The 57,671-nt window shown below is 34.9% G+C and carries 46 protein-coding genes, 1 tRNA gene and 2 pseudogenes (2 of these 49 cut by a window edge); 36 read left to right on the top strand and 13 right to left on the bottom strand.

What is annotated here, in order from left to right; genetic code table 11:
- The 15 genes and pseudogenes from MHI00_RS16165 to MHI00_RS16095 form a co-directional block, all read left to right on the top strand.
- Positions 1–1,103, top strand: the 3' portion of a protein-coding gene (locus MHI00_RS16165) for a hypothetical protein (RefSeq protein WP_341114913.1). The gene continues 2,641 nt to the left of window position 1, outside the view; 1,103 of the gene's 3,744 nt are visible here — the last part of the coding sequence; the start codon falls outside the window, past its left edge; it ends in the stop codon at positions 1,101–1,103.
- Between the two features lie 220 nt (positions 1,104–1,323).
- The gene (mnmE, locus tag MHI00_RS16160; RefSeq protein ID WP_015077878.1) at positions 1,324–2,712 is read left to right on the top strand and encodes a tRNA uridine-5-carboxymethylaminomethyl(34) synthesis GTPase MnmE; all 1,389 of its coding nucleotides are present in this window, start codon (positions 1,324–1,326) and stop codon (positions 2,710–2,712) included.
- 24 nt (positions 2,713–2,736) lie between these two features.
- Complete coding sequence (gene mnmG, locus MHI00_RS16155; protein ID WP_035065057.1) at positions 2,737–4,635, top strand: tRNA uridine-5-carboxymethylaminomethyl(34) synthesis enzyme MnmG; 1,899 nt, start codon at positions 2,737–2,739, stop codon at positions 4,633–4,635.
- Between the two features lie 1,072 nt (positions 4,636–5,707).
- Positions 5,708–6,757 carry a hypothetical protein gene (locus tag MHI00_RS16150; protein ID WP_010052210.1) on the top strand — a complete coding sequence of 350 codons (1,050 nt, stop codon included), beginning with the start codon at positions 5,708–5,710 and terminating at the stop codon, positions 6,755–6,757.
- Positions 6,758–7,041: 284 nt separating this feature from the next.
- Positions 7,042–8,013 carry a LacI family DNA-binding transcriptional regulator gene (locus MHI00_RS16145; RefSeq protein WP_015077875.1) on the top strand — a complete coding sequence of 324 codons (972 nt, stop codon included), beginning with the start codon at positions 7,042–7,044 and terminating at the stop codon, positions 8,011–8,013.
- A gap of 24 nt (positions 8,014–8,037) precedes the next feature.
- Positions 8,038–8,898, top strand: coding sequence for a fructokinase ScrK (scrK, locus tag MHI00_RS16140; protein WP_341115246.1), 861 nt, complete (start codon positions 8,038–8,040; stop codon positions 8,896–8,898).
- Positions 8,899–9,063: 165 nt separating this feature from the next.
- Positions 9,064–9,945 carry an ABC transporter permease gene (locus MHI00_RS16135; RefSeq protein ID WP_414024862.1) on the top strand — a complete coding sequence of 294 codons (882 nt, stop codon included), beginning with the start codon at positions 9,064–9,066 and terminating at the stop codon, positions 9,943–9,945.
- Complete coding sequence (locus MHI00_RS16130) at positions 9,945–10,829, top strand: carbohydrate ABC transporter permease (RefSeq protein ID WP_015077872.1); 885 nt, start codon at positions 9,945–9,947, stop codon at positions 10,827–10,829. Before MHI00_RS16135 ends, MHI00_RS16130 begins: the two co-directional genes overlap by 1 nt.
- A 43-nt stretch (positions 10,830–10,872) precedes the next feature.
- The gene (locus MHI00_RS16125) at positions 10,873–12,492 is read left to right on the top strand and encodes an ABC transporter substrate-binding protein (protein WP_341115243.1); all 1,620 of its coding nucleotides are present in this window, start codon (positions 10,873–10,875) and stop codon (positions 12,490–12,492) included.
- Between the two features lie 4 nt (positions 12,493–12,496).
- Positions 12,497–13,879, top strand: coding sequence for a glycoside hydrolase family 32 protein (locus MHI00_RS16120; protein WP_015077870.1), 1,383 nt, complete (start codon positions 12,497–12,499; stop codon positions 13,877–13,879).
- Positions 13,880–14,079: 200 nt separating this feature from the next.
- Entirely contained in the window at positions 14,080–14,655 is a 576-nt protein-coding gene (locus MHI00_RS16115; RefSeq protein ID WP_015077869.1) for a TetR/AcrR family transcriptional regulator, read from the top strand.
- A 15-nt stretch (positions 14,656–14,670) separates the two neighbouring features.
- Positions 14,671–15,411 (top strand): SDR family NAD(P)-dependent oxidoreductase, encoded by a 741-nt coding sequence (locus MHI00_RS16110; RefSeq protein WP_010052230.1) that lies wholly within the window; start codon positions 14,671–14,673, stop codon positions 15,409–15,411.
- Positions 15,412–15,465: 54 nt separating this feature from the next.
- Positions 15,466–16,524 (top strand): alkene reductase, encoded by a 1,059-nt coding sequence (locus MHI00_RS16105; protein ID WP_341114905.1) that lies wholly within the window; start codon positions 15,466–15,468, stop codon positions 16,522–16,524.
- Between the two features lie 37 nt (positions 16,525–16,561).
- Positions 16,562–17,565 (top strand): annotated as a pseudogene (locus tag MHI00_RS16100) (NADP-dependent oxidoreductase).
- 19 nt (positions 17,566–17,584) lie between these two features.
- The gene (locus MHI00_RS16095) at positions 17,585–18,418 is read left to right on the top strand and encodes an alpha/beta fold hydrolase (protein ID WP_341114904.1); all 834 of its coding nucleotides are present in this window, start codon (positions 17,585–17,587) and stop codon (positions 18,416–18,418) included.
- 188 nt (positions 18,419–18,606) lie between these two features.
- Here the strand turns inward: MHI00_RS16095 and MHI00_RS16090 are convergent, their stop codons facing one another.
- Positions 18,607–18,801, bottom strand: coding sequence for a helix-turn-helix domain-containing protein (locus MHI00_RS16090; RefSeq protein ID WP_231857820.1), 195 nt, complete (start codon positions 18,799–18,801; stop codon positions 18,607–18,609).
- A 24-nt stretch (positions 18,802–18,825) separates the two neighbouring features.
- Positions 18,826–19,154: pseudogene (locus MHI00_RS16085) on the bottom strand (recombinase family protein); the annotation flags it as partial.
- A gap of 424 nt (positions 19,155–19,578) precedes the next feature.
- On the opposite strand from MHI00_RS16085, the gene MHI00_RS16080 reads away from it, so the two are divergent.
- On the top strand, positions 19,579–21,771 hold the full coding sequence (locus tag MHI00_RS16080) for a MucBP domain-containing protein (protein ID WP_341114902.1): 2,193 nt from the start codon (positions 19,579–19,581) through the stop codon (positions 21,769–21,771).
- Positions 21,772–21,905: 134 nt separating this feature from the next.
- Here the strand turns inward: MHI00_RS16080 and MHI00_RS16075 are convergent, their stop codons facing one another.
- From MHI00_RS16075 to MHI00_RS16065, 3 genes are all read right to left on the bottom strand, one after another.
- Positions 21,906–22,475 carry a recombinase family protein gene (locus MHI00_RS16075; protein WP_010053257.1) on the bottom strand — a complete coding sequence of 190 codons (570 nt, stop codon included), beginning with the start codon at positions 22,473–22,475 and terminating at the stop codon, positions 21,906–21,908.
- A 133-nt stretch (positions 22,476–22,608) separates the two neighbouring features.
- A complete protein-coding gene (locus MHI00_RS16070; protein ID WP_010053258.1) occupies positions 22,609–23,097 on the bottom strand; it encodes a hypothetical protein in 489 nt (162 codons plus the stop codon).
- A 4-nt stretch (positions 23,098–23,101) separates the two neighbouring features.
- Positions 23,102–24,541, bottom strand: coding sequence for a helix-turn-helix domain-containing protein (locus tag MHI00_RS16065; RefSeq protein ID WP_010053259.1), 1,440 nt, complete (start codon positions 24,539–24,541; stop codon positions 23,102–23,104).
- A 429-nt stretch (positions 24,542–24,970) separates the two neighbouring features.
- Between MHI00_RS16065 and MHI00_RS16060 the strand changes: the two genes are divergently transcribed.
- From MHI00_RS16060 to MHI00_RS16035, 6 genes are all read left to right on the top strand, one after another.
- Positions 24,971–28,102, top strand: coding sequence for a hypothetical protein (locus tag MHI00_RS16060; protein ID WP_341114897.1), 3,132 nt, complete (start codon positions 24,971–24,973; stop codon positions 28,100–28,102).
- Positions 28,103–28,114: 12 nt separating this feature from the next.
- Positions 28,115–28,462, top strand: coding sequence for an LPXTG cell wall anchor domain-containing protein (locus tag MHI00_RS16055; RefSeq protein WP_057001535.1), 348 nt, complete (start codon positions 28,115–28,117; stop codon positions 28,460–28,462).
- A complete protein-coding gene (locus MHI00_RS16050; RefSeq protein WP_341114894.1) occupies positions 28,449–29,213 on the top strand; it encodes a WxL domain-containing protein in 765 nt (254 codons plus the stop codon). Before MHI00_RS16055 ends, MHI00_RS16050 begins: the two co-directional genes overlap by 14 nt.
- Before the next feature lie 37 nt (positions 29,214–29,250).
- On the top strand, positions 29,251–30,036 hold the full coding sequence (locus MHI00_RS16045) for a WxL domain-containing protein (protein ID WP_029451659.1): 786 nt from the start codon (positions 29,251–29,253) through the stop codon (positions 30,034–30,036).
- 327 nt (positions 30,037–30,363) lie between these two features.
- Complete coding sequence (locus MHI00_RS16040; RefSeq protein WP_341114890.1) at positions 30,364–31,470, top strand: DUF916 and DUF3324 domain-containing protein; 1,107 nt, start codon at positions 30,364–30,366, stop codon at positions 31,468–31,470.
- Positions 31,471–31,515: 45 nt separating this feature from the next.
- Entirely contained in the window at positions 31,516–31,740 is a 225-nt protein-coding gene (locus MHI00_RS16035; protein ID WP_010053267.1) for a hypothetical protein, read from the top strand.
- A 69-nt stretch (positions 31,741–31,809) separates the two neighbouring features.
- On the opposite strand, the gene MHI00_RS16030 is transcribed toward MHI00_RS16035, so the two are convergent.
- A complete protein-coding gene (locus MHI00_RS16030; protein ID WP_087115415.1) occupies positions 31,810–32,613 on the bottom strand; it encodes a hypothetical protein in 804 nt (267 codons plus the stop codon).
- 212 nt (positions 32,614–32,825) lie between these two features.
- Here MHI00_RS16030 and MHI00_RS16025 point away from each other — a divergent pair, with 212 nt between their 5' ends.
- From MHI00_RS16025 to MHI00_RS16015, 3 genes are all read left to right on the top strand, one after another.
- Positions 32,826–33,227 (top strand): SRPBCC family protein, encoded by a 402-nt coding sequence (locus MHI00_RS16025; RefSeq protein ID WP_341114883.1) that lies wholly within the window; start codon positions 32,826–32,828, stop codon positions 33,225–33,227.
- Positions 33,228–33,242: 15 nt separating this feature from the next.
- The gene (locus tag MHI00_RS16020; protein ID WP_010053272.1) at positions 33,243–33,614 is read left to right on the top strand and encodes an iron chaperone; all 372 of its coding nucleotides are present in this window, start codon (positions 33,243–33,245) and stop codon (positions 33,612–33,614) included.
- Between the two features lie 116 nt (positions 33,615–33,730).
- Positions 33,731–34,612 carry a GNAT family N-acetyltransferase gene (locus MHI00_RS16015; protein WP_341114881.1) on the top strand — a complete coding sequence of 294 codons (882 nt, stop codon included), beginning with the start codon at positions 33,731–33,733 and terminating at the stop codon, positions 34,610–34,612.
- A gap of 40 nt (positions 34,613–34,652) precedes the next feature.
- Here MHI00_RS16015 and MHI00_RS16010 read toward each other — a convergent pair whose 3' ends face one another.
- The gene (locus tag MHI00_RS16010; protein WP_341114880.1) at positions 34,653–35,711 is read right to left on the bottom strand and encodes a helix-turn-helix transcriptional regulator; all 1,059 of its coding nucleotides are present in this window, start codon (positions 35,709–35,711) and stop codon (positions 34,653–34,655) included.
- A 132-nt stretch (positions 35,712–35,843) separates the two neighbouring features.
- Between MHI00_RS16010 and MHI00_RS16005 the strand changes: the two genes are divergently transcribed.
- Positions 35,844–36,917 (top strand): saccharopine dehydrogenase family protein, encoded by a 1,074-nt coding sequence (locus tag MHI00_RS16005; RefSeq protein ID WP_341114878.1) that lies wholly within the window; start codon positions 35,844–35,846, stop codon positions 36,915–36,917.
- A 47-nt stretch (positions 36,918–36,964) separates the two neighbouring features.
- Here MHI00_RS16005 and MHI00_RS16000 read toward each other — a convergent pair whose 3' ends face one another.
- Positions 36,965–37,810, bottom strand: coding sequence for a histidine phosphatase family protein (locus MHI00_RS16000; protein ID WP_341115237.1), 846 nt, complete (start codon positions 37,808–37,810; stop codon positions 36,965–36,967).
- 407 nt (positions 37,811–38,217) lie between these two features.
- On the opposite strand from MHI00_RS16000, the gene MHI00_RS15995 reads away from it, so the two are divergent.
- Genes MHI00_RS15995 through MHI00_RS15980 form a run of 4 tightly spaced genes read left to right on the top strand, consistent with a single transcriptional unit; the run spans position 38,218 to position 42,754 of the window.
- Positions 38,218–39,447 carry an HpcH/HpaI aldolase/citrate lyase family protein gene (locus tag MHI00_RS15995; protein ID WP_015077847.1) on the top strand — a complete coding sequence of 410 codons (1,230 nt, stop codon included), beginning with the start codon at positions 38,218–38,220 and terminating at the stop codon, positions 39,445–39,447.
- A gap of 2 nt (positions 39,448–39,449) precedes the next feature.
- The gene (locus MHI00_RS15990; protein ID WP_015077846.1) at positions 39,450–40,835 is read left to right on the top strand and encodes a phosphoribosyltransferase family protein; all 1,386 of its coding nucleotides are present in this window, start codon (positions 39,450–39,452) and stop codon (positions 40,833–40,835) included.
- Positions 40,836–41,996 (top strand): cysteine protease StiP family protein, encoded by a 1,161-nt coding sequence (locus MHI00_RS15985; RefSeq protein ID WP_015077845.1) that lies wholly within the window; start codon positions 40,836–40,838, stop codon positions 41,994–41,996.
- Positions 41,993–42,754 (top strand): HAD hydrolase family protein, encoded by a 762-nt coding sequence (locus MHI00_RS15980; protein WP_015077844.1) that lies wholly within the window; start codon positions 41,993–41,995, stop codon positions 42,752–42,754. Before MHI00_RS15985 ends, MHI00_RS15980 begins: the two co-directional genes overlap by 4 nt.
- A 380-nt stretch (positions 42,755–43,134) precedes the next feature.
- On the opposite strand, the gene MHI00_RS15975 is transcribed toward MHI00_RS15980, so the two are convergent.
- Together MHI00_RS15975 and MHI00_RS15970 are read right to left on the bottom strand one after the other, a co-directional pair.
- Positions 43,135–44,238, bottom strand: a complete 1,104-nt coding sequence (locus MHI00_RS15975; RefSeq protein ID WP_010053288.1) for a toxic anion resistance protein — start codon at positions 44,236–44,238, stop codon at positions 43,135–43,137.
- An 18-nt stretch (positions 44,239–44,256) separates the two neighbouring features.
- Complete coding sequence (locus tag MHI00_RS15970) at positions 44,257–45,882, bottom strand: YceG family protein (RefSeq protein ID WP_015077843.1); 1,626 nt, start codon at positions 45,880–45,882, stop codon at positions 44,257–44,259.
- 248 nt (positions 45,883–46,130) lie between these two features.
- On the opposite strand from MHI00_RS15970, the gene MHI00_RS15965 reads away from it, so the two are divergent.
- From MHI00_RS15965 to MHI00_RS15940, 6 genes are all read left to right on the top strand, one after another.
- Positions 46,131–46,733, top strand: a complete 603-nt coding sequence (locus MHI00_RS15965; RefSeq protein WP_010053294.1) for a TerD family protein — start codon at positions 46,131–46,133, stop codon at positions 46,731–46,733.
- A 24-nt stretch (positions 46,734–46,757) separates the two neighbouring features.
- Positions 46,758–47,339, top strand: coding sequence for a TerD family protein (locus MHI00_RS15960; RefSeq protein ID WP_015077842.1), 582 nt, complete (start codon positions 46,758–46,760; stop codon positions 47,337–47,339).
- Positions 47,340–47,442: 103 nt separating this feature from the next.
- The gene (locus MHI00_RS15955; protein WP_010053296.1) at positions 47,443–48,024 is read left to right on the top strand and encodes a TerD family protein; all 582 of its coding nucleotides are present in this window, start codon (positions 47,443–47,445) and stop codon (positions 48,022–48,024) included.
- A gap of 273 nt (positions 48,025–48,297) precedes the next feature.
- Complete coding sequence (locus tag MHI00_RS15950) at positions 48,298–50,958, top strand: calcium-translocating P-type ATPase, PMCA-type (RefSeq protein ID WP_135057536.1); 2,661 nt, start codon at positions 48,298–48,300, stop codon at positions 50,956–50,958.
- 112 nt (positions 50,959–51,070) lie between these two features.
- Positions 51,071–51,143, top strand: a tRNA-Val gene (locus MHI00_RS15945).
- A gap of 275 nt (positions 51,144–51,418) precedes the next feature.
- A complete protein-coding gene (locus tag MHI00_RS15940) occupies positions 51,419–53,473 on the top strand; it encodes an Ig-like domain-containing protein (RefSeq protein WP_341114866.1) in 2,055 nt (684 codons plus the stop codon).
- Between the two features lie 56 nt (positions 53,474–53,529).
- Here MHI00_RS15940 and MHI00_RS15935 read toward each other — a convergent pair whose 3' ends face one another.
- The 3 genes from MHI00_RS15935 to MHI00_RS17745 form a co-directional block, all read right to left on the bottom strand.
- Entirely contained in the window at positions 53,530–55,038 is a 1,509-nt protein-coding gene (locus MHI00_RS15935) for a helix-turn-helix domain-containing protein (RefSeq protein ID WP_341114864.1), read from the bottom strand.
- A gap of 170 nt (positions 55,039–55,208) precedes the next feature.
- Entirely contained in the window at positions 55,209–55,805 is a 597-nt protein-coding gene (locus tag MHI00_RS15930) for a DNA-directed RNA polymerase subunit alpha C-terminal domain-containing protein (protein WP_015077837.1), read from the bottom strand.
- A gap of 258 nt (positions 55,806–56,063) precedes the next feature.
- Positions 56,064–57,671: the 3' portion of a 5'-nucleotidase C-terminal domain-containing protein gene (locus tag MHI00_RS17745; RefSeq protein WP_445662557.1), read on the bottom strand. The gene runs 1,155 nt beyond the window's last position; 1,608 of the gene's 2,763 nt are visible here — the last part of the coding sequence; its start codon lies off the right edge, out of view — the gene reads right to left on this strand; it ends in the stop codon at positions 56,064–56,066.

Below are 57,671 nucleotides of genomic sequence, written 5' to 3'. Positions count from 1 at the left end.
ATATGGATTATCGCGTATATCTAGAATTGGATGATAAGGATAAAACATTAGTTCCATTAGCTGACTATACAAACATTCCTTATAATGAAGTTCAAACCTATCAAGGAACAATTGATGGGAAACTATTTTCACCAGGAATTCATACAGTTTCAGTAATTGGGATTGATGAGTATGGAACACGTTCCGCAGCACAGAATATCGAATTGACAATTACTGAATTAGACGCCACACCTGACGTTCAAAAAGTCAAATTAGGGGAAGCGCTCAATAACGATTTAAACATTTTATTCAAAGAAATCAAAGGAACAAATGTCACATTAAAGCCATTATCGATGGATTCCTCAGTAGTAGGATTTCAATGGGTAGAAGCAACGTTAACTGATGGAAAACGGGATGTCATAAAAAAAATTCCAGTTAACGTATATAATGCCGAAAGTACACTATTCAATGAAAAAGATGCCATTGCTTTAGATGCTAAAGATACCTTCTTTGATTTGGTGGATGTGCGCAAAAACAGTGAAGAAGGAACTTTAGATGAACTGGTTCGTCAAAAAGTTGAACCAAAAGCATGGGATATGGCTGATGGAACAACTATTCCTATTGAACTTATTACAAATGAAATTGAACCAGCCTTTGGTATTTACAGTGCCACATTCAAGGCTACCAAAGAAGGTTCAGGGGGAATGTTACAAAAAAATAGTCAGCTATCAGTTGGTGGCGAACTTAAATTTAAAGAACTACCAAAAAACTTAGATTACAAAACAACAAAGTTAAGTCAAAAAACGCCATACGTGGAGCGAATACAAGCTGATTGGAAAATTGAAATAGAGAACACAATCGGGTCAAACTGGTCGTTATTTGCTAGCGCTGTTTCTTTTGAAGATCAAGCAAAACAAAAATTAAGAAGTGCCTTGATTCTTAAACAAAATCAGATACCAGATTTAGTTATTAGTGAAATAAGCCAAAAAATCGCAACAGGAAGTGAAACTTATCCAATGATTCAGTGGGCAGAAACAGAAGGTTTGTTATTGAAAGTCAGCCCAGATGCCAAAGTTGGAAACTACCAAGGTGAAATAACGTGGTTATTATCTGATGCTCCTTAAGAGAGCTCACTAGTAATAAAATATTCTGTTCTAATTTAGGCGCTACCATTGACAAATGAGCGAAATACATGTATATTTCTAACGTATAGTAAAAATTAATTATAAGTGATTCAATTAAATAATACAGCAGTCAAAGTGCTTTTCCATTTCTAGCTAATTTTAGCCAAGGGGTGGAGTGGGCACTTTTTTGATGCAAAAAAATAAGAAGGAGTGAGATAAATTGTCATTAGAATTTGATACAATTGCAGCCGTATCAACGCCGCCAGGAGAAGGTGCGATTGGGATTGTGCGTTTATCTGGGGAAGAGGCTTTACAAGTTGCTGATAAAGTTTATCAAGCAGGTACTAAAAAGTTAGTTGACGTTGCCAGTCATACGATTCATTATGGACATATTCGTGATCCAAAGACTTCTGAAACGATTGATGAAGTGATGGTTTCGGTGATGCGTAGTCCAAAAACATTTACGCGAGAAGATGTTGTGGAAATTAACTGTCACGGTGGCATTACATCGGTGAATCAAGTCTTGCAAATCGTTTTGCAAAATGGTGCACGTTTAGCTGAACCAGGTGAATTTACAAAACGCGCTTTTCTAAATGGGCGCATTGATTTATCGCAAGCTGAGGCCGTGATGGATTTGATTCGTGCGAAAACGGATAAAGCGATGTATTTAGCGTTACAACAATTAGATGGCAATTTATCAACTTTGATTCGTAATTTACGTTCGGAAATTTTAGATACATTAGCGCAAGTTGAAGTGAATATTGATTACCCAGAATATGACGATGTTGAAACGTTAACGGCACGTTTGTTAGTGGAGAAAGCTTACCATGTTAAAGCTAGTATTAACCAATTATTACAGACGGCAAGCCAAGGGAAAATTTTACGTGAGGGCTTGGCCACAGCTATTATTGGTCGTCCTAATGTTGGTAAATCCAGCTTGCTGAACTTCTTATTGCAAGAAGAAAAAGCAATTGTGACGGAGATTGCCGGTACGACGCGGGATGTTATTGAAGAGTATGTGAATGTCCGAGGCGTTCCTTTGAAGCTAGTTGATACTGCGGGAATTCGTGAAACAGAAGATATTGTGGAGAAAATTGGTGTAGAACGAAGTCGTCAAGCCTTACAAGAGGCGGATTTAGTTTTACTGGTCTTTAATCAAAATGAACCCTTAACGTTAGAGGATAAACTGTTAATTGAAGCTACGGCTGATAATCATCGGATTATTATTTTAAATAAAATGGACCTACCAAACCAATTAGATTTAGCTGAGTTAGAAGGATTAGTTGATCCAGCTAGTATTGTTAAAACGTCAATTTTAACGAAATCAGGAATTGATGTTTTAGAAGAAAAAATAGCGGCGTTGTTTTTTGCAGGTGCAACAGGCGATCGCGATGCAACCTATGTATCCAATGTCCGCCATATTGCTTTATTGCACGATGCAGAAGCAGCTTTAGATGAAGTCATTAACGGCATTGAAGCGGATATGCCAGTTGATTTAGTGCAAATTGATATGACCCGTTGTTGGGATTTATTAGGTGAAATTACAGGAGACAGTGTGCAAGATGAGTTGTTAACACAATTGTTTAGTCAATTCTGTCTAGGAAAATAGAACATAAGAGAAGGGAACGAGATAATGGAACGATTTGAAGCAGGAACATTTGATGTTATCGTTGTTGGAGCAGGTCATGCAGGTTCAGAGGCGGCTTTAGCTAGTGCAAGAATGGGGCAAAAAACCTTACTTTTAACTATTAATTTAGATATGGTTGCGTTTATGCCATGTAATCCATCTGTTGGTGGACCAGCTAAAGGAGTTGTCGTTAGAGAAATCGACGCTTTAGGCGGAGAAATGGGACGCAATATCGACAAAACATACATCCAAATGCGGATGTTAAATACAGGTAAAGGACCAGCTGTGCGCGCATTACGTGCACAAGCGGATAAATTCCTTTACGCAAACGAAATGAAACACACGATTGAGCGTGAAGATAATATTATTTTACGCCAAGGAATTGCTGAAGATTTAATTATTGAAGATGGTGTTTGTTTAGGGATTGTAACCAATACGGGAGCTGTTTACCGTAGTAAATCGGTTATTTTAACAGCTGGAACGTCTTCTCGTGGTCAAATTATTATTGGAGAATTAAAGTATTCGTCAGGCCCAAATAATTCACAGCCTTCGATTAAGCTTTCAGAAAGTTTGCTACGGAATGGCTTTGAATTAGCGCGTTTTAAAACAGGAACTCCACCACGCGTAAAAGCGTCAACGATTGATTATAGTGTAACTGAAGAGCAACCAGGCGATGAAAAAGCGAATCACTTTAGCTATGAAACGCCAGATAGTGCTTATGTGAAGGATCAATTATCTTGTTGGTTAACGTATAGTAATGAAAAAACTCATGATATTATCAAAGCCAATTTGCACCGCGCACCGATGTTTACAGGGATTGTTGAAGGGGTTGGTGCACGTTATTGTCCATCTATTGAAGATAAAATCGTCCGCTTTAGTGACAAACCACGTCACCAAATGTTCTTAGAGCCAGAAGGACGTAATACAGAAGAAGTTTATGTTCAAGGCTTGTCGACTTCAATGCCGGAAGATGTGCAATTAGATATGATTCGTTCAGTGGCAGGCTTGGAAAAAGCCGAAATGATGCGGACAGGTTATGCGATTGAATATGATGTCGTTGTACCTTATCAATTACGTCCTTCATTAGAAACAAAAATCGTTGAGAACCTATTTACAGCGGGTCAAATGAATGGAACGTCTGGTTATGAAGAAGCAGCAAGCCAAGGTTTAATGGCTGGGATTAATGCAGCTTTGAAAAACCAAGGCAAGGAACCATTTGTGATGAAACGTAGTGAAGGTTATATTGGGGTTATGGTGGATGATTTGGTGACAAAAGGCACGATGGAACCTTACCGTTTACTAACTTCTCGTGCAGAATATCGTTTGTTGTTACGTCACGATAATGCAGATTTCCGTTTAACTGAAATTGGACATGAAATTGGATTAGTCTCAGATGAACGCTACGAAACTTTCTTAGCTAAAAAAGCTTTGGTTGAAGATGAGATTAAGCGTCTAATGAAAACACGTTTGAAACCAACAGCTGAATTACAAGCTTTCTTGGTTGATGTGAAAGGTGCTTCTCCTTTAAAAGATGGTATTTTAGCTGCTGATTTCTTGCGCCGTCCTGAAATGACTTATGAGGAAGTTGTGAGCTTTGCTCCTGCTACGATTGAGTTGCCGTTGGCTGTCAAAGAACAAGTTGAAATTCAAATTAAGTACGAAGGATATATTCAAAAAGCGATTGAAAAAGTAGAAAAAATGAAACGCATGGAATCTAAACGCATTCCAGAACGCATTGATTATGAAGCTATTAATGGTTTAGCGACTGAAGCTCGTCAAAAATTGGTTAAAATTCAACCAGAAACAATTGCCCAAGCGAGTCGAATTAGTGGCGTTAATCCAGCCGATATTTCTATTTTAATGGTCTATGTGGAACAAGGGAAAATTGCGAAAGTTGCGGAATAAAGCCTTTAATTAGAGCTTTTTGTAATATTTAGCAATTTAGTAAAAACTACCACTTTAACTATCCTTGTTTTAGAAGTTAACATAATTTCATTTGGATAAGATTTGTAAAGGTACTTTATAAGCTTCATAGTAAGAGAGACACTCTTCTTACTATGAAGCTTTTTATTTTTCTATAAATACTGGATTGAACGTCACATAGGAATTTTACCTTTTTGCGATCCTCACGCGAGTATAGTTATCAATAAGTATCAAGTTATTCCGTATAATCCTATCGTTATAGATTATTTTGTAGTTATAATTTTTAATAATTACTATTAAAAGGCAACAAGAAAAGAGCAATTTTTATAAATAGCGTTTTTAAAATTTGACGAGAAAACACCAGAGTGCAACAGCGAAGAAAATTACAGCAAATATTAAACTATTCCACAGTCCTAACATAATAAACGGAGAGGTATTTTTATCTCCTTCACTTTTTATACTAGCGAATGTTCGCCAAGTTATCACTAGCTGCCATATACTTACTAATAAAAAAACGAATCCTACTAAATATCTCATAATAATTACCTCCTTTTGGTTAAAGATAACACTTAATGGAAGCGTTATCAAATTAAGATATAAACTATTATTTTGTAAAACGACTTGATTGATATTATAGAAAAATATATTGAAGATTTTGATATTGATGTTGTTAAATGAATAGACATGAATACTTGTGATTGATAAATGTTTGTCTATGTGTAACAAGGCAAAGTTGCGGAATAGGATTGAGTAGTAAAACGAAGAGTAATTGAAGATATAAGATGTAGTTCACCTCGCTAATTAGGCTGAAAAGTTTAATTAGTGGGGTGTTTTTTTGACTATAATGAACTAGTGCGGTCGAAATAAAAGTAGATTATTAAAAACAAGTCATGTACAAATAATTAGAAAAATAAAATGTTTTTAAAATTAAAAACTCGAAATGAATTTAATTATATTATAATTTTTTAAACCATATTATTTGGAATAGTAAAAAGCTTGTGATAACATAAAGAAGTAGATAAAGTTAGAAAAAATAAAATGGAGGTAGATGGATATGGAAAAAAGGAAAACTGGGTTTAGAACTTATTTAACAGATGGAGAAGCAGGAATTAATATTTCATGGGGATCTATTTTTGCTGGTGTTATCACTTTTTTATCAATATTTATAACTCTCTCTCTAATTGGTTCTGCTATTGGATTTGGCACGCTCAAATTGACGACGGATCAACCTTTTGAAGGTGTAGGTACGGGTCTAATTATTTGGTCAATTATAATGTTAATTATATCTCTAATGAGTGCAGGTTTTGTAGCAGGTATCGCTGCAAGAAGAATCGGCTTGTTACATGGGTTCTTAACATGGGCGACAAGCATGTTACTAGTGGTTATTTTAGTTAGTTTTACAGCTGTAGGTGCTTTTTCAGCAGTTGGCTCATTATTAGGAAATGTTGCATCTGGTGTAGGCAGTGGAGTTCAAACTATAGCTTCGGGCACTGGTGATGTTATATCTAAAGGGATTGATAAAGTTTCTGATGAGGTAGGGACTGTGAATACATCTGAATTACAAGATAATATCGATAAGTATTTAAAAGATACAGATGTACCAGAATTACAACCTGATTATTTGAAAGACCAGTTAAGTCAAGCAACGGATACAATTAAAGATGCTGGAAAAGAAGCTCTAAAAAATCCAGATGACTCAGATAAAATCTTTGAAACAACTGCAGATTCACTAAAAGAACAAGCAAAAACAATTGGAGATTCTGTAGATAAAGACGCTATTGCGAATGCAGTTGCTAAAAATAGTGATCTTAGCCCAGAAGAAGCGCAACAAGCTACTGATAATATCTATAATGAATTACAAAAAGCTTCTAAGGAAACACAAGAACAAATTGATACGGTTCGTGAAAACTTAGAGGAAACAAAAGCTGACTTAAAAGAATCAATTGACGATGCAAGAAAAGCAGCAGATGACGCAGCTGATGCGACAGCTAAAGCATCTATTTGGGGCTTTGTTGCGATGGTTCTTGGTATGATTATTACTTCTTTAGCGGGACTTTGGGGATCAAATTTAGTTAAAGATCCACAACGTGAAGTTAAAATGTAATAAAAATCAATCTATGTAGGAAATACTCGAGCTAGCATTTTAGCTCGAGTATTTTTATATATTGTCTAATTAGGTTAATTTTGGCCGATATTCTTGATTGGCGTCAATCAAGATTTTATGGAAATCATTGATAGAATCGATTCAATCCTGCTACATCAATTTAAGAGTGAATGGGCATATCTGTAAAATATTTTAGAATAAGATTATTAAAACAAATGCATATCGGAAACGTTTCAATTTGGTTGATGACTATGCTATACTAATATAAAAAAGTGGAGGATAACATGAAAGCAACGATGAAAGATGTGGCAAAGCTTGCCGGTGTAGGTGTAGGAACTGTTTCTCGAGTCATTAACGGTGTCCGTGTAAAAGATAGCACATTAAAAAAAGTGAATCAGTCAATTCAAGAATTAGGCTATGAGCCAGATATATATGCAAGAGGAATGAAAACAAATCGATCAAATACGATAGCTCTGATTGTTCCAACAATTTGGCATCCGTTTTTTTCTGAATTTGGATTTCATGTTGAGAAAGAGTTGAAAGCGTTAGGCTATAAAATTTTTCTGTGTAATTCAACTGGAGATCCTGCTGTAGAAGACGAATATATTCAAATGATTAAGCAAAATAAGGTTGATGGGATTATTGGAATTACGTATACAGACATTGATAAAAGCGTTTCTTCGGATATTCCGTTTGTCAGTATTGACCGCCATTTTACGAGTAAGGTAACTATAGTAGCAGCTGATAGTAAGCAGGGTGGGGAAATAGCTTTTAATGAATTGAATAAGAGAGGATGCCAGCATTTTGCTTTTGTTGGGACGCACCAAGATAAAGAAAGCGAGACGAAGAATCGCCGGATTTATTTTGAGAAAAGTGCGCGTCGGGCTGGGAAAAAAATTTCTATTCTAGATTTTGAAGAGCCGATTATTGATTTTGAAAATCAAGTTCAAAAATTTTTTATCGATAATCCAACAATTGATGGGCTTTTCGGAATTAATGATTTTTTAGCAATGGATGTGATGAAAGAATTAGAAAAACTAGGTAAAAGAATTCCTGAAGATATTCAAGTAATTGGTTTTGATGGTGTGAAACTTTCAGAAGAACGGGAGTACTTGATGACCACGATTCGTCAGCCTTTAGAGACGATGGCTAAAGTTGCTGTTGAGCAAATTATGAATGCAATTAATGGAGATCCGATTGACTATAAGACGATTATTCCAGTCACATTTATTGAAGGAAGTACAACTAAAAATTAGAATAGAAAATAAAAGGAGTGTATGATTGTGCAGTTATACGGCAGTATCGAAGGTGGAGGCACAAAATTTGTTTGTGCAATTGGAGATGAACAACTGGAAATAGTGGAAAAGGTAGTCTTTAAAACAACAACGCCAGAAGAAACATTAAAAAAAGTTGTCCAGTTTTTTGAAGAAAAACGCGTTTCAGCAATTGGTATGGGTATGTTTGGCCCATTAGAGCAGCGCGTTGATCATGAAAAATATGGCTATATTACTAGTACGCCTAAACAAGGGTGGGCCAATGTCGATGTGGTGAGTCAATTAAAAGAAGTGCTTAATGTGCCTATATATTTTACAACAGATGTGAATTCTTCGGCTTACGGTGAATTTATTTCTAGAGGTGCTGTACCTGGGCTAGTTTATTACACAATTGGAACAGGGATTGGAGCAGGGATTGTTTTGAATGGTGAAATTATTGGTGTGACGGGTCATCCCGAAATGGGCCATGTATCAGTAAAACGTAGATTAGATGATGCTGATTTTGAAGGTGTATGTCCTTATCATAAAGATTGCCTTGAAGGGCTAGCTAGTGGACCTACTCTTCAAGCTAGGCTTGGCATTTTTGGAGAATGTGTTGCTTTAGATCACCCTGTTTTTGAGCTGATCGGTTATTATATTGCACAAGCTTGTGTTCAAGCTACCTTAACTTTGCGTCCCAATGTGATTGTCCTTGGTGGCGGTGTTATGAGCTCGAATTTATTAGAAATTGTAAAAAAAGAATTTAAAAAAACGTTGAATAATTATATTGAAATAGAAAATATAGATACGTATTTAAGCTTACCGACTGTGGTAGAAAATGGATCAGCGACAATTGGAAATTTTGCGTTGGCTAAAAAAATAATTTAAAAATTTATAAAATCGTTGTTGAAAAAATGAATTATATGGTGTAATATATTCTATATCGGAAACGATTCCAAAATGAGTTGGTTCTTTTTTTAAGACAAAATGGAAACGTTTCAAAAATGAAAGGAGAAAAAAATGAAACAAAAAGTGAAGAATAATTTGTTTTATATGCGAAAGAATTACCTATTATATTTATTGGTGTTGCCAGCAATTGTTTTAACGTTTATTTTTAAATACGTCCCAATTTATGGATTACTCATTGCTTTCAAAAATTATAATCCTCTTCAAGGGATCATAGGAAGTGAATGGGTTGGACTCGAACATTTCACTCGATTTTTATCATCGCCTAACTTTATGATCTTGTTAGTAAACACTTTGAAACTAAGTGTTTATGGTCTATTACTAGGGTTTTTCCCGCCCATTATTTTGGCAATTTCATTCAATTTATTAGCTAGTGATAAATTGAAGAAAAGGCTGCAGCTAATTCTCTATGCACCAAATTTTATATCAGTTGTAATTATCGTCGGAATGATTTTCCTATTCTTCTCAAATAAAGGACCTGTCAATCATATTTATGAATTTTTTACTGGTAAAACGGTGCCGTTCTTAACTGAACCTGATTTCTTTCGACCCTTGTATATTTTCTCGGGCATTTGGCAAGGAATTGGATGGTCGTCGATTCTCTATACAGCAACATTATCAAATGTGTCACCGGAATTGATTGATGCTGCAAAAATTGATGGCGCTAACATTTTACAGAGAATTTGGCATGTTGACATACCCGCAATTAAACCTGTCATGGTGATTAGTTTTATCCTTGCTGCAGGAGGGATTATGAGTGTCGGTTACGAAAAGGCTTACTTAATGCAAACAACGATGAATTTACCGAGTTCAGAAATTATCGCAACTTATGTTTATAAAGTAGGGCTTCAATCAGGAGATTACAGTTACTCAACTGCCGTTGGCTTGTTTAACTCCTTGATTAATCTTGTTTTAATCATTGCAGTCAACCAAACAGTGAAAAAATTAAATGATGGGGAGGGGCTGTAATGTTGAATAAACAGACTAGATTTGACCGGAATGTACTAATCGTTAATCGAGTATTGATTGGCTTATTAGTTTTTATTACCATCGTTCCATTAGCATATGTCCTAGCTGCTTCATTTCAGGATCCAGATACGTTAATGAGTCAGGGAATTAGTTTTAATTTGAAAAATTGGACACTGGCAGGTTATCAAAAAGTTTTAGCCAATGATTCGATTCTTCGCGGCTTCGTTAACTCAATGTTTTATTCTTTTGCATATGCAGCCTTTTCAACGATTATTACGATGCTTTGTGCCTATCCTCTTTCAAAAAAAGAATTTGTAGGTAGAAAAGTAATCATGTCATTTTTCTTGTTAACCATGTTCTTTGGTGGGGGATTGGTTCCCACATATATGGTTGTTAAAAATTTAGGGATTTTGGATACGCCATGGGCAATCATTTTGCCAGGTGCAATTAATATTTGGAACATTATATTGGCTAGAACTTATTTCCAAAGCTTACCTGATGAATTAGAAGAAGCCGCAAAAATAGATGGTGCAAATAGTATGCAAGTCTTTTTCAAAATCTTATTACCTTTAGCTAAACCAATCATGTTTGTTTTATTTTTATATGCCTTTGTTGGCCAATGGAATAGCTACTTTGATGCAATGATTTATATTAAAGACCCTGATTTACAACCTTTACAATTAATTCTGCGAAATATTTTAATTCAAAATCAGATTGATACAAATATGGTTGGCTCACAAGCAGCTATGGCGGAAATGGAAAAAGTCGCTCAGTTAATTAAGTATGCGACAATCATTATCTCAAGCTTACCGTTAATTATTATGTATCCATTCTTCCAAAAATATTTTGATAAAGGTGTTTTAGTTGGTTCAATGAAAGGATAATTTAGTTGATTTTAAACTTATAAATTGGAGAGGAATTAGGATGATGAAAACAAAAAAAATGATAATCATTGGTTTTTCAGCAGTCGTTTTACTAGCATTAGGTTCATGTGGAAAGAAAGATAATAGTAGCGCAATGGCAAGTAAGGATTATGAGTTAACGAATGTTGAGTTTCCTTTAAAAGAGAAAGTTGAGCTGAAAATGCTAGTTTCTGAAAATTCAACGGCGCCTAAAGATCCAAATGATATGCTGATTTTTAAACGTTTAGAGGAACAAAGTAATGTTCATATTAGTTGGACAAACTACGCCAATGATTTTGCGGAAAAGAGGAATCTAGATATTGCTTCTAGTGATTTACCAGATGCTATTTTCAATGCTGCAGCGAGTGAACAAGATTTACTTACTTGGGGTCAAAATGGTGTGATTGTACCTTTAGAGGAAACAATCGAGAAATATATGCCAAACTTACAAAAGGTTTTTGAAGAAGCCCCTGAATATAAGCAGATGTTGACGGCACCAGATGGCCACATCTATTCTCTGCCATGGATTGAAGAACTTGGAGAAGGAAAGAAATCAATCCATACAGTAAATTCGTTAGGTTGGATTAATCAGGCTTGGCTGACTAAATTAGGCTTAGAGCACCCTAAAAATCCAGAAGAGCTATACAATGTATTAAAAGCGTTTAAAGAACAAGATCCTAATGGAAATGGTAAGGCGGATGAGATTCCGTTGAGCTTCATTTCTAATGATGATGGCAATGATTTGAAGATGTTATTTGCAGCCTTTGGCGATGGTACTGGAGATAATGGAGATCATTTAGTTGTGGATGATGATGGCAAGGTACAGTTTACTGCAAATACAGAAAGCTATAAAAAAGCAGTCAAGTTCTTTAATAAAGCTTATGAAGAAGGTTTAATTGATACAGAAAGTTTTGAACAAGATTGGGCTAGATATGTTGCAAAAGGAAATGATCAAAAATACGGATTGTACTTTACTTGGGATCCGCATAATGTGACAGGAGGTACAGAAGATTATGTTATGTACCAACCGATGGCCAATGAAAGTGGCAAAATTAATGTGACTAGAACAAATAATTTTGGTTTTTCGAGAGACCGATTTGTTGTTACTTCCGCAAATAAAAACATTGAATTAACAGCAAAATGGATTGATCAAATGTACGATCCTATTCAATCTATTCAAAATAACTGGGGAACCTATGGCGATAAAGGTCAAAATATTTTTAAATATGACGAAGAGAAAAATCAATTAACTCATGAACCTCTTGACGGTGCAGCTCCTGTTGAAGTACGTCAGAAAACTGCAGTTGGTGGACCACTTGCGATTTTAGATACGTATTATGGGAACTATACAACCATGCCTGATGATGCGAAATGGCGTCTTGATTTAATGGATAAATTTATTTTCCCATATGTTCAAAATGAAAATAATTATCCGAATATCTTTTTATCTGCTAAAGATACGAAACGTCTCGCTGATATAGAAGCAGATATGAAGGATTTTGTTCTTAGAAAAAGAGATGAATGGCTGACAAAAGGTAATATAGACCAAGAATGGAATGACTATTTAAAACAATTAAAAGCGTTCGGTTTGGATGAATGGCTAGAAATCAAGCAAAGAAACTATGACGAATACTCAAAAGGATGATAAAATGACTGTTGATAAATGGATTTCAGAAAATAAAGAATTAGTGAACACAATGTATAAGCCTTTGCACCACTTTTCGGCACCGATTGGTTGGATCAACGATCCCAATGGCTTTGTTTATTATAAGGGAGAATATCACCTATTTTATCAATTTCACCCTTACTCAGCTAAATGGGGTCCAATGCACTGGGGTCATGCTAAGAGTAAAGATTTGTTGAATTGGGAACATTTACCTGTAGCATTGGAGCCTAATCAGCCCTACGATGAAGGCGGCTGCTTCTCAGGGACAGCTTTGGTCCAAGAAGATCAATTAATTTTGATGTATACAGGTGTTTCAGAAGAAGATGGAAAATCGCGTCAGATCCAGTGCATTGCTGTGAGCACAGATGGGATTACATTTGAAAAGTCGCCGCACAATCCAGTGATTGACGAACGTCACGTGAAAAATACGACCGACTTTCGTGACCCTAAAATATTTCGAAAGAACGAGAAATATTATTCTTTAGTTGCTTCTACAAAAGATGGAATTGGGAATGTCCTGCTATTTGAATCAGACGACTTGGTTTCTTGGGTATTTAAATCTACTTTTTTGACGGCGGAACCCCATCAAGGGAAAATTTGGGAATGTCCTGATTTATTTGAATTAGACGGGAAAGATGTTTTAATTGTCTCGCCGATTGCATTTACCAGTGAGGGGGCACGTTATACGAATGTAAATAGTTCTGTATATTTTGTTGGTAAGGTTGATTGGGATACCTATAAGTTTATTCCTGAAAGTTATGAAGAAATTGACTCAGGATTGGATTTTTATGCACCACAGACCTTAAAAGATGATCGGAATCGTAGAATTTTGATTGCTTGGCAACAAATGTGGGGACGAAACATTCCAACGGATGATTTAGGTCATCACTGGGCAGGAAGTATGATTATACCAAGAGAACTTAGATTAGTAGATGGGAAATTAATTCAGACAATAGTTTCTGAATATAATGAAGCTTTGACATTAGCTAGTTCTCAGAATGTAGATCGATTATATAGAGGACAACTTGAGCCTTTTGTTCAATTAGAGACTACCGAGCCTTTTTCTATTGAGATAGGCGCTGATGAAGATTATTTGCAGTTTGATTATGATGGAGAATCGTTGATGATAGATCGTACAAATCTTCAACAGTCAATCCAAGGCGAAGAAGAGCAATCAGATAAAAGAAGTAAATGCTACTCTTCGGAAAACTTAATAGTCAAAATATATGTAGATAAAGCTTGCTGCGAAATTATTGTGAATGATGAAGTAACGTTTTCAACCACCTTCTATTTGGAATCAGTTGACGCAGAAATTAAAGTAAAGGGAAAAGATTTAAAGATAGATGTGTACAATAAAAAAATCTAATGTTTGGTGAAATTTTAGTAGCCCTATTTTTTCATGAAAAGTGATAAAAAGCCATATTTTGATGGAACTATTAATCTCGAATAGAGAGTTTTAATAGTTCTCGGAGAATGTGGTTTTTCTGTTGTACTTTACTTTATTTTCATAGTTTATTAATATAAGAATGAACGTTCTAGAAAATTCCGGAAAGGATGAAAGAATCTATGGGAAGAGCAAAAGAGTTTGATCAAGAATTTGTTTTAGATAAAGCCATGCAAATTTTTTGGGAAAAAGGCTATGAGAAAACTTCTATGCAGGATTTAGTGGATCATATGGGAATTCATCGCCGCAGTATTTACGATACATTTGGAGACAAACACGAATTGTTTTTAAAGACACTAGATTGTTATGAATATAGGCTTAATCATATAATTAAGCAGAGATTGACGCAAGATATGACAATTAAAGAAAAGCTTGAAATGTTATTTTTGATTGTCGTCTCAACTGATGACGAGTATCCAAAAGGGTGTTTGATTGTAAATACAGCGACGGAATTATCCTTGTTAGATAAACAAATAGAGCATAAGATTCAAGAACTATTTGAGAAAAGTGAAACGTATCTTTATATGTTACTAGTTGAGGCTAAGAACAAAGGAGAAATTTCAAAAAGCGAAAATTTGCGAGAGTTAGCAAGTTATTTGCATAATGCATGGGTCGGTATCAGAGTGTTGGTGAAGACCACAAATGATCAAATGAAACTACATTCGATTGTAAAAACGACATTGTCGATAATTAAATAGAGAGAAGGCAACGATATGAGTAAAAAATATACAGTGATTACAGGTGCAAGTTCAGGTATTGGCTATGAAACAGCTTTAGCCTTTGCTGGAAAAGAGAAGAATATGATCCTGATTGCAAGGCGAACAGAGCAGTTAACTGAATTACAAAAAAGGATTCAAAAACAATATCCTAATCTAGATATTATCGTAAAAATAAGTGACTTGTCAGATAAAAAACAAGTTTATGGGCTATATGAGTCATTGAAACAGTATGATATTGAGACATGGATCAATAATGCAGGAGTTGGTGCTTCCGGAGCGTTGATGAATAATGATTTGAAACAAATTGAGCGAATAATCCAAGTTAATATTGAAGCAACAACTATTTTATCAACGTTATATGCAAAAGATTACGCTAATGTACAAGGTGCACAACTAATTAATGTTTCATCAGCAATGGGATATGTAATCGCATTAGGAAATGTTGCTTATTCTGCTTCAAAGTTTTTTGTTAGTGTTCTGACTGAAGGTCTAGCCGCAGAATTGAAAGATGCAGAGTTACAAGCTAAAGTTTTGGCGCCTGCTCTTACTGCTACAGCATTTATTCAACAATCAAGTGATTCAGAGTTAGATTATGAGAACTATCAGTTGCGCTCGCCGCAAGAAGTTGCCTCCTACTTAATGGCACTCTATGAGAGCACTCAAACGGTAGGAATTGTGAATGAGAAAAATGAATTTATTTTAAGTAATCCCATTTTTCCAGTATTTTCGATATAGTTTTTATTTTTTTATTAATATTAGAATGAACGTTCTAGAAAGAAGGAAAGTTAAATGAAAAATTTATGGAATCCGATAACAATTAAAGAGCGAGTAGTAAAAAATCGCTTAGTGATGGCGCCAATGACGCGTAGCAGAGCCAAGGGAAATGGTGTTCCAAGTAAGCTAATGAGCAAATATTATCAACAACGCGCTTCAATGGGATTAATTATTACAGAAGGGATTCAACCTTCTGCAGTAGGACAAGGTTATTTGTATACTCCAGGTATCTATACGGATGAACAAATAATCGGATGGCAAGAAATAACAAATGCGGTTCATCAACAAGAGGGGACAATTTTCTTTCAATTAATGCATGTTGGGAGAATATCTCATCCTGATAATGTAAAAGGATTACAGGCGCAGGCTCCATCAGCGATTGCACCAACAGAGGAAATTTTTACTGGTAACGGTATGCAAGCTATTCCAGTTCCGCTTGAGATGACAAAAGAGGATATTAAAATGACAGTGGATGATTTTCGTTTAGCTGCTAAAAACGCGATTCAAGCAGGCGCAGATGGTGTTGAAATCCATAGTGCTAATGGTTATTTATTGCATCAGTTTTTAGGAGAGAATTCGAATATTCGAACAGATGAATACGGAGGTTCAATCAAAAATCGCGTTAGATTTGTACTAGAAGTAGCACAAGCTGTCGCTGCTGAAATTGGCGCAGATAAAACGGGAATTCGGATTTCGCCAATGAATCAACTGGGTGGTGTTGATGAAGGAAATGCTGGGAAGCAATTGTATAGCTATTTAGTATCTGAACTAGCGAAATTAGATTTGGCCTACTTGCATATGATGTATGTCAGCCATGAGGACTCGTTATTGAAAGATATTCGCACAGTGTGGCCCAATGTATTAATTATAAATCGACCTAGTCGACCAGTTGATAAAATTGATTTTGATATTGTGAATGGAAATGCTGAAATGGTTTCAGTTGGGACGTTGGCATTGGCTAATCCAGACTTAGTTGAACGTTTAAAAACAGACAAACCACTTAATCAGCCACATCCTGAAACCTTTTATGGAAGTGAAGGAGAAGTTGGCTACACAGATTATCCATTTTTATAAAAGACTAAATAAAATTGGAAGACTGAGAGGAGAAACAATGAAAGCAGCTCAGATTAATAAATATACAAAAAAAGTGCATGCGAAAATTACAGAAATATCGATTCCTGAAATATCAGATAATCAAGTGTTAATAAAAACAAAAGCAGCCGCTGTTAACCCGCTAGAAATTCTAAATATAACAGGGGCAGTAAAATTAATTCAGGATTATCAAATGCCTTTAACTATTGGGAATGAATTGACAGGTGTAATAGATAAAGTTGGCAAAAATGTTCAAGGATTTAAAGTTGGTGATGCTGTCTATGCTAGACTGCCCATCGATCATATTGGTGCTTTTGCAGAATATGTTGCTGTTGCTGCTGATGCTATTTGGTTTTTACCTGACCATTTAGATTTTATTACAGGAGCCGCAGTTCCATTGACAGGTTTAACAGCCTATCAAGGTCTGCACGAAAAGTTAAATGCTCAAGCAGGACAGACCATTTTTATTCCAGGTGGCTCAGGTAGTTTTGGACAAATGGCGATACCTATTGCAAAAGCGATGGGATTAACTGTAATTGTTTCAGGAAATTCGGCAGCTAAAGAAAGAACTTTAGCAGTTGGTGCAGATCAGTTTATTGATTATAAAACAGAAAATTATTGGAAAGTACTAGACTCTGTTGATTTTGTAATAGATACTTTAGGGGCCGCAGAATTTGAACGAGAGTTATCTATTATTAAACCAGGTGGTCGTTTGTTAAGTCTCATAACGGGACCCAATAAACGTTTTGCAATAAGCCAAGGGTTACCGAAATGGAAACAATTTTTATTTGGTTTAGTGGGTTCAAAATATGATAAGAAGGCAAAAGAAAAAATATTGACTATCATTTTATCTTTGTTCGAGCAGACGGAAACCAATTGAAACTAGTATCTGAGATCATTGAGAAAAATAAAATTATTCCAGCAATTGATCCATCAAAATTCCGCTTGGAAGACATTAATCAAGCTTTAGAACTAGTTGAAAAAGGCCATCCACAAGGAAAAGTTGTTATAAGGTTTGATTAATAATAAGGAGGAAAAGCAAATGGGGTATGTAGAGGCACCTAATTTATTTATCAAAGATGCGCATGGGAAGAAATTTGCCTATCGTGAAGTTGGTAAAAAAACAAATATGCCATTGATTCTGTTGACACATTTATCAGCAAACTTAGATAATTGGGATCCTAAAATCGTGGATGGTTTAGCCCGGAAATTTTGGGTTATTGCCTTTGATGGTCAAGGTGTAGGTTTATCTGGTGGTAGTACGCCTAAAAAAATTTTAGAAATGGCAAACGAAACTGTTTCATTTATTCAAGCATTAGGATTGAATAAAGTTCATATTTTAGGTCTTTCTATGGGAGGAATGGTTGCCCAAGAAATTGTCCTGTCACACCCAAAACTGGTTGAAAAATTAGTTTTAGTTGGTACAGGACCAAAAGGCGGTCAGGGAATTGGTCGTGTTGCAAAAGTAACGAATTATTCAATGTTACGGGCTCTGATTACGTTTAAAGATATAAAATACTATCTATTTTTCACCTCATCCCAAAGTAGCCGAACAAAAGCTAAAGAATATTTGATACGATTAAAAAGCCGTAAGAAAAATCGAGATCAATCAATTCGATTACGTAGCTATAATCAGCAATTGAAGGCTATCAAACGTTGGAGCCGCGGGGAAATAGACCCACTTGAAGAAATAAAACAACCTACGCTAATTATAAATGGGGACACAGATATTATGGTCCCGACAGCTAATTCTTATGATTTAGCGCAACGAATTAGTGATAGTAAATTGATTATTTATAAAGATTCGGGACATGGCTCCTTATTCCAGTATCCTGAAGAATTTGTTTCAGATGTGGGAACATTTTTAATGGTCTAAAAATAACTTATATACAATTTGACTTAAACAAACTGATTATATGCTTAATTGATTTTAGTTTTGTAAGTCCTAATCGAACGAATGCTAGTTGTTTATTTTTGCAGTATAAATAAGTTAAATAAATCGTTACGATTGTAAAAAAACGATAAGCAGTCCATTAAGGTATCACTTATTTTTATTAAAGCCTATCAATTCTTAGGCTTTTCTTTTTCTTGTTTAATTATTTTATAGACTGTCGAAGTAGCTAAACCACTAATCGTCGCTATTTCTTTAACAGAAAATCTATTTTCATAATAAAGTTGGAGTGCTAATTGATTTTTTTCTACTAGTGGAGGACGGCCTAAAGATTTTCCATTAAGTTTTGCTGCTTCTAGCCCAGCCATAATTCTTTCATTGATAAGCGAAGCTTCCATTTCAGAGAAAGCGCTCATAATGGTAAAAAAAATTTCCCCATAGGTGTTGAAGTATCAATATTGTTTTGGATACTAACAAAATGAATGCCTCTTTTATCAAAATCTTCTAATAAATGAAGCAGTTGCTTGGTGCTTCGGGCTAAGCGATCTAATTTAAATATCACTAATGTATCGCCTTTTTTCAATTTTTTAAGGACTTGTTTTAAGACAAGTCTATGTGGGTTTCTACCACTATCTTGTTCTTGATAAAGCTTGTTTACCCCAAATCTTTTTAATGCTTGTTCTTGTGAATCAAATTTTTGATGCGCTGTACTAATGCGCATATAGCCAATAATAGCCATTTATTTTTCCTCCTACACAGTTTCAATATAGTCCAACATTCCACATTTTAAGCTATTTAGCAGAGATAAGCTATAAAATAATTGGATAAGAAGTATTTAAAAACAAAGCTTTCTGAAAAAAAACTTGCTATTAGGTACTTATTCTATTAAACTTATGTTTTTTGTAAAAAGGAATACATACTATAAATTTCAGACCGGAACTCAATTATAGCTGCGTTTATCATTTTTATTTTGACGTTATTTTATTTTTCTATTTAACATATGATTTATATAAACTATTTTTATAAATAGAAAGTAGATAGCGCAAAGAAACTGTGAAAGAGACACCTTTGTGAGTCGTAAATAAGTATTTTTTCTTAAATTAAATTTTTAGAATGCCCAAAATTCAACAAGAAAAGGTGATGAAATGAAAAAATTAAAAATTATACAGGCTTTGCTTGTATTTAGTTTACTTATTACGACGATTAGCCCGTTGTTAGTAGTTGCAGAAACTTCGGAAAATAATGAGGTATCACAAGCAACAGACATTGTGACAAGAGCAGATTTAGGGGATCAAGACTGGTTAATTAATGAGGTCAATAAACAGCTAGCGCCTAAAACTATTGGAGTGGATACAACTTTTGAAGATTTAGATAAAATTGTGAGAATCCGAATTACGACAAATGGAAATAATAATCCTCCAATTGTCGGGCAAATACCGGAAGAAATTGTGAAACTTAAAAATTTAGCTCGATTGGAACTTTTTTCTAATGAGCTTACTGGTAAAATTCCCCAGGCATTTAGTCAAATGCCTAAATTAGATTATCTGCGGATTGATTATAATCAGATGACAGGAACCATTCCCGAGGGATTAGGCAATATCAGTTATATTAATTTTACTAATAATAAATTTGTCGGGCAGTTGCCAAAAAGTCTATATGAGAATCGAACTGGAGAGAACGAAGTCAATATTTCTGGAAACCAAGTGACAATCAATAACATGTTAGAAATTCCAAAAAGTATATATAATGTAGCTACATTTCTATATACTGGAGGGTATGATGGCCACATTGAAACAAAAAACAATTATTTTAACAATCTCAAATCTACAGATGTTTTTACTCCTTTCTTAGTGGGAAGCCCGACCTTCTTAGATTTATTTGTAAGTCAAAGCTTCGATCGGGAACTTTTCCCAGAACATGTTTTGACAATTGAAGATACCTCACTAGGTAAAATTATTTACGAAGGCGAAATAAATTCTAACTTATCTTTTCCACTTGAACAATGGGAGTCAGGGAGTCATTTATTAAAATTCACTCTAGATGAAGCCTTTAATAATCCTAATAATAGTACGTTTGTCACACTTGACATAGCAGCTACTGAAACAGTGAATGTGCGCTATCTTGATGAACAAGACAACGAAATTCATGAGTCCAATCTAATTAAAGGGTACAGTGGCGAAGCTTATGATGCTACGACACCTGAATACAAATTAGATATTCCGACTTATAAATTAGATGAAACTCAATTACCTTTAAACGCTATCGGTACAATAGGTAGTCAATACCAAGAAGTGATTTACCGTTATGAAAAATTAGAAGGCGCACCAGTAAAAGTTAACTATCAAGATGAAGTAGGCAATGAACTAGCGCCAACAGACATTTTGACTGGCAAATTGGGAGTTTCATACAGCGCAAACGAGAAATCTATCAAAGACTGGCTGTTGAAAATAAAGCCAGAAAATGAAATAGGTGTCTTCACAGATCAACCTCAAATAGTGACATATATTTATGAAAAAGTAGAAGGCGCACCAATAACGGTTAACTATCAAGATGAAGAAGGCAATGAACTAGCACCTACAGAAATTTTGACTGGTAAAATTGGTACACCATATAGCGTGAAAGAAAAACCTATCAAAGACTGGCTGTTGAAAATAGAGCCAGAAAACGCAAAAGGGACCTTCACAGATCAACCGCAAACAGTAACGTATGTTTATGAAAAGGTAGAAGGTGCACCAATAACGGTTAACTATCAAGATGAAGAAGGCAATGAACTAGCGCCAACAGAAATTTTGACTGGCAAATTGGGCACACCATATAGTGTGAAAGAAAAAACTATCAAATACTGGACGTTGAAAATAGAGCCAGAAAACGCAAAAGGGACTTTCACAGATCAACCGCAAACAGTAACGTATGTTTATGAAAAGGTAGAAGGTGCACCAATAACGGTTAAGTATCAAGATGAAGAAGGCAATGAACTAGAGACTTCAGAAATTCTGACTGGTAGAGTAGGGACTGCTTATAATACAAACAAAAAAAATATTAAAGGTTGGACGTTGAAGTCAGAACCAAAAAATGCAACAGGAGCCTTTACGGAAGAGCCTCAGACAGTCGCGTATATTTACGAGAAAGAGAAATTAAGCACTAATGAAATACTTCCAAGTCCAACCAATAAACCTAACGTCAATAATCCGTTATTTATTCATTCTATAACAGAGCATTCAGGGATTTTTCCGAAAACAGGCGAAGAAAAAAATTATTCACTGATAATTGGAATCCTAATTTTTATTAGCTTTATAGTAACAGTAGATAAAAAAAAGTATCTAGGAAATAAAGATTAAAAATTTGTGTATTTAACGAAAATAATTAAGTGAAAAAAGAGTTTGGGACATAAGTCCTAAACTCTTTTTTGTCATTGCCATTAACTACTTAACAATAATCTATTCATTTGTAACTTTCAAATCTATGCTACCTATTACTTACATTTCAATGGAACATTATTTTTCTCAAGGTAGCGATAAACAGTTGATCTAGATACCTCAGCTGTTCGAGCAATTTTAGCAATTGACAAATCTGTATTCGTATATAAATCCAGCACCATTTCAATGTTTTTATTAACTGGTGGACGTCCTAACTGTTTACCATTATTACGAGCGGCATTTAGCCCTGAAATGACACGCTCACTAATTAGCTCTGCTTCCATTTCAGCAAAAGCACTCATGATGGTGAAAAAGAAACGTCCCATGGAAGTCGTTGTGTCAATGTTATTTTGAATACTGATAAAATGAATATTCCGTTGCTTAAATTCTTCCATCAAAATTAAAAGATGTTTTGTGCCACGAGAAAGGCGATCCAACTTGAAAATAACGAATGTATCACCTGATTGTAATTCATTCAGTACTTTATTTAGCTCCACACGTTTTTCGTTCCTGCCACTCTCTGTTTCAGTATAAATACGGTCGCATCCGTAGTGTTTCAGTGCAGCTAACTGAGAATCAAGTTGTTGATAATGTGTGCTGACACGAGCATAGCCTAGTATAGCCAAAAAAATTCCTCCTAAAAGTAATGAACTAACCCTATCATAATAGAGTTAGTTCATTATTTAAAGGAAAAAAACGCGATTTTTTAAATAATTTAATGGGTATAAAAAGGAACGACTTAAAAACGAAAAAAAGAGGTTACTTTTTAGTGCCATATAAAATAAAACCAGATAAATTTGCCAATAGTTGACCCGTATTTGTTTGATGATATGCATTGTTTCCACCGCTGCTGCTTGGATCAGGTGGCAACACGGCGTCTGTTTGAAATGAGTATGGAGTCAACTCGGTAATTTTTAAAGCAGACTCTTTTTTCGAGGCTACTTTTTTTTCTTTGGGTTTCTTTTTGATCGGCTTTGCTTTTCTACGAGTTGTCGGATGGATATTTTCAAGTTCCTTATTTGGTTGTATCTGTTCAATTGCATCAGTAGACTTAGGCGGTGCTTCTATTGGATCTACTGTAATAGCAGGATTAAGCGGATTAACAGGCTTAACGGTAGAATTATCTGCTATTAAAACAATATCTGAGTTGTTAGCAGTAACTTCGCTAGATACAGTGAAAAAAAGTCCTGAGAATAGAAAGCCACAGATAATTGAAGATTGAGTAAAATGTACTAGTTTATGATTCATAAAATCACCTTTCTTGATGTTTCAATTCAATAATTTTGTTTCCAAAGTATTCCCAATCAGTTGGCAATGGCGGATTTTTCCAAATAATATAATCACAATGCGCTTGAGTAGGTTTAAAATCAGAAAGGTATAAATTGGTTTTATTAGAGAGACTGGGTTCAATCAAGATATTGAGAAATTTAAAAGACTTGATTGAGGTGCTAATGAAATGATTATATGATTTTCCGTGAGAAAAGTCGACACAAACGTATATTGGATTGTTCAAAAGGGTCGCAGGTAAGAAACGAATCAAGGAAAATAAATAATCATAAAATAAAATTGTTGTTTCTTCAGTTGGTTTAAAATTAGTTTGAATAAAGGATTCTGAGAATAGAAAAAAATCTGGGTAATTTTCTTTTAGAAACTCAGGATTAGCTTGAAAATAAATCATTAAATCAGAATGATTAAATTTTAAAAATTTATAGTGAATCCGATTCAATTCTTTTCTTAATAAAGGATAGTAAGTTGCATCTGTTTGAATATCAAATTGTTTGTTTAATTGTTTTAAAAAAAGCGCCGTTAAATCTAAAGCGGGCTTGCAGCTTGATTCAATAAATTTCAGTGAAGCATTTGTCGAAATTTTTGGAATCAAGTTTCCAGCAAACAAGAACGAGCACAAAAAACTAGTTTCCAATTTTATTTGAGCTTGCGTGAGAGTTGTTGTATCTAAAAAAAAGTTGATGACCATTGGTTTAATTGCAAGTTGAATATCTTTAAAGTGAATACTCATTTCTTGTTTTTTTAAGGTGTTTCCAAAAAAAAGACGTTGAAATAGAATACATAAAAAGAAAGTAATCTTAATTTCTTGAGTAGAAGAGAAGGAAATCCCTAAAAAGGTTGAAATTTCTTTGATAAATAACCTGGACAATTCGACTAATTCTTTAGAAAAGGGATATTCTAAGCTATTGAAGGAATGAAAGTAAACTTCAAAAAGAAACAGACGAATGTCAGATTCTAAGCCTGAAAGTTGTAGGTCAGAATCAATCGAAATAGAATAATTATTTAAAATGACTTCTAATTCATTCCGTAAAAGATAGGCTGCAGAAAGGCTTAAATATTGATTGGCAGAGAACTGCTCTAATGAAAATTCTTTTTCTTTAAAGATTCCATCTAATAAAAGAAATAAATTTGAATCTTTTAAATAAATGCGCTGCAACGTAAGAATAGAATCTGTTCCATCTGAATTCAAGCTGATTTTTTTTGAATCTAATTTGATTTGAATACCTGTAATATGGTGCTCATTTAAATCTTCAATAATTTGTTTGATTGATTTTTTGACAATAAAACTTGAAAGAGAGAGTGAATCACAGACTTCTTGAATGGATGTTGTTTGTAAAGGCGTTAGTTCTAAATGATTTAAGATAGCCATTCGATGCTGATATTCTTTATTTAGTAAAAAATTCATGAGTATCCTCCTTATGTATTATCTTATTTAAACTATTCTATACTTTATAGGAATATAATTATTAAGTCTAGAGAGAAATTTTTTATTTACGATGGGTATCAAATAAATATAAGAATAACAGAAACATATATTTATTGCTATTATATTTTGAAAAACAGCTTATTTAAACCCATGTAAATAAGTATTCTAAAAAATTTTCAAAAAAATAAAATTTTTTAAAATGACAGTAAAAATTGTAAATGATATAGTAATTGCAGATAGAGAGCACATCCAAAAATGTCGCGTAAACAAATGTTTACGCGACACTTTTTTTATCTGTTTTTTGCCGATTTAAATTGGCAGTATCGCTGACTTTCTATAGCACAAATTAGCTTTTTGGATAGCGTGTCATAAACATTTGTTTACGAGACTCATTTAAGGGGTGAAAGAATGCGAATCAGAAGGAATAAAAAACAAATAAGTATGTGGATTAGTGCGCTATTTGTTTTAGGATTGATCTTATCTGGGATTCATTATGCAACTAAATTTAAAGAATCTGGAATTAAAGCTGAGGAGTTAAATTTAACAATTACTTCTAGCCAACAAGAGTTTTATGAGAACGATGTTTTTCAATTTGACATAACAATCAATGATTCTCTAAGTAATCGTGAATTTTATTTAGAAGTACCACAGGAATTTAAGCTAAATACAGCAGATATTCTACAAGCGAACCAAGGGGTTATTGAAAAAATTGAGCCAGTCGGACTAAAACAAAAAATTACGTTGGCAAATGATGGGAATGCTCCTACTAAGATAAATATAAGTGGAAATCTTACCGTAGCGGGAGACTTCAAGGTGAAAGTTACGGATGAAACTGGGCTAGAAAAACAGTTTCCACTTGCAGTAAAGGCTCACCCATCTATTGAGACGCTCATTGATCCAGAAGAAAAAGAGGAATCAGAGCCAAATCCAGCTGCTCCAGAAACGCCAATAGAACAACCAAAAGCTGAGGAATTGGCCCCGCCAGTAGCGGAAATTCCAGTAGAAAATGAAAAATTAATGGAAAGTATTAGCCCTCGCAATGCAATTCAGCCTAGATTGAATTTACTGCCAACAGGCACGCTATTAGTGAATGAACCAGGAGTCATTAAAATACCTAAACTTAATCCGCCTCAAACTATTTCGGGAGAATATGGTTTGGTATTAAGTCGTTTCAAAGAAAGCAAAGTTAATTATTTTGTCCATGGTGTTAATAAAGGAACACCTGCAGCGTTACAGCGTTTTACCCGAGCCCAGTCAGGTGAAGATACCTATATTTATTATACAAAAACAGGTATCTATAAAGGACGAGTGATTGATGTCAAAGAAGTCATTGTGAACACAGCTAGTGGGGGTTCTTCTTTCGGTACTGCAACTCCAACAGCAGGTGGAACAAGCAATATGTTATCTGCACGTGTTGAGGGTGGTTCCCAATATAATCCTGCAACTATTAGAGTAGAATTTTATGACTCTGAAACAGGGGAAAGAGTTAAAGTAAAAGGTGTTTGGAACTTAACCGATATCGATTTTAATGAAACGGCAATTATGTATTCAGATAGCATTCAAGAAGTTTATGTAAGGGAAGACTCAGACGTATTAGGACAACTTAGAAATAATCAATTAACTGTCGAGTCTCCACGAAACTCAAATGTTAGTGAAACGGATGAAACGCGTTGGGTTAGTATCGCATATGGAGAAACTGACGAACTAACCTTTGATTATTATTCATCAAACAGTTGGAATGGGTATGATGTGAAAAGTCTTGTTCCAATTGCCTTCCCTGATCCTTCCAAAATTGGAACAGTTGAGGATCAAGTAACGAAAAAAGTTAATTATAAAACCTATGTTAGTGTTCCATACAGACAAATCAAGAATTTTGAACCACAATTAATTATTGAAGATCCAATTATTGATGAATTGTCGGTTCAATCCTTCAATATTATTGATACTTTAACGGGTCAAAATGTAAATAATTTATTTACCCTTTCCCAACAAGGCAATAATATTCGGGCTGAAGCAAAAGATGCTTCTCTAAAGAGAGCCGATTTTTACAATAAGATGTACATGCTAGAAGTAGTAGCAACTGTTAAAGATGGGGCAAATTTATCCAAATATCCTTACGAGAATGGCTACCGATTGTTGCCAAATACGAGTCAAATCATTGTAACCAACTCAGATGCTTCAGACAAAATTGTGAAAAGTAATGAAGCTTTTGCCAAACTAAAAGATGAGCGGCTTGAAGTCAAAGAAGAAGTATTTCATCTTGATGGATCAGTGGCAGATATCGCAACACCAGGTGAACAATTGACTTATCGAGGAACGGCCTTAAGTGCTTATCCATCAGAAACAGAAACAATAAATTATACAACATTATCGTTTGCCACAACAGTTGATGAGCAACTAGAAGCCATTACGAATATCACGCTAAAAGATGAAACGGGTCAAGTAGTAGGGACAGGCTCCTACGATGCGGGGACTAGAAAAATTACTGCCTCAATTACAAAACCAGTGAATCGTAAACAAGCTGTGTATCTAGAGTACAACGGAACAGTCAAAAAAGGAGTTCCAACGGGTACACTTGTCAAAGGCAAGACTACGGTTGAAGGGAAATACAGTAATGGGTTTGAGATTCCTTTAAGTTATTCAAATGAAGTCACAACTCTGATTGAAGATTATGGTGTGTTGGAAGAAAGTGTCACTCATCAAGATGGTTCTGTAGCAGATGATGCGCAAGTAAATGATATTCTTCATTATAAAATTATTTACCGCACGCCTTATAAGCAAGCAGATACTAAGTACACTACAATCTCAATCAACTCTGATATTACTGAATTAACAAACTATACAAAAAATAGTACTAATCTAGTGGCACATACGGAATCCGGGAAGCCATTAGCTGTACCAACGATAGTCGGAACAACTCTTTCCCTCAATGATAGCTCAGGAACAATAGCCGCCAATGAAACGATTATTGTGGAATTCGATGTGACCGTAGATGCTGTAAAAGTGTCTGACGGTACGATAATTAAAAATTCAGCAACTGCGGCAATGACATTTTCTGATAACTTTAAAACAGTTGGGCTCCAATCGAATCTTGTCGAGACACGAATCAAAGGAGTACTTGAATTTATTTCTGCACCAAAGGAGTTGAACTTTGGGAACGATTTGAAAATTTCAACAAAAGACCAGGTCTACCCTATTCAAAATAAAGATGAGGGATTGATTGTTCAAGACAGTCGCGGCGAAGGCAATCAATGGTCAATGAAAGCGACACTTCTAAAAGAATTAACTAGTGAGTCAGGTCATCAATTAATTGATAGCTTACACTATTACAATCAAGGCAAAGAGCTAGCCTTTACAGTAGGTGATTCGATTCCGATTAGAGATCAGAAAACGGCAGATAATCAACCTGTTGAGATTTCAAATGATTGGCAAGATGTGCAAGCAGGCCCAGTTTTGAAAGTGAAAGCAGGACAACCCTATAATGAAAAATATATGGGTGCCATCCAATGGACACTACAATCTGTACCAGGAAACGGATAAGGGGGAGCCGAAATGAAAAAAAGAATCGTTCTAGTTTTACTGTTTCTCGGCTGTCTATCCATTTCGTGGACAGTTGTAGATGCATCTGAAAAACAAACTTATGAATCAAATAGTGGGATTGGTTTTTATGGGAAGTATGAGTACCCAGAAACTGAAACAGAAGTAGTTACTCCCAATCAAATTTTACCAGCAGGAAGACCAAGCCCGTCCGTAGCAAATCACGGAAGCTTGCCACAAACAGGTACGACTAATACAGGTTATTTAAATTTAATAGGAATGCTTATCTTATCAGGCTCATTGCTATTAATATTACTAAATAAAAACAAAAAACAGGAGGAAATTTATAATGAAATTAATTAAATATGGTACAACAGCACTACCTGCATTGGCAGCAGAAGAAGATTACACAAGAACCTATCAAAGTGGTGGAATGGTTGAATTTGTACCTGACGCAGGTCCAACTGATCCAGTTGATCCAGTCGATCCAGATCCAAATAAACCTGTAAATCCATGGGATCCAACAACTCCAGAGCATAAACCAAATCCTGGAACAGATGGACCTTTAAGTATCGATTTTGCTTCAAGTATTGATTTTGGGAAAAATAAAATTACCAATAAAGATGAAACTTATTTTGCCAATCCTCAATATTTATGGAATGAAGATATGTCTGATTTTGATCCAGCAACTGCTAGACCAAACTATGTACAAATTACAGACAAACGCGGAAATAATGGCGGATGGTCATTAAGCGTTAAACAAGAAGGACAATTTAAAAATGATAAAACCTTAAACAAAGAATTAACGGGTTCACAAATTACCTTTACTGATGGTGTTTCAGCTTCAAATATCGAAAACGTAATTGCGCCTAAAACCTTTGATATGGCCTTAACGCCAAACACTGCAACAAAAGTAATGACTGCTGTTAAAGGAGCGGGTGCAGGAACTTGGGTAGATCGTTTCGGTACACTTGAAGATGTGGAAGTAGAAGGAAAAACCGTTAAGAAAAACAAAGCCATCACTTTAGACGTACCAGGTACAACAGCTAAAGATGCAGTGCGCTATGATACAAAATTAACTTGGACACTGACAGATGTCCCAGGAAATGAATAAAAATAAACCAACTAAAAAAACTAGAGGAGTTAAGAAAATGAAATCATTAAAATTAGCAACCGTAGGAACTTTATTATTTAGTACAATATTAATCAGTGGTGTTGGATCTGTTTCTGCAGCGCCAGGACCAATTCCAGCCAATCGTGATACAAACGCACAAGTAAAATTTATTGAAGATGAGTCGCCAACAGATCCAACTGACCCAACTGATCCAGACCCAGAGAAACCAGTTGATCCAGTTGACCCAACCGACCCAGAAAAACCAGTTGATCCAGGTACAAATGGTCCATTAAGTTTAGATTATGCATCAAGTTTAGATTTTGGTGAACAATTAATTTCAACTAAAAACCAAACTTACTTTGCAAAACCTCAATATTTACGAGGTGAAGATGGTAAAGCTGATTTAAATAATCCAGTTCCAAACTACGCTCAAGTTACAGATAAACGTGGTGGAGAAAAAGGTTGGTCGTTGAGTGTCAAACAAAATGGTCAATTCAAATCAGTTAAAGAGGGGAAAGAGCTAGTTGGAGCTGAAGTAACCTTTAAAAATGGACAAGTTGCTTCTGTTTCAAATTCAAAAATTCCAAGTGTTGTAAAAACATCCTTCTCATTGAAAAATGACGGAACTGGTGTAGCTGAAAACATCATGTCTGCAGCAGCAGGTGAAGGTTTTGGTACATGGGTTTACCGTGCAGGAGATGTTTCAAACATGGCTGAAAGCATTGCTCTAAGCGTACCAGGTTCAAGTGTTAAGGATGCAGATACGTATAAAACAACCTTAACTTGGACATTAACTGATACTCCAGCTAATTCAGGAGAATAATAAAAAGATTTTGTGTATAGGAGTACATCTACTTGGTGTATTCCTATACCTGTTTTTTCATTTATTAAGGCTAGTTCTTATGAGCCAACTCCTTGGAAAAAAGATGAAATCCCTCAAAGTAACGAGATACTTTGTGTGTATTTCCCTATTTTTCTGCCGGAGCTAAGCGGCTTAACGAACTTTTTATTAAGGCTAGTTCTTTTAAGCCAGTCCTTCGAGAAAAAGATAAAAATTCGAGATGGCAAAAAGCGCCATATCAATTTTTCCTATTTTCTTGCCAGGCCTAAACGGCTAAACGAACTTTTTATTATAGGAGGAAGAAAAAATATGTTACATGTAAAAAGAAAATTAATAATTGGGCTGATCTTTCTTCTAAGTCTAGTCAGCGTTATTCCACAAGCGAATGCCTCGCAATTGAAATTTAGTGTTGAACCTGTGATTCCCGAGAACCAAAAAGATACTTCTCATAGTTATTTTGATTTAATGATGAAGCCATCGGAGCAACAAACGTTAAAAGTTCATATGCGCAATGATACAGACAATGAAGTTACGGTGATTCCTAGTATTCACGCTGCAACAACTAATATAAATGGGGTTGTAGAATATGGTGAATCTAATACTAAACTAGATAAAACAAGCCCTTATAACATTGAAGACATCGTGAAACCAACTGTAGAAGAAGTAAAAATTCCAGCAAAGGGCTCAACAGACTTAGAGCTGAAAATTGAGATGCCTAAAGATGGTTTTGATGGGATTCTAGCAGGCGGGATTACGTTAAAAGAGAAAGATGCAACCGAAGAGAGTGAGAAAAAGAATGCTCAACAAGGGTTAGCTATTGAAAATAAATATGCGTATGTAGTCGCTGTTGTACTTCAAGAAACAGATGTTAAAATTGATTCTGAGTTAAAATTAGGTGCTGTTGAGCCGAATCAAGTCAATGCCCGGAATGTGATTAACGCTAACCTACAAAATACACAGGCAAAATACCTAAATCAGCTTTCAGTCGATACAAAAATCACTAAAAAAGGCGAAAGTGAAGTGTTATATACTTCTAAGAAAGAAGATATGCAGATGGCACCTAATACCTCATTTGCTTATCCGGTCTCATTAAATGGAGAAGAGCTTAAAGCCGGAGACTACACACTGGTGATGACTGCAAAATCAATGGATAAAACCTGGAAGTTTAAAAAAGATTTCACGATCAAAGCAGATGTTGCGAAAGAGTTAAATGAAAAAGATGTCACGGTGAAAAAAGACTACACATGGCTATATATCGTCATTGGTATTGTATTGATTCTAAGTGCATTAGTTTTAATCTGGTTTATTATGAGAAAGAAAAAGCAAGAAAAGCAAAAACAAGCAGAACTAAGAAGAAGACAAGCTAAACGAAAAAAACGCGCTCAAAGAGCGAAAATAGAAAAAAATAATGATTAAATGAATCGATTGTTGCTTAATCAATTAGAACAGGAGAGCGAGAATATGCGTATCGAAAAAAATTGGGACGATTGCTTTGTTTATACAATAAATTTAGAAATTCCAGCCACTGCTGATCGGAAAAACTGGTTTATTAATCGCATTATTGTCTTGAAAAATGAGTTGGATTTGTCTGAAATGAAAGACTTTATCAAACAAACATTTGGTCCTGAAGTAATATTGGTACATGCTGATTTGTGGGATGAAGGTCTCTTAATCAAGGAAAAATAAACGAAAAATAAAACATCGTATGAAATCATTTAGCAAAATAGATTTCGTACGATGTTTTTATTTTGTAATCTATTCAACAACGGTCCATTCATTAATTGATTTCCCGTTAGCATCGAGCATTTCTAGCCAACTATTTGTTCCACCGAAATATAGAAATATCCCAATCTCATTGACACTTTTAAAAGTTAAATCTTCTGTTGTTGTGAAGTCTTTGATTTTATCGCTGTAATCATAGCGTAGTTTTTCACCTAGACGGGCAGAAAAACCTACCGAACCATCTTTATTTAAAGGCACAGTGGGCATCATTTTGGCACCAGCTTTAAGAAGCATTTCATTCCTTTTTACCCAAAGGGCTGTGGCTTTACTTTCTCTCGTATCAATGAAAAATTCGATTTGGCTAACTTCTTTTGTCCATCTATGACGTGCTTTTGCAGGTTTGGCTTTAGGCTTTGGTAGATCAGTCTTAGGTTCAATTTGGTAGCCAAATTTCTCGAGAATAAAGAATAAGGTTTCGAGATAAGCGTTAACCGTTTTTTCAGCATTTGTAGGAACTTGTCCTTCAGGATTGCTTAGGCTTACCAAATTGACCCCTTTATCAGATGCTTGAGCAAGGAATAGCTGTTCTAAATGTTCAGGTTCGATTTCCCATGGGGGTGTGATAGTTATGACCTGATTAAATTCAACATCTTTTAAATTAGCTTGAAAATTTGTTGTACCACTAGCAACAAATTCGTTATTTTTCAATAGAAAATAAAGAGTATGTTCGGTTTTGGGAATTTCTTGAGCTTTAACTATTGTGATGGTTCCTTCTTGCTGATTAAATTGAATCGTTGTTTGCATTTCTGAAATAAGGACGTCTAATTTAAGTTCCATAAGTCACACCTTCTACCTTGTATTTTATGAGTATTATAACATACAGATGAAATCAACAGTAATTTTAAGTTAATAAGTGGAATTTAACCAAGGAGAAATTAATGGTTAAGGCAAGACAATAACTAAGGAATAAGCTATACTAATCTCAAATGAGACAATTAAGTATGAACGCATATCACCTATTGAAAAATCTAGTATCGGAGGAATAGACAATGGCAGAATTAGTTTTAGATTTTCAATTTACCAGCTCAATTAATCAAGTTTGGACAGCCTTAACAGATTCAAATATGCTAGCAAAATGGATGTGGAAAAACGATTTTAAACCGGTTGTTGGGTATAAATTTACCTACCGTGCAGAACCAAATGAGTGGTGGGATGGCATTGTAGAAGGTCAAGTTCTTGAAGTAGAAGAGCCTCATAGCTTGTCCTACACATGGGGAACAGGTCCAGAAATTCATACGGTTGTTTGGACTTTAACAGCGCTAGAAGACGGTGGTACACAATTGCATCTTGATCAAACTGGCATTAGTGAACAGCCTGGCGCGTTAGAAGGAGCCAAATATGGGCAAATGGAATTAGTGGGCAAACTAGAAAAATTATTGGCTGAAGCATAAGAACAGGAGGGAAATATGGATACATTTACAGAATTTATTGCAGAAATTGAGCAACCAGAGCAGCGAGCTCGAGTAGAGGAAGTTTTAACATGGGCAACCACCAAGTTTCCTACTTTGGAGAAAAAGATTGCTTGGAACCAACCAATGTTAACAGATCACGGAACCTTTATTATTGGATTTAGTGTTTCTAAAAAACATTTGGCAGTTGCACCTGAAGCGCTAGGAATGGAGGTATTCTCAGACCAAATTAAAGAAGCAGGATATGGACAAACTAAAAATTTGATGCAAATTCCTTGGGAAAGTCCAATTGATTATGGATTACTCGAAAGAATGATTGAATTCAATATATCAGATAAAGCCAACTATTCAAGTTTTTGGCGGAAATAGGTTGCTAAGCCATCTATTCATGAGCGCTACAGCATGAAATAAATTCAGTTTAAGAGACTGCTTTTTATCGTTAAAAGCAGTTTTTCTTTATGTGGTGCATATTTAGAGAATATTAAATGAAAGAAAAAGGAAAGGGAGTCAGGCCTTTGGTAACAGAAATTAACCAAGTTAGTACATTAAAAAATCCAGAAATAAGTGAAGTTAATAAGTTGATTACAGCGTTACAGAAAAAGAAAAATCTTTCTTTCAAATTAAATAAAGGTATGATTGCAGAAGAAAATCCTTATGTTAACCATATTCTATATCGAAATCAAGGTGTTTTACTTGGATATATGTTACTTAGTGCTTACGATCCTCAAGAATTAGAGGTCACGACTGTGTTTGATGGGACTCAGCAAGAATTTATGCTGATGTATACTTGCTTAAAGCAATATGGCAAAGAAAAAAATAATAAAAATTGTCTTTTTATCGTAGATCAAGAAGATACTCTTCTTACTAGTATCATAAAAGAATTAGAAATCCCTTATGCTTTTTCAGAGTATCACATGCGGTTTAATCAAGATCACTTGACTACGTTTAATAAAACCAAATCTTTGGAATTATTAGATGCCCAAGAATCTGATCGAGAAATCATTGTGAGATTAAATGAAGAACGCTTTGATAATCAAGAAATTACAACGAAAGAACTGATGGAAGTCGAGCTTGAGGGGATTCAGTTAGTTCGTGTAAATGGAGAAATTGTTGGTAAATTAAAAGTTGATAATTACCAAGGAGAAGTTGGAATCTATGGTTTTATGGTTGCTCCTCATATAAGAGGGCAGGGAGTTGGGCGAGCTACTTTAGAAGCAGTCATTACAACTATTTATAAAAATAAAATAGATAAGCTTTATTTAGAAGTTGAATCAACCAATGCACGAGCATTACATTTGTACCAATCAATGGGATTTAGAATCGAAGCAAAGTTTGATTATTATGATGAAAAGTATTCGATAAATTGATAAAGTGAAAAAATCTAGGAACCATAGTTCTTAGACTTTTTCACTTTAATTTTTTTTGAATAAGCTGTGGCAATAGTTCATTACGGCTACTGATAGCTAATTTAGTGAAAATTGATTTGATATGATCTTGGACAGTATAAACAGAAATTGCCAATTCACTGGCAATCAGTTTGTTGCTTAGGCCAGATAAAATATAACCAACAACTTTTTGCTCTTGAGCAGTTAACTGCTTTTGCAGCATTTGATAATTAATTTTTTCTGATAAACTTGGCTCTTGGAAAGTGATGCTTACTTGCTGAATTTTAGCTGAATCCAAGGGTGTTACATATCTGCTTGCCACCACACTCACTAATTCTCCGTCATCAAGTGAAAGCAACAGTTTTTCAGAAGGTTCTTTAGAGAAAAATAAACGGGTAGCTAAGTTTTGCAAAGGAATAGGAATTTGGTTAGAAGACAGCTGCAGTTCTCCTTGGAGACGATGCAACCAAGATTCACCTGACTGTGTATAACCGACTAATTCTAATTGTTTATTTAACATAATGAAGGAAGCGAACTCTTGGTTTTCTAATGGTTGATTCGTTAGTTGGAATTGAGTTGATTTACCTAAGTAAGCAGCAATAAATGGTGCTATATAAGTCAGTAAATCAGCTTCACCTTTAGTGAAAAAGCCATCATCATTTGATTTAAACAGAGTCAGGAACCCCCAACAGATATCTTGATAAATTAGGGCTACACGCATTTCATCTGCAATATTCGCAGGCGCCAAAATATTTGTGAATTTCTTATTTTTTATCAGAATCGGAGTAGATAATTGACTCAAAATAGAAATGTCGGTTTGTGTTTTAAGCATTTGACGATAAGTATGGACCGATTCATCTAGATATTCATAGCTCATTAATTGTGGATGAATAGCTTGGATTTTTTTATCCGTGGTAGCTTGTCTTGTTAAAAGTGTTTCTGAATCAATTAAATGGAAGCAAATTGAACTAAAAAGGCTCTCCTTTTTCAAAAAAAGACTGATACTTTTTTGATAATTGACTAAATCTGGAGATGTTAAGGCAATTTTTTGCAGCTGTTTTTTTAGAATCTTTTCATTCAATAGATAACCTCCTTCAGCCCCTGTAATTAGGGATGGTGCTTTTTTTAAATTATTTTATACTTAAGCATAGCCTAATGAAACAAAGATGGCTAGAAAAACGTTTGTCAGGGGCATTTAAGGAGGCATTTGAAAATGAAAAAAATTGTCGTTATTGGTGGTTATGGTCATGTTGGTGGACAGGTTAGTCGCCAATTAGCAAAGCGCTATTCAACGGTTGTTGTCGCTGGACGCAGTGAAGAAAAGGCATTAAAATTCAGTCAAAATTCGTCAGAAAAATTGAGCTATTTAAGTGTTGATTTAACTAACGAGGATGATTGGGATTTTTTACAAAATACGGATTTAGTTATTATTTGTATTGATCAGACAAATACGTTGTTCTTGGAACGTTGTTTAGAGTTAGGTGTTGATTATTTAGATATTTCAGCAAATTATGCTTTTTTTCAACAACTTATGTATTTAGATAAAGATAAGCAAAACAGTACCGCTATTTTAGGTGTGGGGTTAGCTCCTGGGTTAACCAATTTAGTAGCAAAAGAGAGTTTAAAATTAATGCCTCATTCTGAAAAAATTGATATTTCTATTTTACTAGGCTTGGGAGACACCCATGGAAAAGAGGCGATGAGTTGGACGATTAAAAATATGAATACACGTTACACATTAGCTGATTCAACCTCAGTAACTAGTTTTACTGGTGGAGAAAAAATTCATTTTTCGGGAGATCGCCGCCTGCGAAAAGCTTATTTTTTTCCTTTCCCAGACCAACTTACTTTGCCAAGTAGTTTAGCCATTCCGATAGTGAAGACGCGTCTAGTCTTTGATTCTCGAAGTACAACGGGAATTTTCGCAGCGTTGACTAAATTAAACTTAATTCGATTTTTAGAAAAAAAGAAAGTTAAATATTTAGTGTTGGCTCTTTTTCAAAAAATAAAAATCGGACAACCAACCTATCAAATTAAAATTGATGCGTATAAGAAAACAGAACATGTAGGTCTCTTTTTAAAAGGTAAAAATGAGGCGCAGATTACGGCAGACATGGCAATTGCAACGGCTATTCTCTTACTAGAAGGTGGTCACTCTAAAGGCATCTATCAAATTGATGAGCTTTTTTATTTAAAAGAACAAGATAACAACTTAATTTTGGTTGTGGAACAATCTGACAATCAAATACAGATAAATCAAGAACCAATTGAGTATGGACGTCTATAGATAGAAAAAGAGGCTAAGGAATTTTTCCTTAGCCTCTTCCAATCGTATTATTTACTTGCTTTTTCACCAGCTTCAATATAGCTTAAATCATTTACATCACCTAATTTAAATTCTCCATCTTTATACGTAATTGTTGTGACACTAGCATTTTTAAAACCACCATCTGGTAATTTAAAGTCATCAAACAAGGTATCAACTAATGCACCCATACTTAAACCATGGGAAACAAGTAAAACATTGTGATCGCCTTTTTTACTTTCTTTTTCAGCTAATTCAGTAATACCTGCTTTTAGACGAGCAGAAATCGTCGCATAATCTTCTGCAGGCCAATTAATACCTTCTTCAATTTTTTCTTTATCTAATGCAGCAACACTATTGGCAAAATCCTTTGGAGAAATGCCGGCACTTTGCCACTCTTCTAATGTTTTTCCTTGGCTTTGAGCAATATCTGTCCACATAGTTTCATTTAAGTCACCTTCATAAGTACCAAAGTTAAACTCACGGAAGCGTTCATCTGTTTGTAATGCCACTTTAGATGACTTTTTATTTTCATCTAAGATAATACGTGCTGTTTGCATCGCACGTCCGCTATCGCTACTATATGCGGTTTTAAATTCAACATCTTCTAAACCTTTACCAGCAAAACCAACCACTTCTTCCCCAGCAGGAGTTAGGACAGCATCTGACCATCCTTGTACACGATCCGTTGTATTTAGCATTGTTTTACCATGACGGACAACATAAAAAGTGACTTCTCCATCTGTAGTTGTTGCGACTTCTGAACTTGATGAACTCGATTCTTTTTTATCTGCTGTTGTATTGTTTGTGCCACAGCCAACCATTAATAGTGCTCCAAAGGCTACAATCGCCAACTTACCCCAATGTTTTTTCATCATTTATTCTCTCCCTTTTTTCATTTATCTTCTCAGCTACTTTTGTATTCATTGAGAGCGTCCTCTCTAAAAGGAACTGTTGAAGTTAGACCCCAAAAAGCTATTTTTAAGCAAAAAAATAAACCTAAACCAATTCAGTCGCTAAAAAATACATAAAGTATCTGTTAGTTCTAAATTCGTTAAGGTTTTGCCCAAAATACTGGTAACAATCCTAAGTATTTTTCAATTGTTTTTTTGCTCTATATGAATATACCACATAGAGTAAGCGTTTTCAACTATATTAAGAACATTTGCTATTATTTTGTATAAAAGTTGTCACAATAAAGGATTATCTAGATTTTATCCCCAAGTGTGGTAGTATAAAGTAAGAAATTTGTTTTTTATTTTTAATGGAGGTGGCGAATAAAATGCAACACTTTAATTTTTTAACACAAGAGGAAGAAAACCAAATTTTCTATAAAAAACCGCAACCAATTAACATTCAACAAGACCGCTCTTTAGCAATGATTTCAGCAAGTGAAAAAGCTCGAATTGCAAACTCACTAGGTGCTGTTTTGTACATGCCTGGAACAAGAGAAGATATTGCTCAAATTATTACCAAAAGTCGTTATTCAGCTACCACCTATATTTTGTGTTTAGAAGATAGTATTGGTGATGTGAGTTTGGAGATTGCTGAAGAGAATTTATTAAATCAATTGAGACAGATTCAAGAATATAAAAAGACACAAAGTCAAAGGGAACAAGATAAGTTGCCAATGATTTTTATTCGCATTCGTACACCCCAACATTTAGCTGATTTTGGTGAAAAACTAGGTACATTAGCTAATGAAGTGAACGGATTTGCTTTGCCGAAAGCTGATAATCGTAACTTAGAGGATTATTTGGTGACTTTAATTCAAGTCGCTGAAAAAGCCGATACATGGTTATGGGCGATGCCTATTTTAGAGTCAAAAGAACTAATGGTTCGCCAAACAAGAGAGTCTGAGCTAAATAAAATTTATGCACTATTAACCCAACCTAAATTTGAACAAGTAATTTTAAATATTCGGTTAGGAGCTACCGATATGTGTGGTTTATTTGGTTTACGTAGAAGTATCGATTCCACAATCTATGATGTCTCGGTGATGCGTGACTTTATGACAGATGTGCTGAATTATTTTAGTCTGGACTGCCGTTTTGTTGTTAGTGGGTGTGTCTGGGAATTTTTCAGTAAACGTCCTCGGGTAATGAAACCACTTTTAAGAAAAACGCCGTTTGCTACTAAATTGGGAGAAGATGGCCAGATTCTTCGTGAAGAGTTGATTTCAGATGCAAATGATGGTCTGATTCGAGAAGTCTTATTAGATAAATTAAATGGAATCAGTGGCAAAACTTGTATTCATCCAACGCATATAGTGCCAGTAAACAGCCAATATGTAATTTCAAAAGAGGAATATTACGATGCAAAACGCATTTTAGATAGTACTAATGGACAAGTTGGTGTTTTTAAAAGTGAAAAAGGCAATAAAATGAATGAAGTTAAACCACATTTATTATGGGCCAATCAAGTTATGCGTCGATCCGAAATTTATGGGGTCTTTAATGAACAAAAAGATTTTGTCGATTTACTAATTGCAGAATATTTAAGTGAGGACTAAAAATGACTGAAATAAAAGAATATCAACTAACAGAAGAGTTAAAAGTCCAAGTTTCGATTATAAAAAATCCGTTACAAATAGAGCCAGATGCTCTTTTTCAACTAGCTGCTCGAATCAATAAGAAAAGAAGTTTTTTGTTTGTTAGTCCAGTTTTAGGAAAACACCTGCCTGTGAATCCAGGAATCCCATTGTTAATTGGACGAGCGCTGGCCTTAACGTATGCAGACAAAATGGATGACCAAAAAGAGTTGATTCAAGCAACATTAAACACAGAATTTGGCAGCCAAAATTTTGAATTTAATTTAGCCCAGCTTCCTAAAGTTGAGCTAGTAAAGCCTGTAACGATTATTGGATTTTGTGAAACAGCAACAGCATTAGGGCAAGCTTTTTACGCTAGTTTTTCATCGCCTGCAGAATATATTCATACGACTCGTGAAATACTTGGAGCGGATATCACGCCTCTATTAGCCTTTGAGGAAGAGCATAGCCATGCAACTTCGCATAAAGTTTATGCAGAAAACCAGGATTTCTTTCAAAATGAAAATGAGATTATTTTGGTTGATGATGAAGTAACCACTGGCAAAACCAATTTAAATATAATTCGTGATATTATCAAAGAATTTCCCCATAAAAAAGAATTTACAATCGTTTCAATCCTAGATTGGCGGAATGAAAGTGATCAAAAGGCTTATCAGCAATTGGAAAAAGAGCTTGGTATTTCAATTAAAGAAGTATCACTTTTAAAAGGTGAAGTCACAGAGCTAGGTGTATCGTCCTCATTATTTGAAGAAGAAATTAGTAATGAAGAAGAGCAAGACATTGAGTTATGTGAACTTCCTATTTTTCAAAAGGAAATTGAATTTTCTAAGATCCTGATTACCAGCGAAGATAATTTTGGAAATGAATCCAAATTACCTTTCTTATCTAGCACAGGACGATTTGGTTTGACGAATAAAATCGATACCTTAACTAGTCAAGCCAAAATATTAGGAGCTAAACTAAAATCGCTACGTGAAGCAGGCGAATGCTTAGTCCTAGGTACAGGTGAGTTTATGTATGTGCCTTTGCGGATTGCTACTTTTATGGGAGCAGATGTTTTCTTTCAAGCAACAACAAGAAGTCCTATTTTAAGTCGAAATGATGTATCTGGCTATCCAATTTTTCACAAACGCCAATTTAAAAGTATTGAGCAACCAGTCGCAGATAATTATGTCTATCGGATTCCTAAAAATCACTATCGAGATATTTTTGTAATGATTGAGCGTGTCGTGGATGAGGCCAACTTAGAAGGACTCATTAAGCAATTAACCTCAGATCAAACCAATGTATACGTTATTGATTTTTCTAGAAATCGAATCTATCAAAGTCGAAAAACAGGAGGCAATTAAATGAAACCATTTATAAAAGGCAGTTATTCAGATGAGGATGTTATTTTTTTACTACAAGACATTAGCCCTTATGTGGCAGAAATTGCTACACCTGAGCGAGAAGTTTTGATTCAAAATGGCACCCATTATTCCGAAATGCTACCGGTTGAGTACCAGCCGACAGCCGAATACATTGCTCTATTTAAAGAAACTTTACAAGAATCTGCTGATCGAATCGCATTATCTGTTGGAATTGTTGCGGAGCAAATTATAGCTTCTAAGCGGAAGTATTATCAAGGTGATTTGGGAAAAACTTTAGAAAATTTGGTATTAGTGAGTTTAGCACGAGCAGGCACGCCGATTGGTGTATTGATTAAACGGTACCTTAAATTGGTTTATCAAGTGGATGTTCCGCATTATTCTATTTCAATTATTCGAGGCCGTGGCATCGATGAAGTCGCTTTAGACTATATTTATCGACAGTCAGAACAAGCAGATATTCAATTTATTGATGGTTGGACGGGTAAAGGGGCTATTACAAAAGAGCTTACAGAGGCATGTGTAAAATACAATCAAGAACATCCAAAATTAGTTGTTCCATTATCTGATAGTTTAGCTGTTTTAGCAGATACTGGATACTGCACAACGCTGTATGGAACCAGAGAAGATTTCCTCATTCCAAGTGCGTGCCTTAATTCCACTGTTTCAGGTTTAGTTAGCCGAACGGTGCTAAATGAGCAATTTATTAAACCTGGCGAAGTCCACGGGGCAAAATATTACAAAGAGTTTGAATCCCTAGATTTATCTAATGAATACATTGAGACCATTATGGAAGCCTATCTCGTGAATAAAGTTGAAATGGATCGAGAGATTGCTGAAGCTATGGTAAACTGGCTCCCTGAGGAAGAACCGAGTTGGGCAGGGATGAAGGCTATTGAAACGATAAAAGCTGATTTTGGCTATGAAAGCATTCATTTTATTAAACCAGGGGTTGGTGAAACGACACGGGTTTTATTGAGAAGAGTACCAGAGAAACTATTAATTAATCCTGAAAAAACCAATGATTTACGCCACATTTTATTATTAGCTAAAGAATTGGATGTGCCTATCGAAGAATATACAAAAATGCCTTATTCTTGCTGTGGGTTAATTAAGCAAAAAGTTGGAGAAAAAGAAATATGAAAAAGGTGCTGTTTACTGACTTAGATGGCACAATTTTATTTTCTAAAAACTCTTTGCCCAAAGAATTAAAGGTTGAGAACTGTGTGGTGGCAGAAACCTATCGTAACGGACATTTTGGTTACATGGAAAAAGAGTTAGTTGCTTTTCTTCAGGAATGGACTCAAGAGCAACTTTTTATCCCAGTCACAACACGTTCAACAGAACAATATGAACGTTTAGCAGATTGTTTTTCAACTTTTAATCTACCGTTTGCTCTAGCTAGTAATGGTGGGAATTTATATCGTTATGGTAGATTAGATTTAGAGTGGCAAGCTGCAACAAAGCAAGAACTTAGAAAAGAGTTAAATCAGAAAGAGCTTGTTTTGGAGCTAATTCAGAAAATGATTCCAGCTACAAGTATCCGCAAGATAAAAGATAGCGATGAATTGTATTATTGTGTCTTAACTATCGAGCGAATTTGGGAAGAAAAATTTATTTTAGAGGTCAATAAAGAACTAGCCAAGTTGGGTTGGTGTGCTTATTTTCAGCATAAAAAACTTTACTTCCTACCTAAAGCCTTATCCAAAGAACGTGGGATTACCCGCTTGAAAGAAGAACTAGCAGAATCTGCACATTATCTAGCAATGGGTGATACAGAAATGGATTATGGAATGCTTAAGCAACAAAACCAGTATCTTTATTTTTCTGGTTTTTCTGAAAAAAATCTAGAGACCACAACGTATTCTTTAGAGAAAATTCATACGTTACTCGAAGGGTAGCAACAAAAATAATAGTTGAATAAAAAACGTACGTATGTTATAGTTTGTTTATACTGTTATTCAAGAGAAACACCAAACCCCCATATCGTCGAGGATATGGGGGTTTTTGTTATACATATGTACAACTGATGTTGGTTAGTTACCTCTTATTTGTCTCGATTGTTTAACCAATATCCAGAAATCTCAGCTAGTAAAGCTACTAAAAGAGACAAGACAAATGTTATCGCTGTCATATTCAAGAGAAACACCTCCTCTCAGTTTGGATTCGCTCCTCGTGAGATAGGTAACAACAAAAGTATAACATGTATTTGGTTAGATATTCTTTTCTTATTTAGCGAAAAAAACTACTGGATTTGAATAAAATCCAGTAGTTTTTCAATTTACATAGTATGTTTTTTAGCTTCGTAATCTTTTTGCAATTCTAATAAACGTTTTTTACCCGCTTCTCTTTCAACAATGTTTTGGGCTTCAATTTGCTTGGTTTCTTCTAAACCATTCATAATAGTGCTCCAAGTTTGTTCCATAGTTTCAATTTTAATACTTGGCGAGCCAGACATTTTAGCAATCTCAATGCTATTTTGTGAAATATTTTGTGCATTTTTTAAGAGCATTTCATTTGTTCGATTGTCTAACTCAGTCATAGCTTCAGCTGTCATTTTTTGTTGTTTAATGGCAACTGCTTGAATTAAGGCACTCTTGAAAACTGGAATCGTAATGACAAAGGCAGAGTTGATTTTTCCGATTAAACGGACATTTCCTTTTTGTAACATATCGATTTGTGGTCCAGTTTGTAAAGAAACTTGCTTGGCCATTTCTAAATCATAAATGCGTTGTTCAACCATTTCTAAAGCAGCCGATGTTTTACTTAGTTCGATGCCAGCCATTTGATCGCCATTGTTAACACGTTCTTGTAATTGAGGAATTTTATTATTGCGCAAATCTTCCGCAATCAGTTCACCTGCAGCTACATATTTTTCCAATTCGAAATAGTATTTAATATTTTCATCAGCTAATTGATTCAGCATAGCGACATTGTTTTTCATTTTGACTTCATATTTTTTAATCTCGGTATAGACAACTTCGATTTCGCCGCCCATTGTTTGATATTTAGCCATAATTTGCGCCATAATATCTTTTCCTTTACCAAATATTTTACCAAAGAATCCTTTTTTCTCTTCAGCGAAATCTTCTGGTTCAAACTTGTCCATTATTTTCCCAAGCTGATTCAGCATGACAGTCGATTTTTGTGTTTCAGCAACACTCATGTTGTTTAAAATACGACCAGAAAATTGTGAGATGCCTTCAGCTGGCTCTTTCCCAAACTCTAAAATAGAAATTTGATCTTTGATATCAATGTTTTTACTGATATTAATTACATCAGGTGCTGTTTTTAATTCAGCTTTTTGAGCTTCTGCTTGTGAGATTCGTTTCTCAACACTGACTATTTGAACTTCTTCTAAACCTGTTTCATTTTGGTTTTCCATCGTTTATAACGCTCCTTTTTATTTTAAGAATTTATTGAAAATCGATTTAATTGCATTATTTCCTTTGGCAGCCATGCTACTGGTTTGGAAAATTTCAGTGAAACTAACTTCTTCCAGCCAATGACTATCAAATTTACTTTCATCAATGTACAATTCAATATCATTTTGTCCCGTTGGATTATAAAGCAATACATCAAATCCAATTTCATTGAGCAATAACAACAAGGCAGCATCGGAACGAGTTAAGGTTCCGTTATTTCCATCATTATAAATCATGATCTTGGGAATATCTTGTGCATAGTCAAATTGCTGTAAAAGTTTTGTAATTAATGGTGGAATAGTCATTGCCTGTGAAAAAAGATACATTTGAACATCTGCTTTTGTTTCTTTTCCTTGCGGGAGGAAATGCGCTTTTTCGACATAACGACTAATTCCATTGGCTAAGGCCAACTGCATTCCTTTTGAGACTTCTTTATGCATCCACCAATTCGCTGTAATTATTTTTTCAGGATTCAATGTGCCGTTCTCTAATGCAAATTGATAATGGAATTGTTGATTGCCTTTTATTTCAGGTTTGATAGGGAAGGTTTTAAAAACTTCCACTAACGGCGTACTTTGCTTGACTTCATAAAAATCAGTCCAATATTTTCCACGATCCACAGATACACCTAAAACTTTAGAAAATAAAACAGGAATTTCAACAGCACCTTTTTTTACTTTAAAGTTTGGACGCACAAAAGCTTTTTCTTTCCCAATAATCCGAATCTCATCGTAAGTAGTTTGAAGAGTTAGACTTTCGGGTAAATAATCTCTTAACTGAAAAGGTTTCAATAGTAAACTTCCATCTGCGTTGATGATATTGTTCAATTCCATTGAGGCTTTTCGCGCAGTCGTAGACTTTCTAGTTGGTTTTTCAGTTGGAAAAGGTTCTAAGGGCATCTCGCTAGGGTACTCAAATGTTGAAATTGAGAGGCCTTTTATATCTTTGAAGATATTTTTCTTTTCGCTATTAAAGACCAGTACATCAAAACCTAGTAAATAAAGTAAACATAAAAAATATTGCTCACTTTTAGTTGCATTCCCATACCAAATTACTTTGGGAACTTCTGTAGCTAAATCAATTTCTTGGAGCCATTTATCAATATAATTAAAACCCCATTTGATACAATCAACAACGACACGCCTAAAATCAGCATGAAGCAAATCACCATGATTTTCTTCAAAAATCTTAATCAAGTCAATAAATTTTACTGTTAAGTAACGATAGTAATCGGGATGGTCCCGTAAAGGCAATAAATTATTTCCTTGCATAAAAGCCACAAAGCGATTGGGGCTAAGTCCCTTTTTCTCATTGTGAATATTAAAGAGTTTTTGGATGCCTTGGAAAATTTGATTGTCAATTTGTTTATCTAAGTTTCCGGCTAATAAATGAATAGTTGAGTTGTCTTGATAGACAATATCATAGAGCCATTCGCTATAACTAAATTCATCCATTGGAACGCCCAAGACAGCCCCTGCTACTTGAGGATAGGTCATTGAGTCTTCCGTTTTACTAAAGCCAGATCTTAGGGAAATAGGTAATACAAATTCCATTTGCCAGTCAATTTTATTCAGGTCTTGAGGAATCGGACGTAATTCCTGCACACCACACACCTCATTTCTGCATTCCGCTTGTCAGATGACACTATTTTTCTAGTACTAAAGTCTGAATTTTAACTTTTATCCAAGAAATTTCAAACTAATAAATACTAATAAAGCACCATTATGATATAATTAGAGTATATCCAATACATACCAACTAATCAATATAAATTATCATTAAAAAAAGGCGATTAGTCACTGTTAAAGGATAGTTTTGAAAATTTATAATGAATCAGAGGGAGAGATAGAAAATGGCAATTAACTTATCAAAAGGACAAAAAATTGACTTAACTAAATCGAATCCTACATTAAATAATATTACTGTTGGGTTAGGTTGGGATGAAGCGGCACAATCAGGTGGCGGTGGATTACTAGGTGGTCTTTTCGGATCAAAACCTGCAGCAATTGATTGCGATGCATCGGTTATTTTACTACAAGGGGATCGTTTTGTAGATAAAAAAGATGTTGTTTACTTTGGACATCTAAAAAGCGAAGATGGTTCAATCGCACATCAAGGAGACAATTTAACTGGTGAAGGCGATGGAGATGATGAAGTTGTAAAAGTATCATTGAATAAAGTCAGCCCTAAATACAATAAAATCGTATTCGTAGTAAATATTTATCAAGCTCAAAAACGTAAGCAAGACTTCGGCATGATTAAAAATGCTTTTATTCGCATCATGGATGATTCAGGAGTTGAAATTGCCCGTTATAACTTAACTGATAACTACCAAGGACTAACTGGTTTAGTTGCAGGGGAGCTTTATCGACATGAAGGCGAATGGAAATTTGCGGCAGTTGGTAGTGGGATGAATGTTGCTAGTCTTTCTGAAATGTTACAAACATATAAATAAAAAATTTTAGAGGAGGTTTTTTTAATGGCAGTATCATTAGCAAAAGGTCAAAAAGTTGATTTAACAAAAAATAACCCAGGTTTAAAAACGGTGCGTGTTGGTTTAGGCTGGGATACCAATAAATATGATGGTCAAGGCGATTTCGATTTAGATGCAGAAGTATTTTTACTTGCAGCAAATGAAAAAGTGAAAAGCGACGCAGATTTTATTTTTTATAACCAACCAACAAGCCCAGATGGAGCCGTGCAACATTTAGGTGATAACCGAACTGGTGAAGGCGATGGTGACGATGAATCGGTGACTGTTGAATTAGGTAAAGTAGATTCTGCCATCGAAAAAATTCGTTTCACAGTAACAATTGATAGCGCTGATGAGCGAAACCAAAATTTTGGTCAAGTATCAAATGCCTTCATTCGTATTTTAAATGCAGACAACGAAGAAGAATTGATTCGCTATGATTTAGGCGAAGATTTTTCAATTGAAACAGCAATTGTTGTTGGAGAATTGTACCGTCATAATGGCGAGTGGAAATTTACAGCAATCGGTAGTGGGTATCAAGGTGGACTAGCTGCATTAGGTCGTGACTTTGGTGTGAATATCGGGTAATATAAGATTAATTAATCAGAATGGATTAAAAATGAGTTCTTTCTGATATAATTTATCGAGACAAATTAAAGAAGAACTTTTAATAGAAAGGGGACATTTATTTATGGCAATTAATTTATCAAAAGGTCAAAAAATTGATTTAACAAAAACCAATCCGGGCTTAACAAAAACAATTATTGGATTAGGTTGGGATACCAACCAATATGATGGTGGAGCAGCATTTGATTTAGATGCATCTGCGTTTTTATTAGATAGTACCGGTAAATGTCTGAATGAAAAGAATTTTATTTTCTATAATAATTTAACTTCAGAAGATGGATCAGTTGTGCATACCGGCGATAACCGAACAGGCGAAGGCGATGGAGACGATGAACAAATCAAAATCGATTTATCAAAAATTTCGCCAGCTGTTGATCGAATCGCAATTACGGTTACAATCGATGATGCCGTGGCTAGAAATCAAAACTTCGGTCAAGTTTCTAATGCGTTTGTTCATATTTTAAATGAAGAAACCGGCGAAGAAATTTTAAACTTTGATTTAGGTGAAGATTTCTCTGTTGAAACGGCAGTGGTTTTCTGTGAGCTTTATCGTCATAATGGCGAATGGAAATTTAATGCGATTGGCAGTGGATACCAAGGTGGGTTAGCCGCTTTAGTTCAAGCATATGGACTAGATGCAGGTTAAATCAAGTTTCTTTTTTTTAAGAAACGATGTAGTAGAAAAGAGGAAGGCTTTACGCCGGCCTCTTTTTATCAGGCTAGATTTAACGGCTCAACGAGCTTTTTATCAAGGCCAGCTCTTATGAGCCAACTCCTCGAGAAAAAGATAAAAATTCGAGAGGACAAAAAGCGTCCTATCAATTTTTCCTATTTTCTTGCCGGAGCTACCCGACTCAACGAGCTTTTTATAATAATAAGTAATTTTTTCTAATTTGAATAGATAAAGGGAGAGTAAACATTGAACAAAACATTTGTAGGATTAACGAAAGAAGAAGTTGAAGAATCACGACAGAAACATGGTAGTAATGCTTTAACCGAAAAAGAAAGTGAAACATTTTTTGACAAATTAAAAGGCAATTTTGACGATCCAATCATCAAAATTTTACTAGTTGCTTTGGTTTTAAATTTGATATTTGCTTTTCTAGGTTATGCAGAATGGTTCGAAGCTTTTGGAATTGCAATTGCTGTTCTTTTAGCAACGTTAATTGGTACATGGAGTGAGTTTTCAAATGAGACAGCTTTCCAAAAGTTACAAGAAGATGCATCAAAAATTACCGTAAAAGTTTTCCGCGATGGTCATGTGACTGAAATTTCAATCGATGATATCGTTCAAGGAGACGAAATCATTTTACAAACAGGAGATAAGATTCCAGCTGATGGGATTTTAATCGATGGTTCGCTTAGAGTCGACCAAGCTTCACTAAACGGTGAGTCTGATGAAGCGAAAAAAGAAACACTTCCTGAAGGTGCAACTTATGAAGATGGTGACACGTTCAACAAACATGCTTTGTTCCGTGGCGCGGTTATTACTAGTGGGGAAGCAGTGATGAAGGTCACAAAAGTTGGGGATGCTTCATTCTTCGGTCAAATGGCTGCTGAGTTAACAGTTGAAGAACGTGAATCTCCATTGAAATTAAAACTTGCTGATTTAGCGAATAAAATTTCTAAAGCCGGCTACACTGCTGGTGTGCTGATTTTTATTGCCTTTATGATCAATAAGATTTTTGTTGAAAATAATTTCAATGGTGCAAAAATTTCAGAATACTTTAGTCAACTTGGACCTGTTGGGAATGACATTGTTGAAGCCTTTATTCTAGCGGTTATTGTTATCGTAGTTGCCGTTCCAGAAGGTTTACCAATGATGATTGCTATGGTACTTTCACAAAACATGAAAAAAATGTTACGTGACAATATCCTAGTTCGTAAGTTAGAAGGAATTGAGACAAGCGGAAGTTTAAATATGCTCTTTTCTGATAAAACTGGAACAATTACTAAAGGTCAATTAGATGTAGTTTCTTACATTAATGGTGCCAACACTAGTTTTGATAAACTAGGTGCAATTCCAGAAGAATTGAAAAAAATTGTAAGTACAACAATCTTAAATAATACGAATGCTGTAATTTCTGAAGACGACCAAGGTGCGGTTGTCATTATTGGTGGAAATCCAACTGAAAAAGCTGTTTTAGCCTTTGTTGAAAAAGATGAAAAATCTTTCGGTACACTTGAGCATGTTTCAGCAATACCTTTCTCTTCAGCTCGTAAGTTCTCTGCAACTCAAGTAGCCGGAGAATGGAATACGACCTTAATCAAAGGTGCACCAGAAAAAATCTTACCAAATTGTTCAACGTATTATGATGAACAAGGTCAAAAACAACCATTTACTAAGTTAGCTGAATTAGATAATGAAATCAATGAATTGGCTAAAAAATCAATTCGTGTCTTGATTTTAGCAACGACTGATGAAATCGTGACGGAAGAAAGCTTACCTTCTGATTACACATTAGTTGGAATTTTAGCTATTCGTGACGATGTTCGTCCTGAGGCTGTTGAAGCGATTCATGATGTTCAACAAGCAGGTGTTCAAGTTGTTATGATTACGGGTGACCGTAAAGAAACAGCAATTGCGATTGCTAAAGATGCGAAAATTTTACAAAACCCTGATGATATTGTCTTAACTTCACAAGAGTTAAATGACATGCCAGATGAAGAAGTAAAATCATTATTACCAAATATGCGCGTAATTGCTCGTGCTTTACCAACAGATAAATCACGTTTAGTCCGTTTATCGCAAGAAATCGGTTTAGTTGTAGGTATGACTGGTGATGGTGTAAATGATAGTCCAGCCTTAAAACGTGCGGACGTTGGATTCGCAATGGGTAGTGGGACTGAAGTTGCCAAAGAAGCTGGAGATATCGTTATTCTAGATGATAACTTTAAATCAATTGCGCAATCAATTCTATTTGGTCGTACGATTTACCGTTCAATTCAAAAATTTATCGTATTCCAATTAACATTAAATGTTGGGGCATTACTGATTAGTTTCATTGCACCATTTATTGGTATTGATCATCCGTTGACGATTACACAAATGTTATGGGTGAACCTAGTTATGGATACGTTAGCTGCATTAGCCTTTGGTGCTGAACCAACGTTGAAACGCTACATGAAAGAAAAACCAAAACGTCGTGATGAAAATATTGTGACGCGTAGCATGTTCTCAGCTTTTGCTTTCCAAGGTGTTGTGATTACAATTATGGGATTATGGATGTTGAAAGGCGGATTCTTAGTTCAATTCTTTGATCGTGGAACCCCTGAATTAACGAATTTAGCTCTTACAACTGGATTCTTCTCATTCTTTATCCTTTATGCAGTCTTTAACGGATTTAATGTTCGTACAGAAAAATTAAACATTTTTGATAACTTGAATCGCAATAAAATGTTTATGCGTATTATGTTGTTAATCATTGTGGTCCAAATTATTATGACTTTCGTCGGTGGACCAATCTTAAGAACAACAGCATTAAGTGTTAGTGAATGGGCAATTGTATTAGGCTTATCTGTACTAGCAATTCCAATTGATATGGCACGTAAACTTGTTGTTAAAGCAATGGGTAAATAATTTAAATTAGCAAAAAAGCGAAGAGGTTTACTTCTTCGCTTTTTTTGTTATCAAGATGAGTTGACTAAAATAATTAAGTTAGATACAATGATAGAGAACGAGTTTTATTTTTGGTTTCTTAGCTCAGTTGGGAGAGCACCACCTCGACAAGGTGGGGGTCGCTGGTTCGAGCCCAGTAGGGACCATTTAAGAAATAATAAGCAAGAGGGGCGCTATTATAATAATAGCGCTATTTTTTGATTCAAGCAGCTATTTTAAAATGTTTACGTATTTAGTTGAGTAATTAAATATGAATAAAAATTATCCTGTTTTGCTCTTTATTAAAAAGAATGAAATAGGTTTTTTTCTTCTATATGAAATTTTTTCGTTATTTTAAATTTTATTAATGAAAGGCTTATTTTTGTGTTATTAGTTATAAGTGTAGTAAAATTAATTTAATAAAGGGATAGGGGGATAGGGGATGAAAAAAAGAGTAAGGGTTTTAATGTTATTTATTTTGTTTTTTAGTGCGGTTACGCCTGCTTATGCAACGGTAACTTCTACGATTGAGACAAGCGGGATTGAAGAAATTTCTGGCACGCAAGAACAAGAATCTGCTGAAAATACAGCACCCGATAAGTTGGTAGACCCGACTACAGAAGCTCCTGCAGTGGAAGAAGATAGTGCTACAAAAGAGTCAGAGTCAACGCCTACTGTAACACCAATTAGCGAGGCTGAAACAACTAATCCAACTGCTACGCTGAAAAATGGAGACCCTGTACCTGTAGCACGCGCTGTGGTTGATTATGGCAGTCAGTTTTTTAATGATGTTTCTTTTTCAGATATGGCTGGAAATACATTAGCAAAAGTTAAAGATACAGATAAAATTAAAGTAAACTATACTTTTGACATTACTACACCAGTTAAGGAAGGCGAAACGATGTCCATTGCCTTACCAGAAGAATTGAAGTTAGTGAATTATACAGAATTTCCTCTAAAAGATAGTGACGGCAATACGATAGCCTTAGCTACAACTGATAAAAATACAGGACTGATTACACTTACCTTTACAGATTATGTAAATGGCAAATCAGCTATTAGTGGAAAGCTATTTTTTTGGGCTAAACTAGACAAGACTAAAGTTACAGACGGCAATAATACGATTAGTATGCCTGTCAATGGAGTAACAACGGATCTAACTTTGAAAGTAAGCAAAACAACAGGTAGTACAGGCGGAACAACAAATCCTACTGTACTATTTAAGAGTGGGGCCTATGATAAAAATGATCCAACATTAATTAATTGGACCATTACTTTGAATAACGCCAACCAAAACCTATTTCAGCCGACAATCATTGATACAATTGGACCTGGACAAACGCTAGTGAAAACCTCTTTTGTTGTTAATTATCGAGATGCAGCAAAGAAAAGTAAAATGAAATATGCATTGCCTACAACTTTAACGAATGACCGGACAGAGGTATCCTTTACCGATGCAGGTTTTGATTTAAAACTAGAAAATCTAGGCTCATTTAGCATTATTAATCATTATAGTTCTGCCGTTATCACCTATAAAACAAAAGTGGACAACTCGGGAACTCAATATATAAATAGTGCTAGTTCAGCTGACGAAAATAACGATTCTCAAACGAGAAATGCGACTGTTAAATTTTATGGGAGTGGTGGCGAAGCTAGTGGCAGTGTGAATAAAGCGATTGATGAGATTTCTAACACTATTGATGAAGCTGAAAGCATTGATCCTAATGAATTAACTCCATCAGAAAATACGCAACTAGAAGAGTCTAAAAATACAGCTCAAACGACTTTAGATAATGAAGATGCAACAATAGAAGAGCTAGATAAAGCCAAAGAAAATTTGGGAGAGGCTATTCAAGAAGTGACTCTAGCAAAACCGGAAGAAAATGAAGAAGTTAAAGAAGCTATTGAAAAATTAAAAGAAATATTGGTAGTAACAGAAGGAAAAGCAGCAACTGATTATACCCAAGAATCTTGGGATGTGTTGAAAGAAGTGAAAGAAAAAGCTGAAGTTATTGTTGGAAAAGGGACAGATGACAGTCATTCAGTTACAGTTGAAGAGGTAACTGAAATTCAAAAACAATTAGAGGAAGCAATAACTCAATTAGAACTTATTCCCACGCCTGAAACGATTCTTGAACTAGAAAATCTTGTGATAGAGGCAGAAAATAAGCAAAAAGAAGATTATACAAATGAAACGTGGGTACCTTTTGAAGAAAGCCTTGAGCTAGCTAAGGAGAGTTTGGCAAGATTTAAAAATGATCCGCAAGCTGTAAGAAATTCAGATATGGAACAAATAACAATTCAGTTAGAACAAGCAATGAGCCAATTAAAGAAAGTGGAATCTCAAGCAGTTGAGTTACCTATTGTGCCATCTGAAAGTCCTCATGAGCAACAGGCACAATTTCCAGCTACTGGTGAAAAGCATAGCTATTTGATTGGATTGCTAGGCATTTTAGTTTCAACTGGAAGCATCCTTATTTATAGAAGAAGAGTTTAACAAATATGCCAAGATTCTGGCTATAGCCAGAATCTTGGCATATTTTTATGAAGGCACTAGTTAAACGGTCTAAAATTTTGGAGAGTTCTTTTTTTCTGAATTTCTTGTTCAACAAGAGAATTTAATTCTAGCCACTCATTTGATGTTGGAGGAAAAGAAATATGGAAAATCGGTATATCCAATTGATTAAAAAAAGTTGGTGTATCTGTGACGACAATATCAGGACCATTGTTTTGGTCATTATTATCAGTGAAATCAATTGTATAAGGGATATTTTTAATCAATTCATTTTTCAAAATCTTTCGATAGATACTTTTATCAGAAAGAACTTGAATGCTGATTTGATTAATCTCAACAGCTGAATCAGATAAAGAAAATAAGAAAAAGAAGTAGGCCTTTAAACGATACGAACGAGTTTCTATAGGATAGGTTGGATAAATTCCTTGTTTTTCAATAGCTGAAAAAATTAGTAAATAACCATTAAATAAGTCTGGGTTTAGTTGTTTTAGTTCGTCTAATTGTAAATCTTCAATATATTTATGAGTATCATGGAAAGTGTCCATTTGAAAATTTAAGCAAAGAATATGCGCTAAAAAATTTTGTTTATCTAAAAAATTCACAGTCATTAAATGGGAAGAATTATTGACTAATTCAGTCAATAACTGATTAGAATAGGCAAAGTTAGCTGAATCCTTTTCTTGGAAACTGGTTTTTATAAATGAAAACATCTTTTCAGTTTGAATAAAAATTGGATTGGATACAATAAAACTATAGATAAAGTTAACCTCATGTTTCAGAATATTTTGTTTGAAAAAATAATATTTTTGATGAATGGTAGCTTGGATTTCTTGATAGAGCAAATTGTCAGATTCAAGTGTCTTAAAAGTTGGTTCAATAAATTTTTTTGTATTTAAATCATTGAGACAAACGCTAAGTGCAAAAGCTAACTGTCTCGTTTGGATTGGACTTAGATAAGGATTTATTTGTGCACCAATTTTTTTGCTCATTTCCATGGTTTCGCCTTCATCAACTTGTTGAAAAGGCCACTCAGACATGCCATAAGAGAACCAAAAGAACTTACAAAAAAAATAGCGGATTTGAGAAGATTCCCCAGATAAAGTCCCTTCTCGGCTATTGAATTGAATGCCAAATTTGTCTAGAATGAGATTGATTGTCCGAACATCTTTGTAAAATGAAGTTAAACTAATAAAATAATAGTCTGTGAAATGTTTAGAAGAGATAAATTTTTTATTGTAAATACTTAATAATAGATTGAAAGAAGTTGAACTTTTTAAACGTTCTAAATAAATTAAGTTAGAAATAGCATTTGTGCTGGCACTTAGCTTATACCCCAAAGCTGCATCAGTCTCGATATATTGCTCATAATTTTTTTCTTTAAAAAAGGAATTAATGACAATTACGGTACTTTTAAGTGTTCGGTTGGAAATGTAAAGTTGACTAGATATCTCTTCTTTGCTAATCCAATTGGGGTAGCGTTGATTTAAAAGTTTAATTAAGGTTATTTCTCGTAACGTTGATGTGCTAAGTAATGAATCTAATTCCATGAGGACACTCCTGTTCCTATATTAAGTAGATTTTATGACACTTCTAAACTCTTATTATACGCTTTTTTATTTGATAATTTCACCTTTTTTTGCAAAAATTAGTGAGGGACCCGCAAAAAAATGGTGAATAGTACAACAGTATCCAATTTTAGTTGGAATAGCTTTGCTTATTAGTTTGTATGATAATTTTTTTCAGTTTTAACAAAAGAGGTTATTTGCTTAATCTTTGCCTCTTTTTTTGAACTCGAAAATAGAAAAATATCTGAAAAATATGTTTTATTGCCTTTTTTATCAGTAATAATCCCATGTGCTGAAGCTTCACGACCATGGGTTAAAATCGATTGAATTTCTAGTGAACTAAGATCCTGACGATGGTTAATAACTGCTTTAATAAAAGGTGTTTTCCCTTCTAATTGAGATTCACCGGGTTTAATCCAGCTTAAAGTGTCTACTAATAAGGTTTCGAGAACAGCTTGATTAGCAGCTGCTGCAGCAATTAAATAATCATGAATAATTTTTTTCTTAGGGGCATTTTCACAATTCAGGGTACAAAGAACAGCAAAATTAACCTTCGGAAGTTCAGCATTTTTGAAGGATAAATTCTGACTTTCCAATGTTTCCTTTAGAATACGGACTGCCTTTGGGCCAACACCATGAATTTGTAACAGTGTTTTTTCACTGTAGTGTGTTAACTGTTCCAGGTCAGTAATTCCAATGTTTTGTAATGCATTTGTTGCGGGCTTGCCAATATTTGGTAGTGTTGTCATGGTGTTTTCCTCCCTTGTCGCTAACTTTTTTATTGCAACTAGTATAGCATAGATTAGTGAACTAGTTGAATTAAAGAATACACTGAGGATTACATCTCAGGTAATGGAGATGAAGATATTTCAGAAAAAAATAATAAATCAGGCTTCGTTATTTGAAAAGTTTTTAAAATTGAACGATTGTGCTATCAGAAAATAAAAAAACTTTCTTGGATTCTATCTAGAACCCAAGAAAGTTTTTTTATTTTAAATTAAGTTTATTTAAGCGATAGATTTGTGTTTATTTTTTTTAGTTAGATAGGAAGCTGCACTACCTAATAAAATGAGTCCAGCTAAAGTAGAAACGCTAGATTCCTTTTCTCCAGTTTGTGGGAATGAAGCAGCAACAGTTGGAGGAGACAAAGGATTATTCGTTGTTCCAGTCGGTGTTCCATTATTCCCGTTTCCAGTAGTGGTTCCATTTCCATTAGTAACAGCATCTTTAGCAAGGACGGTTTTATCAAACGCAACACTATAACCATTAGCATCCGTCACAACAAAAGTAACAACATGATCTTTAGCTAAATTAAGCGATTGTAAATCAAGAGTGAAGTCACCCTTTTCATTAGCAGTTGTAGATAAAATAGTCCGCGCTTTACTATTTTTCAATTGAGCAGTAACAGTCCCATTAGGAATTGTTTTTCCAGTAAAAGTAGTTATGCCTTCTTTAATATCAGGTAAAACAGTGGCAGCTTTAATAGCTGCAATAGCTGCAGATTCGCCGTTTTCTTCTTTGGCAAGCACGGTTTTATCAAACGCAACACTATAAGCATTAGCATCCGTCACAACAAAAGTAACAACGAGATCTTTAGCTAGGTTAAGCGACTGTAAATCAAGAGCGAAATCACCCTTTTCATTAGCAGTTGTAGATAAAATAGTTCGTGCCTTGCTGTCTTTTAGTTGAGCAGTAACAGTCCCATTAGGAATTGTTTTCCCAGTAAAAGTAGTTATGCCTTCTTTGATATCAGGTAAAACAGTCGCTGCATTAATAGAAGCAATAGCCGCAGCTTCTTCTTCAGCTTTTATTTGTTCAGGTGAAATATAGCTTTTACGTCCTTCAATTTGAGCTTCAATGGTTTTGCCATCAGCCTCTTGAGCTTTAATATAATCGATAAATGTATCCGTATCTTGTGTCATTGTTGCTTCAAAAGTTGCTTCTGTAAAGGTTTTAAAGCCATCTCCGCCACCAAATAAAAAGTCATTTACGACAACTAAATAAGAGGCGTTAGGATCAAGTAGTTCACCATTTGTTTTGCGAATTTGGTGGACTTTGTAAGGTTGATTTGCATCACCAGTATCGGTATATTGATACGTTAAACCAGATAGTTGAAGGAAATATTTACCTTCTTCATCATATTGTTCATTCAGAACATTTTCAATTTGTTGACCAGTCATATGCACGACTTGTAAAATATTTCCAAATGGTTGCACATTTTGAGCTGCTCCCCATGTGATTGAGCGATCTTCTTGGACAAGTAAATCAGCTCGGATACCACCATTATTTGTCATAGCAAAATCAACATTGAAGCCTTGTTTTTGTGCCATAACACGTTGCCCATCGGTTACTAAGTTTCCAACAGCAGATTCTTTATTTGGGCTATCTTTTTCAACTTCACGGCTAATCGTTTGGTTGGTTGTTGCTGTTCCAATTTTTTCAGAAGTAACCTTAGTAACACGAGTATCAGCATCATCAATAATAGCTTTCACTTCAGGATCTTCAGTTACACCAGCTTGAACAGGTGTCACTTCAGCATCTGGAACCGCAACAAAATCATTGGTTTCAGGGTCAAGCTCGGCTTTTAAATTGATAAATGCTTTTCCTTGTGAGGT

It is taken from the genome of Carnobacterium sp. FSL E2-0243 (genome assembly GCF_038003605.1).
In the GTDB taxonomy this organism is placed as follows: domain Bacteria; phylum Bacillota; class Bacilli; order Lactobacillales; family Carnobacteriaceae; genus Carnobacterium; species Carnobacterium maltaromaticum.
Note: the sequence above shows the minus strand (reverse complement) of the source record. Positions and strands in the feature narration are given on the sequence as shown.

Excerpts from the sequence above, each read along its gene's own strand:
- mnmG (WP_035065057.1), top strand. The coding sequence starts at position 2,737 with ATGGAACGATTTGAAGCAGGAACATTTGATGTTATCGTTGTTGGAGCA.
- MHI00_RS16150 (WP_010052210.1), top strand. The coding sequence starts at position 5,708 with ATGGAAAAAAGGAAAACTGGGTTTAGAACTTATTTAACAGATGGAGAA.
- MHI00_RS16145 (WP_015077875.1), top strand. The coding sequence starts at position 7,042 with ATGAAAGCAACGATGAAAGATGTGGCAAAGCTTGCCGGTGTAGGTGTA.
- MHI00_RS16135 (WP_414024862.1), top strand. The coding sequence starts at position 9,064 with ATGCGAAAGAATTACCTATTATATTTATTGGTGTTGCCAGCAATTGTT.
- MHI00_RS16130 (WP_015077872.1), top strand. The coding sequence starts at position 9,945 with ATGTTGAATAAACAGACTAGATTTGACCGGAATGTACTAATCGTTAAT.
- MHI00_RS16125 (WP_341115243.1), top strand. The coding sequence starts at position 10,873 with ATGAAAACAAAAAAAATGATAATCATTGGTTTTTCAGCAGTCGTTTTA.
- MHI00_RS16120 (WP_015077870.1), top strand. The coding sequence starts at position 12,497 with ATGACTGTTGATAAATGGATTTCAGAAAATAAAGAATTAGTGAACACA.
- MHI00_RS16115 (WP_015077869.1), top strand. The coding sequence starts at position 14,080 with ATGGGAAGAGCAAAAGAGTTTGATCAAGAATTTGTTTTAGATAAAGCC.
- MHI00_RS16110 (WP_010052230.1), top strand. The coding sequence starts at position 14,671 with ATGAGTAAAAAATATACAGTGATTACAGGTGCAAGTTCAGGTATTGGC.
- MHI00_RS16105 (WP_341114905.1), top strand. The coding sequence starts at position 15,466 with ATGAAAAATTTATGGAATCCGATAACAATTAAAGAGCGAGTAGTAAAA.
- MHI00_RS16095 (WP_341114904.1), top strand. The coding sequence starts at position 17,585 with ATGGGGTATGTAGAGGCACCTAATTTATTTATCAAAGATGCGCATGGG.
- MHI00_RS16090 (WP_231857820.1), bottom strand. The coding sequence starts at position 18,801 with ATGGCTGGGCTAGAAGCAGCAAAACTTAATGGAAAATCTTTAGGCCGT.
- MHI00_RS16080 (WP_341114902.1), top strand. The coding sequence starts at position 19,579 with ATGAAAAAATTAAAAATTATACAGGCTTTGCTTGTATTTAGTTTACTT.
- MHI00_RS16070 (WP_010053258.1), bottom strand. The coding sequence starts at position 23,097 with ATGAATCATAAACTAGTACATTTTACTCAATCTTCAATTATCTGTGGC.
- MHI00_RS16065 (WP_010053259.1), bottom strand. The coding sequence starts at position 24,541 with ATGAATTTTTTACTAAATAAAGAATATCAGCATCGAATGGCTATCTTA.
- MHI00_RS16060 (WP_341114897.1), top strand. The coding sequence starts at position 24,971 with ATGCGAATCAGAAGGAATAAAAAACAAATAAGTATGTGGATTAGTGCG.
- MHI00_RS16055 (WP_057001535.1), top strand. The coding sequence starts at position 28,115 with ATGAAAAAAAGAATCGTTCTAGTTTTACTGTTTCTCGGCTGTCTATCC.
- MHI00_RS16050 (WP_341114894.1), top strand. The coding sequence starts at position 28,449 with ATGAAATTAATTAAATATGGTACAACAGCACTACCTGCATTGGCAGCA.
- MHI00_RS16045 (WP_029451659.1), top strand. The coding sequence starts at position 29,251 with ATGAAATCATTAAAATTAGCAACCGTAGGAACTTTATTATTTAGTACA.
- MHI00_RS16040 (WP_341114890.1), top strand. The coding sequence starts at position 30,364 with ATGTTACATGTAAAAAGAAAATTAATAATTGGGCTGATCTTTCTTCTA.
- MHI00_RS16035 (WP_010053267.1), top strand. The coding sequence starts at position 31,516 with ATGCGTATCGAAAAAAATTGGGACGATTGCTTTGTTTATACAATAAAT.
- MHI00_RS16030 (WP_087115415.1), bottom strand. The coding sequence starts at position 32,613 with ATGGAACTTAAATTAGACGTCCTTATTTCAGAAATGCAAACAACGATT.
- MHI00_RS16025 (WP_341114883.1), top strand. The coding sequence starts at position 32,826 with ATGGCAGAATTAGTTTTAGATTTTCAATTTACCAGCTCAATTAATCAA.
- MHI00_RS16020 (WP_010053272.1), top strand. The coding sequence starts at position 33,243 with ATGGATACATTTACAGAATTTATTGCAGAAATTGAGCAACCAGAGCAG.
- MHI00_RS16015 (WP_341114881.1), top strand. The coding sequence starts at position 33,731 with ATGAAAGAAAAAGGAAAGGGAGTCAGGCCTTTGGTAACAGAAATTAAC.
- MHI00_RS16005 (WP_341114878.1), top strand. The coding sequence starts at position 35,844 with ATGAAAAAAATTGTCGTTATTGGTGGTTATGGTCATGTTGGTGGACAG.
- MHI00_RS16000 (WP_341115237.1), bottom strand. The coding sequence starts at position 37,810 with ATGAAAAAACATTGGGGTAAGTTGGCGATTGTAGCCTTTGGAGCACTA.
- MHI00_RS15995 (WP_015077847.1), top strand. The coding sequence starts at position 38,218 with ATGCAACACTTTAATTTTTTAACACAAGAGGAAGAAAACCAAATTTTC.
- MHI00_RS15990 (WP_015077846.1), top strand. The coding sequence starts at position 39,450 with ATGACTGAAATAAAAGAATATCAACTAACAGAAGAGTTAAAAGTCCAA.
- MHI00_RS15985 (WP_015077845.1), top strand. The coding sequence starts at position 40,836 with ATGAAACCATTTATAAAAGGCAGTTATTCAGATGAGGATGTTATTTTT.
- MHI00_RS15980 (WP_015077844.1), top strand. The coding sequence starts at position 41,993 with ATGAAAAAGGTGCTGTTTACTGACTTAGATGGCACAATTTTATTTTCT.
- MHI00_RS15975 (WP_010053288.1), bottom strand. The coding sequence starts at position 44,238 with ATGGAAAACCAAAATGAAACAGGTTTAGAAGAAGTTCAAATAGTCAGT.
- MHI00_RS15965 (WP_010053294.1), top strand. The coding sequence starts at position 46,131 with ATGGCAATTAACTTATCAAAAGGACAAAAAATTGACTTAACTAAATCG.
- MHI00_RS15960 (WP_015077842.1), top strand. The coding sequence starts at position 46,758 with ATGGCAGTATCATTAGCAAAAGGTCAAAAAGTTGATTTAACAAAAAAT.
- MHI00_RS15955 (WP_010053296.1), top strand. The coding sequence starts at position 47,443 with ATGGCAATTAATTTATCAAAAGGTCAAAAAATTGATTTAACAAAAACC.
- MHI00_RS15940 (WP_341114866.1), top strand. The coding sequence starts at position 51,419 with ATGAAAAAAAGAGTAAGGGTTTTAATGTTATTTATTTTGTTTTTTAGT.
- MHI00_RS15935 (WP_341114864.1), bottom strand. The coding sequence starts at position 55,038 with ATGGAATTAGATTCATTACTTAGCACATCAACGTTACGAGAAATAACC.
- MHI00_RS15930 (WP_015077837.1), bottom strand. The coding sequence starts at position 55,805 with ATGACAACACTACCAAATATTGGCAAGCCCGCAACAAATGCATTACAA.